The sequence below is a fragment of the Ereboglobus luteus genome (assembly GCF_003096195.1).
Taxonomy (GTDB): Bacteria; Verrucomicrobiota; Verrucomicrobiia; order Opitutales; family Opitutaceae; genus Ereboglobus; species Ereboglobus luteus.
On record NZ_CP023004.1, the window covers coordinates 3,256,704 to 3,314,374 of the forward strand.

At 58.3% G+C, this 57,671-nt stretch carries 48 protein-coding genes (2 of these 48 cut by a window edge); 29 read left to right on the plus strand and 19 right to left on the minus strand.

What is annotated here, in order from left to right:
* Both CKA38_RS11890 and CKA38_RS11895 read left to right on the plus strand, forming a co-directional pair.
* Positions 1-276: the 3' end of a proline--tRNA ligase gene (locus tag CKA38_RS11890; protein WP_108825670.1), read on the plus strand. The gene continues 1,500 nt to the left of window position 1, outside the view; the window shows 276 of its 1,776 coding nt (coding positions 1,501-1,776); the start codon falls outside the window, past its left edge; it ends in the stop codon at positions 274-276.
* Positions 277-427: 151 nt separating this feature from the next.
* The gene (locus tag CKA38_RS11895) at positions 428-1,363 is read left to right on the plus strand and encodes a DMT family transporter (protein ID WP_108826567.1); all 936 of its coding nucleotides are present in this window, start codon (positions 428-430) and stop codon (positions 1,361-1,363) included.
* A gap of 119 nt (positions 1,364-1,482) precedes the next feature.
* Here CKA38_RS11895 and CKA38_RS11900 read toward each other — a convergent pair whose 3' ends face one another.
* The 4 genes from CKA38_RS11900 to CKA38_RS15770 all read right to left on the minus strand — a co-directional run bounded on the left by CKA38_RS11900 (position 1,483) and on the right by CKA38_RS15770 (position 5,297).
* Complete coding sequence (locus tag CKA38_RS11900) at positions 1,483-2,289, minus strand: Cof-type HAD-IIB family hydrolase (RefSeq protein WP_108825671.1); 807 nt, start codon at positions 2,287-2,289, stop codon at positions 1,483-1,485.
* A gap of 97 nt (positions 2,290-2,386) precedes the next feature.
* The gene (locus tag CKA38_RS16495; protein ID WP_236919284.1) at positions 2,387-3,241 is read right to left on the minus strand and encodes a metallophosphoesterase family protein; all 855 of its coding nucleotides are present in this window, start codon (positions 3,239-3,241) and stop codon (positions 2,387-2,389) included.
* On the minus strand, positions 3,238-4,362 hold the full coding sequence (locus CKA38_RS11910; RefSeq protein WP_161554876.1) for a carbohydrate binding domain-containing protein: 1,125 nt from the start codon (positions 4,360-4,362) through the stop codon (positions 3,238-3,240). The genes CKA38_RS16495 and CKA38_RS11910 overlap by 4 nt, the downstream gene beginning before the upstream one ends.
* A 62-nt stretch (positions 4,363-4,424) precedes the next feature.
* The gene (locus tag CKA38_RS15770) at positions 4,425-5,297 is read right to left on the minus strand and encodes an amidinotransferase domain-containing protein (RefSeq protein WP_161554877.1); all 873 of its coding nucleotides are present in this window, start codon (positions 5,295-5,297) and stop codon (positions 4,425-4,427) included.
* A gap of 223 nt (positions 5,298-5,520) precedes the next feature.
* On the opposite strand from CKA38_RS15770, the gene CKA38_RS11915 reads away from it, so the two are divergent.
* Positions 5,521-6,687 (plus strand): hypothetical protein, encoded by a 1,167-nt coding sequence (locus CKA38_RS11915; protein ID WP_108825674.1) that lies wholly within the window; start codon positions 5,521-5,523, stop codon positions 6,685-6,687.
* 44 nt (positions 6,688-6,731) lie between these two features.
* Here CKA38_RS11915 and CKA38_RS11920 read toward each other — a convergent pair whose 3' ends face one another.
* Positions 6,732-7,592, minus strand: coding sequence for a 23S rRNA (adenine(2030)-N(6))-methyltransferase RlmJ (locus CKA38_RS11920; RefSeq protein ID WP_236919022.1), 861 nt, complete (start codon positions 7,590-7,592; stop codon positions 6,732-6,734).
* 57 nt (positions 7,593-7,649) lie between these two features.
* Positions 7,650-8,150: a NanQ anomerase/TabA/YiaL family protein gene (locus tag CKA38_RS11925; RefSeq protein WP_108825676.1), complete on the minus strand. Its 501-nt coding sequence runs from the start codon at positions 8,148-8,150 to the stop codon at positions 7,650-7,652.
* Between the two features lie 131 nt (positions 8,151-8,281).
* On the opposite strand from CKA38_RS11925, the gene CKA38_RS11930 reads away from it, so the two are divergent.
* Positions 8,282-8,806 carry a hypothetical protein gene (locus CKA38_RS11930; RefSeq protein ID WP_152032836.1) on the plus strand — a complete coding sequence of 175 codons (525 nt, stop codon included), beginning with the start codon at positions 8,282-8,284 and terminating at the stop codon, positions 8,804-8,806.
* An 18-nt stretch (positions 8,807-8,824) separates the two neighbouring features.
* Here CKA38_RS11930 and CKA38_RS11935 read toward each other — a convergent pair whose 3' ends face one another.
* Positions 8,825-9,814, minus strand: a complete 990-nt coding sequence (locus CKA38_RS11935) for a tRNA dihydrouridine synthase (protein ID WP_108826568.1) — start codon at positions 9,812-9,814, stop codon at positions 8,825-8,827.
* A 234-nt stretch (positions 9,815-10,048) separates the two neighbouring features.
* Here CKA38_RS11935 and CKA38_RS11940 point away from each other — a divergent pair, with 234 nt between their 5' ends.
* Entirely contained in the window at positions 10,049-11,482 is a 1,434-nt protein-coding gene (locus tag CKA38_RS11940; protein WP_108825678.1) for a nitronate monooxygenase, read from the plus strand.
* Between the two features lie 100 nt (positions 11,483-11,582).
* Here the strand turns inward: CKA38_RS11940 and CKA38_RS11945 are convergent, their stop codons facing one another.
* On the minus strand, positions 11,583-12,977 hold the full coding sequence (locus CKA38_RS11945) for a hypothetical protein (protein WP_108825679.1): 1,395 nt from the start codon (positions 12,975-12,977) through the stop codon (positions 11,583-11,585).
* A 103-nt stretch (positions 12,978-13,080) separates the two neighbouring features.
* Complete coding sequence (locus CKA38_RS11950; RefSeq protein WP_152032837.1) at positions 13,081-13,680, minus strand: hypothetical protein; 600 nt, start codon at positions 13,678-13,680, stop codon at positions 13,081-13,083.
* Between the two features lie 268 nt (positions 13,681-13,948).
* Here CKA38_RS11950 and CKA38_RS11955 point away from each other — a divergent pair, with 268 nt between their 5' ends.
* Positions 13,949-16,852, plus strand: a complete 2,904-nt coding sequence (locus CKA38_RS11955) for a TonB-dependent receptor plug domain-containing protein (RefSeq protein ID WP_108825681.1) — start codon at positions 13,949-13,951, stop codon at positions 16,850-16,852.
* Positions 16,853-16,941: 89 nt separating this feature from the next.
* Positions 16,942-18,897, plus strand: a complete 1,956-nt coding sequence (locus CKA38_RS11960) for an alpha/beta hydrolase family protein (RefSeq protein ID WP_108825682.1) — start codon at positions 16,942-16,944, stop codon at positions 18,895-18,897.
* A gap of 56 nt (positions 18,898-18,953) precedes the next feature.
* On the opposite strand, the gene CKA38_RS15490 is transcribed toward CKA38_RS11960, so the two are convergent.
* Positions 18,954-19,433 carry a hypothetical protein gene (locus CKA38_RS15490; RefSeq protein WP_152032838.1) on the minus strand — a complete coding sequence of 160 codons (480 nt, stop codon included), beginning with the start codon at positions 19,431-19,433 and terminating at the stop codon, positions 18,954-18,956.
* A 33-nt stretch (positions 19,434-19,466) separates the two neighbouring features.
* Positions 19,467-21,008, minus strand: a complete 1,542-nt coding sequence (locus CKA38_RS11965) for a Gfo/Idh/MocA family oxidoreductase (protein ID WP_202863903.1) — start codon at positions 21,006-21,008, stop codon at positions 19,467-19,469.
* 407 nt (positions 21,009-21,415) lie between these two features.
* Between CKA38_RS11965 and CKA38_RS11975 the strand changes: the two genes are divergently transcribed.
* The 13 genes from CKA38_RS11975 (at position 21,416) to CKA38_RS12030 (ending at position 37,970) form a co-directional block, all read left to right on the plus strand.
* Complete coding sequence (locus tag CKA38_RS11975) at positions 21,416-22,582, plus strand: aldose epimerase family protein (protein WP_108825684.1); 1,167 nt, start codon at positions 21,416-21,418, stop codon at positions 22,580-22,582.
* Positions 22,583-22,689: 107 nt separating this feature from the next.
* Positions 22,690-22,926 (plus strand): hypothetical protein, encoded by a 237-nt coding sequence (locus tag CKA38_RS16500; RefSeq protein WP_152032839.1) that lies wholly within the window; start codon positions 22,690-22,692, stop codon positions 22,924-22,926.
* A gap of 50 nt (positions 22,927-22,976) precedes the next feature.
* Positions 22,977-26,318 carry an alpha-L-rhamnosidase gene (locus CKA38_RS11985; protein WP_108825686.1) on the plus strand — a complete coding sequence of 1,114 codons (3,342 nt, stop codon included), beginning with the start codon at positions 22,977-22,979 and terminating at the stop codon, positions 26,316-26,318.
* Between the two features lie 109 nt (positions 26,319-26,427).
* A complete protein-coding gene (locus CKA38_RS11990) occupies positions 26,428-27,351 on the plus strand; it encodes an endonuclease/exonuclease/phosphatase family protein (protein ID WP_108825687.1) in 924 nt (307 codons plus the stop codon).
* 43 nt (positions 27,352-27,394) lie between these two features.
* Positions 27,395-28,309: an endonuclease/exonuclease/phosphatase family protein gene (locus CKA38_RS11995; RefSeq protein WP_161554878.1), complete on the plus strand. Its 915-nt coding sequence runs from the start codon at positions 27,395-27,397 to the stop codon at positions 28,307-28,309.
* Positions 28,310-28,442: 133 nt separating this feature from the next.
* Positions 28,443-29,249: an endonuclease/exonuclease/phosphatase family protein gene (locus tag CKA38_RS12000; RefSeq protein WP_108825689.1), complete on the plus strand. Its 807-nt coding sequence runs from the start codon at positions 28,443-28,445 to the stop codon at positions 29,247-29,249.
* Between the two features lie 182 nt (positions 29,250-29,431).
* A complete protein-coding gene (locus CKA38_RS12005) occupies positions 29,432-30,481 on the plus strand; it encodes a metallophosphoesterase (protein WP_161554879.1) in 1,050 nt (349 codons plus the stop codon).
* A gap of 129 nt (positions 30,482-30,610) precedes the next feature.
* Positions 30,611-32,161 (plus strand): arylsulfatase, encoded by a 1,551-nt coding sequence (locus CKA38_RS12010; RefSeq protein WP_108825691.1) that lies wholly within the window; start codon positions 30,611-30,613, stop codon positions 32,159-32,161.
* 22 nt (positions 32,162-32,183) lie between these two features.
* Positions 32,184-33,662 carry a sulfatase family protein gene (locus CKA38_RS12015; RefSeq protein ID WP_108825692.1) on the plus strand — a complete coding sequence of 493 codons (1,479 nt, stop codon included), beginning with the start codon at positions 32,184-32,186 and terminating at the stop codon, positions 33,660-33,662.
* Between the two features lie 107 nt (positions 33,663-33,769).
* Positions 33,770-35,332, plus strand: a complete 1,563-nt coding sequence (locus tag CKA38_RS12020) for a sulfatase family protein (protein ID WP_108825693.1) — start codon at positions 33,770-33,772, stop codon at positions 35,330-35,332.
* A gap of 516 nt (positions 35,333-35,848) precedes the next feature.
* The gene (locus CKA38_RS16755; RefSeq protein WP_257791568.1) at positions 35,849-35,974 is read left to right on the plus strand and encodes a hypothetical protein; all 126 of its coding nucleotides are present in this window, start codon (positions 35,849-35,851) and stop codon (positions 35,972-35,974) included.
* Positions 35,975-36,107: 133 nt separating this feature from the next.
* Entirely contained in the window at positions 36,108-37,700 is a 1,593-nt protein-coding gene (locus tag CKA38_RS12025) for a sodium ion-translocating decarboxylase subunit beta (RefSeq protein ID WP_343192845.1), read from the plus strand.
* 12 nt (positions 37,701-37,712) lie between these two features.
* Complete coding sequence (locus CKA38_RS12030; protein WP_108825695.1) at positions 37,713-37,970, plus strand: hypothetical protein; 258 nt, start codon at positions 37,713-37,715, stop codon at positions 37,968-37,970.
* Between the two features lie 93 nt (positions 37,971-38,063).
* On the opposite strand, the gene surE is transcribed toward CKA38_RS12030, so the two are convergent.
* On the minus strand, positions 38,064-38,855 hold the full coding sequence (gene surE, locus CKA38_RS12035; RefSeq protein WP_108826569.1) for a 5'/3'-nucleotidase SurE: 792 nt from the start codon (positions 38,853-38,855) through the stop codon (positions 38,064-38,066).
* A gap of 1,045 nt (positions 38,856-39,900) precedes the next feature.
* Here surE and CKA38_RS12045 point away from each other — a divergent pair.
* The gene (locus tag CKA38_RS12045; protein ID WP_236919024.1) at positions 39,901-40,494 is read left to right on the plus strand and encodes a hypothetical protein; all 594 of its coding nucleotides are present in this window, start codon (positions 39,901-39,903) and stop codon (positions 40,492-40,494) included.
* A gap of 860 nt (positions 40,495-41,354) precedes the next feature.
* Complete coding sequence (locus tag CKA38_RS12050; RefSeq protein ID WP_108825698.1) at positions 41,355-41,642, plus strand: hypothetical protein; 288 nt, start codon at positions 41,355-41,357, stop codon at positions 41,640-41,642.
* A 476-nt stretch (positions 41,643-42,118) separates the two neighbouring features.
* Here the strand turns inward: CKA38_RS12050 and CKA38_RS12055 are convergent, their stop codons facing one another.
* From CKA38_RS12055 to CKA38_RS12065, 3 genes are all read right to left on the minus strand, one after another.
* Positions 42,119-42,424: a GNAT family N-acetyltransferase gene (locus CKA38_RS12055; RefSeq protein WP_108825699.1), complete on the minus strand. Its 306-nt coding sequence runs from the start codon at positions 42,422-42,424 to the stop codon at positions 42,119-42,121.
* A gap of 62 nt (positions 42,425-42,486) precedes the next feature.
* Positions 42,487-43,998 carry an MFS transporter gene (locus tag CKA38_RS12060; RefSeq protein WP_108825700.1) on the minus strand — a complete coding sequence of 504 codons (1,512 nt, stop codon included), beginning with the start codon at positions 43,996-43,998 and terminating at the stop codon, positions 42,487-42,489.
* A gap of 49 nt (positions 43,999-44,047) precedes the next feature.
* Positions 44,048-45,619: an MFS transporter gene (locus tag CKA38_RS12065; RefSeq protein ID WP_161554881.1), complete on the minus strand. Its 1,572-nt coding sequence runs from the start codon at positions 45,617-45,619 to the stop codon at positions 44,048-44,050.
* Between the two features lie 699 nt (positions 45,620-46,318).
* On the opposite strand from CKA38_RS12065, the gene CKA38_RS12070 reads away from it, so the two are divergent.
* The gene (locus CKA38_RS12070; protein ID WP_108825702.1) at positions 46,319-46,657 is read left to right on the plus strand and encodes a P-II family nitrogen regulator; all 339 of its coding nucleotides are present in this window, start codon (positions 46,319-46,321) and stop codon (positions 46,655-46,657) included.
* A gap of 183 nt (positions 46,658-46,840) precedes the next feature.
* Complete coding sequence (locus tag CKA38_RS12075) at positions 46,841-47,179, plus strand: P-II family nitrogen regulator (protein WP_108826570.1); 339 nt, start codon at positions 46,841-46,843, stop codon at positions 47,177-47,179.
* Between the two features lie 12 nt (positions 47,180-47,191).
* Here the strand turns inward: CKA38_RS12075 and CKA38_RS12080 are convergent, their stop codons facing one another.
* Together CKA38_RS12080 and CKA38_RS12085 are read right to left on the minus strand one after the other, a co-directional pair.
* Positions 47,192-50,443 carry a protein kinase domain-containing protein gene (locus CKA38_RS12080; protein WP_108825703.1) on the minus strand — a complete coding sequence of 1,084 codons (3,252 nt, stop codon included), beginning with the start codon at positions 50,441-50,443 and terminating at the stop codon, positions 47,192-47,194.
* A 67-nt stretch (positions 50,444-50,510) separates the two neighbouring features.
* The gene (locus tag CKA38_RS12085; RefSeq protein WP_108825704.1) at positions 50,511-51,245 is read right to left on the minus strand and encodes an RNA polymerase sigma factor; all 735 of its coding nucleotides are present in this window, start codon (positions 51,243-51,245) and stop codon (positions 50,511-50,513) included.
* Between the two features lie 422 nt (positions 51,246-51,667).
* Here CKA38_RS12085 and CKA38_RS12090 point away from each other — a divergent pair, with 422 nt between their 5' ends.
* Together CKA38_RS12090 and CKA38_RS12095 are read left to right on the plus strand one after the other, a co-directional pair.
* Positions 51,668-53,020, plus strand: a complete 1,353-nt coding sequence (locus tag CKA38_RS12090) for an MFS transporter (RefSeq protein ID WP_161554883.1) — start codon at positions 51,668-51,670, stop codon at positions 53,018-53,020.
* A 65-nt stretch (positions 53,021-53,085) separates the two neighbouring features.
* A complete protein-coding gene (locus CKA38_RS12095; RefSeq protein ID WP_108825706.1) occupies positions 53,086-53,571 on the plus strand; it encodes a hypothetical protein in 486 nt (161 codons plus the stop codon).
* Positions 53,572-53,676: 105 nt separating this feature from the next.
* Here CKA38_RS12095 and CKA38_RS12100 read toward each other — a convergent pair whose 3' ends face one another.
* Together CKA38_RS12100 and glmM are read right to left on the minus strand one after the other, a co-directional pair.
* On the minus strand, positions 53,677-54,438 hold the full coding sequence (locus CKA38_RS12100; protein WP_108825707.1) for a sulfite exporter TauE/SafE family protein: 762 nt from the start codon (positions 54,436-54,438) through the stop codon (positions 53,677-53,679).
* A 95-nt stretch (positions 54,439-54,533) separates the two neighbouring features.
* A complete protein-coding gene (gene glmM / locus CKA38_RS12105; RefSeq protein WP_236919025.1) occupies positions 54,534-55,907 on the minus strand; it encodes a phosphoglucosamine mutase in 1,374 nt (457 codons plus the stop codon).
* A gap of 139 nt (positions 55,908-56,046) precedes the next feature.
* Here glmM and rnhC point away from each other — a divergent pair, with 139 nt between their 5' ends.
* The 3 genes from rnhC to CKA38_RS12120 all read left to right on the plus strand — a co-directional run.
* On the plus strand, positions 56,047-57,060 hold the full coding sequence (gene rnhC, locus CKA38_RS12110; RefSeq protein WP_108826572.1) for a ribonuclease HIII: 1,014 nt from the start codon (positions 56,047-56,049) through the stop codon (positions 57,058-57,060).
* A gap of 198 nt (positions 57,061-57,258) precedes the next feature.
* A complete protein-coding gene (gene rpsR, locus CKA38_RS12115; protein ID WP_108825708.1) occupies positions 57,259-57,465 on the plus strand; it encodes a 30S ribosomal protein S18 in 207 nt (68 codons plus the stop codon).
* Between the two features lie 191 nt (positions 57,466-57,656).
* Positions 57,657-57,671, plus strand: the 5' end (the start) of a protein-coding gene (locus CKA38_RS12120) for an L-threonylcarbamoyladenylate synthase (protein ID WP_108825709.1). The gene runs 1,005 nt beyond the window's last position; only the first 15 of its 1,020 coding nucleotides appear in the window; it begins with the start codon at positions 57,657-57,659; its stop codon lies off the right edge, out of view.

A 57,671-nucleotide genomic window follows, 5' to 3' on the forward strand; every position in this document is an offset into this window, starting at 1 on the left:
GCCGAAATGGCGCGCAAGGTTGCGGAGGCCGCCGAGCAAGCGGGCGCGGATGTGCTCGTCGACGACCGCGCCGAGCGCCCGGGCGTGAAGTTCAAGGACGCCGATTTGATCGGCGTGCCGTTGCGCATAACGATCGGTGGAAAAGGCCTCAAGGAGGGCGTGATCGAAATGAAGTGGCGTCACGAAAAAGACGTTGCGAAGATTCCGGTCGCGGAAGCGCTTGAGCGTGTCTCGGCGGCGGTGAAGGCGGCAAACGACGCCGCGCCCAAGGCCTGATTCGTGACAATTCTTTTTGTTCGTTCAGATCGGAGACGCTTCTGACTGAACGAACATAATTCACGGAATGGCAACTTGAGGATGCCGCCGTTTGTCTTTTCCTCGGCATTATTGTGTTCAACTCGAAATCATCAGAAAGTTTGGCGCCGGCATGAAAGGCCGGGCATGGATCACGGACAAGCGCGTGGTTTGCAGCTTGTCGTTGCTGGCGTGCCTGCTTTGGGGCAGCGCGTATCCGGCGATCAAAACCGGTTATTCGTTGTTCTCGATCGGACCGGATGACACCGCGGGAAAATTTCTTTTCGCGGGCTACCGCTTTTTCGCGGCGGGTTTGTTTTTGATTGGATTTTGCGCGGCGACGGGGCGGAAGGCATTCGACATCGGCGCGGGTTTGTTCGGGCGGCTCGCCTTGCTCGGGGTGGGGATGACGACGTTGCAGTATATCTTTTTTTATATCGGGCTTTCCCACACGACGGGCGTGAAGGGCGCGATCATGAACGGCACGACGACGTTTTTCAGCGTGATTGCCGCGCATTTTGTCTTCAAGGCCGAGCGGTTGACCGCGCGCGTGGTGGCCGGGTGCGTGATTGGGTTTCTCGGTGTGATTTTTGTCAATTTCAGCCGCGATTTGCTTGACCTGCATTTCACGTTCACGGGCGAGGGCTTTCTGGTGATCGCCGCGCTGGTGCTGGCGGTGTCGAGCATCTACGGAAAGGTCATTTCGCAAGGGATGGACAGCGTGGTGATGACCGCGTGGCAGCTGAGCATCGGCGGCGTGTTGCTCATTGTGCTCGGTTACGCGATGGGCGGCTCGCTGACGGGGTTCACGCCGGCATCGACGGCGTTGCTTTGTTACATGGCGCTGCTTTCGTCGGCCGCGTTTGCGATCATGGCGACATTGCTGAAGCATAATCCGGTGAGCCTGTTTTCGATTTTCCAGTTCACGGTGCCAATTTTCGGCGCGGCGCTTTCAGCCATGTTTTTGGGCGAAAAATTGCTGGAGTGGAAAAACCTCGTGGCGCTGGTTTGCGTGTGCGCGGGGATTTTTCTGGTGACGTATGTGAGGGAGCCAAAAAAGAAATCCTGACACACGTCGCAATCGCGCCCGGTTCGGAAAAGTGTAACCTTTTCGGCTACACTTTTGGCGCGGATTTTTTGGACGTGTTCAATGGGCGGCGGGCGACGCGACGCGGCTTCGATTTGGTGTCACGAAAAATCGACTGCTTTTTCCACGCTGCGGGCGAAGGCGGTTTCGGGCGGGCCGTCGGGGGCGGTGATGGTGGCGGCGGCGCGTGCGGCGGGCCACCGGCTCGGCATGGCCACGGAAAAGCCCGCCCATTGGAAAAGGGGGATGTCGTTTTCGGCGTCGCCGAAGGCGATTGTTTCGTCGGCGCTGATGCCGAGGTGGGCGGCAAGCCTCGCCACGCCCGTTCCCTTGGTGACGCCGCTGGGAAGGAATTCGTAAAGGTAGGTGTGCGTGCGCACGTGGGTGGCGTCGAGCGTGGCGAGTTCGGGCATGGTTTCGATGCCGGTCATGCTGTTTTCGTCGCCCGTCCACATGACTTTCAGGAGTGGTTTTTCGAGGGCTTGGGCGTCGGTGATTTCAGTGATTTTGCCGCCGTCGAGCCCGGCGTAGGCCTCGATTTTTTCCGGGGCGTCGAGCCGGTAGATTCCATCGTCGGCATACACGGCGATGGCGTAACCAAGGGAGCGTCCGAGAGTGATGGCTTGTTGCGCGACGGACGCGGGGATGAAGACTTTTTCGAGCACTTCGCGACGGGAGATGTCGGAGACTTCGCAGCCTTGCGACGAGACCATCCAGCGGAGGCCGGAGAGCTGGGCGACGAAGGGGAGCATCGATGCGTGATGGCGTCCGGAGGCGAGCGCGATTTCGATGCCTGCGTCCTGCATGCGGGCGATGGCGTTGCGATTGGCTTCGCTGATGATGAGCGAGGGGTTGTGGATGAGCGTCCCGTCGATGTCGATTGCTGCGAGGCGAAATTTTCTTGGCATTGCGCGTCAAGTGATGCCGCAAAGTGGGAGGGCAGGACAATGTTTTAAATACTGTCGGGCCTGAAAATGGCGGCGCCGGCGGTCCGGCATTAATCTGTCACGGCTGGTCGCGCTCCATTTGGCGGCGGGCGAAGTTGACGGTGCCGGAGAGGTCGCCTTCGCTGGTGGAGAGCATCCAGAGGAGGGCTTTTTCGTGGACAACGCCTTCGCGGATGAGGCCGCGATTGGAGAACTGGCGCACTTCCCATTCCATGCGGTCGGGATAAACACGGCACACGCGGTAGGCGTTGGGCCACTCGGCGAAGGCGGGGTTTTGAATGGTGGTGATGCCGTGGTAGTTGGAAACAGTGTTGTGGTGCAGGTGGCCGTTCAGGGTGGCGACGACGTTGGGCGCGGCGGCGAGGACAGGCATGATCTTTTTGTCCATCGCCGGGCCGTCGCCGAGGTTGTAGCCGGTGGTGTCGGAGACGCCGCGTTTGAGATAAAACTGATAGTGGGAGACGACGATGGTGGGAGTGGCGGTGTCCTTGGCGAGGGTGTTGCGAAGCCAATCGGTGATGTTTGCGCGATAAGTGATCCGGTCGTCTTTATTGCCCCGGTAGGATTGAATGACGCCGCCTTTGCCGAGCCAGTTGGAGCCGTTGAGGACGATGAAACGCACGGGAGAACGGGTGAAGTCGTAGTCGGTGTTTTCGGCGCCCTTGGGAAAGAGCTCGGGGATGGTGGCGGCTATGGACTTGCGGGCGTCAACGAGAGTGTCGTGGTTGCCGAGGCAGCCGTAAACGGGGAGCCCTGCGCGACGGACGGCGCCGGCGAGCGCCTCATACTGACTGGGTCTGCCGCCGTCGGTCATGTCGCCTCCGATGATGGCGAAGGAGGCTTTTTCCTGCTTGAGCTGGCGGAGCGCGGTTTCGAGCGCGCTGGCGGCGCGGGTGTTGAGTTTGGTGTTCATCCACACGGGGCGTCCGTAGCCGAGGTGGGTGTCGGAGAAAAAGCCGAAGGCGTAGAGCGGTTTTTCGGCGGATTTGGCGGTGAGTTCGAGACGGGTGAGCGTGCCGCCGGGGCGGATGTGCGGACCGGCCACGGTGATATAGTGGCGACCCTTGGGGAGGTGGACGGGCGCAAGGGTGACGGCGGGGACGGGCGCTGGCCGGTGATGTTGGGAAGCGCGCCGGGGCGATCCTCGGTGCGGACATCCCGCCACGGGGCGTCGGCTTTCACGGCGGGGGCGGCGATGACGGTGTTGTTGGCGAGAACTGTTGCGCGGAGACCGGGGCGCAGGTCGGCGTCGGGCTCAAGCTGGAGAGTGCCGGCGAGGGTGATTTCGTCCTTGGCGTCGATGGCGAAAACGAGGATGCCCTCGGCGGGAATGGCCACGGCGGTATCATTGGGGAGTGTGGTTTGGGCGAGGGCGGTGTCGGGGACGAGCGCGGCGTTGCGCGCATCAAGCGTGACGGCGTCGCCGGGCTTGATTGCGGTGACGCGGCGGCTGGCGGTCTTGTGCATGGCGGTCTCGACTTCCGGCCAGGCTTGGGCGGGCGAGGCGGTGCTGGAACCGGAGGTGAGCCTGACGTCGTCAATCCAGCATGTGCCATGTGTGCGGATGATGAGGCGCACGTCACGCTCACCGCGGCCGAGGTCGCCGGGGTAGATTTTTCCCCTGAGTTTGCTCCATTGGCCGTTTTTGATTGTGCCGATGGCGCTGACGGCGGTGTAGCGGCCGGATTTGCCGGGGTCGGCGGCGGAGATGTAGGCGGAAATCTTGGAGCCGCGCTCGCCATAAACCCAGAGCGAGAACTCGCAGCCGTCGGGGAAGTTCATGAGGCCGTCGAGGTTGAAAAAGGCGGTGCCCCAAGTCGTCTTGTCTTTCTTGGTGACGCGCAGGGAGGCGTTTCCGGAACGAGCCCGGGTGGTGTCGATCTCGACGCTGGATTGGAAGCTTTTGATTTCGGGCGGAACGCCTTTTTCGAAATCGGCATTGACGATGATGCCGGCCTGGGCGGCGGTGGAAAAAATGAAAGCCAGAAGGGCGAGGGCCGGAAGAATGCGGAAGGCGAGGAGCGATTTTTTCATGGATGTTATGGGCGGGATTAAAGTTGGGTTTGGCATCGTTTGCAAAAAAGCAGGCGCGCGGTTCAGGCACCGGGGATTCGCCAGAGTCCGCCGTTGCCGTTGCAAAATAAAAACAGGGTGTTGCCGTAAAAATCGAGCCCCTCCGGCTCGAGCGGACAGCTGTCGTTGATGTCTATTATTTTTTCGGTCTTTTTGGTTTTCAGGTTGATGATGTGGATCTCCCTGCTCTTGTGCTCGTCCGATCCTTCGGCGGCGGCGCGATTGCCGAACGCATGGTAGAGGTAGCCGTTGCGGATGCATGTGTCCTGGACGTAAATATTGGGGAAGGGGACTGTGAACTGGTCGAGAATGTCGGATTTTTTGAAGACGATCTTCTTTTTGCCGAGCGGGGGCAGCGGCCACTTGGTGAACAGGCCGTATAGCTTTGAGTCTTTCCTGAACGAGGCGATCGAGTAGATGACTTTGTTTTCGCGATCAACCATCCAGTTGTTGCTGCGTTCCTCGGTGCCGCCGGTTTTGATTTCCAATGTCTGGATGATGCGCGAGCCGCGCGGCGTGACGCTTTCGACGAAGCAGCGCCGGTTGCCCTCGCCGAAGCACTCGGAAACATAGAGCGCCGGGAAATAGGCGCCCTTCGGTTGCTCAATGCCGAAACTGGCGCTGTTGGCGTGGGTGGTTTCGGCCGCGCACGCGAGGTCGAACTCGATGAGCTTCTTCTTTGTTTTCAAGTTGTAGATTCGGCAGCGGCCGCCGTTGTTGAACAAGAGTGCGACCTCGTCATAGATGGCCATGCCCTGCGCGGCCTGGTTCTCGTATCTGCCCGGAAAATCGTATGTGAGGGCGGCGGTCTGGACGGTTTTGGTTTGCGCGGGGAGGTCGGCGCACAGGCAGATGAGAAGAATCGAAAGGAGACTGCGGATGCGGTGGAGGCTCATGGAAAACGTGGCAGGGTGTTTTGATATTTTGCAGGGCGGGGAAGGGCGGCCGGCGGGACTCGAAAACTACGCTCCAAGTGATGTCGCAAGAAAGGGCGTCAGGACAATGTTAAATCTTTTTCGGAAGCGCGTTTTGTGGGTGCGCTCACTTGGGTGCGTTCATTTGATTGCAACTTTCCCCCGCTTTTTTCCGTCTGCAGTTTCAACACATACCGACTTTCCCATGAGCAACATTTTTACCTTCCTCTGTGGTTTGAGAAAATCGGCAATCCGCATCATTGTCGCCATCGTCATTTCCCTTTGGTTGACCGGATGTGCCTCGGATGGTCTCAGGTCATACAAACGGGGTAAATATTATCAGTCATGCGAGGAGGCTGCTAAAAAACTCAGCAAAAAACCCGACAATGCCAACGCGCAAACCGCTCTCGCGGGCGCCTATCCGCTTGCCCGGGCAAACACACAACGGCTGATCGACAGCCTGAACGTCTCAAGCGATCTTGATAGCTATGAAAACGTCATCATGACCTGTGATCGCATGAATGGAATCGCCGACAGCATACTCCGTTGCCCGGCCGCGCTTGCGCTTGTTCCGGCTCCGTCCGATTACACCGACCCTCGTAATGCCGCAGCCGCCATTTTCGTGCGCAGGGCTTACCGCGCCGGGGTGCGGGCGTCGGCGGTCGGGACGCTCGAGAAGTCTCGCGAGGCGTTTAATTATTTCACGCGCGTTGTCCGTTACTCCCCCGATTATCGCAGGGTTCGGGTTCGCCTTGAGCAGGCGCGTTACGACGCCACGATGCGCGTCGTCGTCACTCGCCCTCAGTCCTCATACCCAAGCATCGATGGCGCCAATTATTTCTACGACAGGCTTCTCTACCAGCTGCCGAATGCGAATCCTGTTCGTTATTATACGCCCGAAGAAGCCGTGCGGGAAAATATACCTTATCCACACCGAATCGTTGAACTTGATTATATTGCACACGCGGACACCAGGGGACGCGAAAGTGTCAACACCACCGATCTTGTTCGCAATGTCGCCATTGGCACCACCACCGCGAAGGACGGCTCCAAGCAAACGATCCTTGGTGATGTGAAGGCCCGATACACAAAGACCCGTGTTGAAATGCACTCCGAGGGCAAGGTGGAGTTGCGCATTATTGATGCCTTGAGCGGACGTGTCATATACCAGAATGCCATTTTCAAAAACCATACGTGGGTTTCGGAGACGGCCTCGTTCAACGGAGATGCGCGAGCTCTCGATTCCAAGCAGCTTGCCTTGACAAAAAAGCGCCCGGAGAGACGGCCGTCCACGGATGATATGTATGAGACGATTGCCGATTTATTGAGCAAGAGCGTCGCGTTTGACATCTCCTGGGAGGTGGACCGATGAATGGTGCGGCGGCACCGCGTTGCATTTATGAGGATGCCTGTCGACTACTCGCGCACGATCCAGTCGAGAGTGGCTTTGCCGCCGGGGGATTGGGCGAGGCTTTGATAAAGCGTGTCGAGCATGGGCGCGAGTGTTTGGTCGATTTGCCACGGCGGGTTTATGACTGCCATGCCGCAACCGCGCATTTTTAATGACGACGTTTCGCCAGCGATCGTGAGCTCGGCGGCAAAGGTCGGCGGCGGGCCGAGCATGGCGAGCCGGTTCAAAAAATCGTCCGCGCGGGCGCGCTCGGTGAGCGGATACCAAACGGCGAAGGTCGCCGCGGGCATGCGGCGCAGGCCTTCGCGAAGGGCTCGGGTGATTGCCTCGTATTCGTCCTGCGCCTCAAAAGGCGGGTCGATCAGGACGAGCGTGCGTTTTTCGGGCGGGGGAAGCATGGCGCGGATGGCCGTGTAGCCGTCGATTTCGTGCACGGAGACGCGGGGCTCCCTTTGAAATTTGCCGCGCAGGGATGCAAACTCGTCGGGATGTTTTTCGCAGAGCGCCATGCGATCCTGCGGACGCATCAGGGCGCGAACGAGCGAGGGCGAGCCGGGATAAATACGAAGGACGTCCGGTTCGAGATTTCCACAGCGGCGGTCGAAGGCGCGGACGAGTTGGATGTATTCGCGAAGCGGATCGGTTTCCTGTGTGGCGTCGACGGACGGGTTGTTTTGCGCGTCGGTTTTTTCGCCGAGCAGGCGTCCGATGCCGTCGGGGTGTTCGGGTTTGCGTTCGAGGGTGTCGCCGTGGTCGGCGGCGGCGAGGTCATACGCGCCGCGCCCGGCGTGCGTGTCGAGGTAGAGGAATCCCTTTTCCTTTCGCTGCATGCCGCGCACGAGCTGCACGAGCACGGCGTGCTTCATGACATCGGCAAAATTGCCCGCGTGGTAATGATGCCTGTAATTCAATTTCGATGCGGTTCAGGCGACCGGAATTTTGACCACGATTTTGCGGATGAGCGCGGGTTCCTTGACGGCGATGCAGGGCATGTGGCCGTCGACCGGATCGAGCACGGTGACTTCGCCGGCGCGCAGGCGGACGGGCGAGGATTCGTCATACATTTCGTAAATGATGGCGTCCTGCGCGGGAGTGCGGTTTTCCTTTACCTTGAGGTTGGCGACGTCGGTGACCTCGACAATTTCCTCCCCGGAAATGATCGCCTGCACATCGACATAGGCGAGGTGTGATTCGAAGAAACCGGTCTCGCGCGGCGCCTTGCTCAGGTAGACTTGGGGGAGCGCGAAGGCCCCGTTGCCGAGCTCCACGCGGTCGCTGTCGCCGGCGGCTAGACTGTGGATGAGTTTGTGCGCGTCGGTGCCGGGCTTGAGGCAGTCGTCGATGTAGTCGAACGCGGTCTTGTAGTTTTCGTTTCGGCCCGTGGTTTGGGCGCGGACGGTTTTTAGGGAGCCAAAAATTGCCATGCCCGAAGTTTCGTGTTTCGTCGGGTTGTTGGGCAATGTTATTTATGCGGTGGACGCGGGGAGCCAGTGGAACGTGACGCGTTTTTTCGTTCTCCCCATTCGCACGGAATTCGCGCAAGATGGGCGCCATCATGAAAGTCTCACACAAGCGCATATTGATCGGGGCGTGCGTCGGGTTGCTGTTGATTGTCGGCGGGCTGGTGTTCAGGAGCCTGCTCGATGCGGACAAGCGTCTCGACAGCGCGTGGACGGGCTTCATCGCGAGCATCGAATCGCTCGACGCGGGCTCGACCGCAGACTATCTGGCCGACGACTATTCCGACTCGTGGGGATACACGCAACAAACGCTGTCGGTGGATTTGCGGCGCATGATGGCTTCGTTTGAAAAACTCGAACTCGCGCTGCACGATGTCTCGGTCATGCGCACCGGGCAGGAGGCGGAGGTTTCGGTGCGGGTGAAAATGACCGCGAGCGGCCACGGTTACGTGAGCGATGCCACGCGGCAGGTCAATGGATTGACTGAACCGTTTGTGCTTCGCTGGAAACAAGGCGATTCGTTTCCGTGGTCGTGGCACATCGTGCGAATCGAGCAGGCGGAGTTCGATACGAAACGCTACGGCGCAAGACGGCAAAGGTCGTTTTCGTGGCCGTTTTAAACATCCCGTTTCAGTCGCTCACTCGCAATTTGGGCGGGCGATGATGCCGGGGTAGGGTTCGTCGGAAAAGGGGCGCGTTGGCTCGGCGAGGAGGTGACGGTCGCATGCTTCGAAGAGCGCGGCGGCGGTTGTGGCGCGGCGCATGTCGCGCAGGAACGCGCCTTCGGGATCGACGGACTGGCCGATGAAATTGAGAAATTTTTTCATGCGTCCAATATGCGCGGCTTCGGGAATGGGGGCGTCGGTCGTGGCGTCGCGTTGCGTGGCTTCGCAGAGGCGCTGGATGTAGTCGCGCACGTCGGCGAGCGTGACCGGCGCGACGGGTTTGCCCGCGAAGCGTTCGCGGCATTGGCGAAAAATCCACGGGTTGCGGATGGCGTGGCGGCCGATCATCACGCCGGCGGCGCGGGTTTCGCCGAGCACGGAGACGGCTTTTGCGGCGGAGGTGATGTTGCCGTTGGCGAGCACGGGGCAGCGCACGCGGGCGACGGCGCGCGCGATTTCGTCGTAATGCACATCGCCGCGGTAGAGTTCGCGCACGGTGCGCCCGTGCACGCTGAGCAGGTCCACGCGGTGCTCGTTGACGAGGTCGAGGATTTGCTCGTAGTGGCGGGTGTCCTCAAAGCCGATGCGCATTTTCACCGTGAGGAGGCCGGGGATTTGCGCGCGGAGGGCGGCGAGGATTTCGGCGATTTTGGCCGGTTCGCGCAACAGCCCGCCGCCCACGTTTTTCTTGTAAACCTTGGGCGCGGGGCAGCCGAGGTTGAGGTCGATGCCGGCGACGGGATGGCGCAGGAGCTCGGCGACGGCGCGCGTGAGGTGATGGATGTTTTCGCCGATGAGCTGGGCGAACACGGGGCGGCCGGTGGTGTTTTCGTCGATGGAGCGCAGGATGTGTTTTTCGAGGCGCGATTGCGCGTGGACGCGAAAAAACTCGGTGACAAAGTAGTCGGGAGCGCCGTAGCGCGCGATGACGCGCATGAAGGCGAGGTCGGTGACGTCCTGCATCGGCGCGAGCGCCGTGAGCGGCTGGCCGGCGTCGGCGGGATTTGTTTTCAGCGATGTGATGGCGGATGTCACGCGGCCTGTTACTGGGTTTCTATTGTTCAAAGTCCAAAACAAAAATTTCAAAAATCTATTTTAAGCGCCGCACGCGGGAACGACGGCGGGCGGATTTTTTTATTTTGCATTTAGTTCTTCCTTAATGGAGGCGGCGCGCCCAGCGTGCGTCCCTCTCCATTCATGCAACTCCCCAAAATTATCCAAGGCGGCATGGGTGTCGCCATTTCCAATTGGCGGCTCGCCCGCGCTGTCGCCGAGATGGGACACCTGGGCGTTGTCTCAGGCACGGCCATCGACACGGTCCACGCCCGCATCCTTCAGGATGGCGACGAGGGCGGGCTTCTTCGCAATGTTTACAAAACGTTTCCGTTTCCCGACGTGGTGCAGCGCGTTCTTGACCGGTGGTTTTCGCCGGGGGGCAAGGAGGAGGGCGCACCGTATAAAAATATCCCGCTCGCCAGCGACAAGCCCAACAAGGCGCTTTTCGACCTCACGATCCTGTCCAGTTACGCCGAGGTCGCGCTGGCCCGCGCCAGCAACATCAAGGCCCGCATCGGCATCAATCTCCTCGACAAAGTGCGCATGCCGCAACTGCCCTCGCTTTACGGGGCGATGCTGGCGGGTGTCGATTACGTGCTCATGGGCGCGGGCATTCCCCGGCATGTGCCCGGCGTGCTCGACAGGTTTGCCGACGGGTTGTCCGCCACGGTGAAGTATGAGGTCGCGGGCGAGGCCGACTCGGAGCTCACGTTTGATCCCGCCTGCATCGCGGACGGCTTCGCGCGCAAACTCGCGCGCCCGAAATTTCTCGCGATCATCAGCTCGGCGACACTCGCGCTTTCGCTCGCAAAAAAATCCAGCGGCAGGGTGGACGGTTTTGTCGTGGAGACTTCCATCGCGGGCGGGCACAACGCGCCGCCGCGCGGCTTGCTCCAGCTCGACGCGTCCGGCCAGCCCGTTTACGGGCCGCGCGACGAACCCGAATTGGGCAAAATCGCCGCCCTCGGCCTTCCGTTCTGGATGGCGGGCGGATTCGCCACTCCCGAGGGTCTCGCCTCGGCCACGGCCTCCGGGGCCGCCGGAATACAGGTCGGCACGCCTTTCGCCTTTTGCAACGAATCGGGCATGATCGCCTCGTTGAAAAGCAGCATCATCATCCGTGCGCGGGAAAAACTCGCGCGCGTGTTCACCGACCCGCGCGCCTCGCCCACCGGCTTCCCCTTCAAAATCGTGGAGGCGGAGGGCACGCTTTCGGACGAGGCGCTCTACGGGCAACGCGAACGCGTGTGCGACATCGGCCTCCTGCGCACTGCCCACCGTAAGCCGGATGGCGGCATCGGTTTCCGTTGCGCCGCCGAATCCATCGCGGCGTATGTCGCAAAGGGCGGCGCGCTCGCGGAGACGTGCAAGCGCATGTGTTTGTGCAACGGACTGCTGGCCTCGGCCGGGCTGGGGCAAAACCGCGGCGGCCTTGTCGAGACGATGGTTGCGACGGCGGGCGATTCGCTGGCCGACATCGTGCGCTACATCAAGGAAGGCGCCGACAGCTACAGCGCGCGCGATGTGATTGAGGCCATTCTCGGTCCGCTCGCGCCCGAGTGCGGCGCGGCGTGAGGATTGCGCACCCGGGAACGCGGGCATCCTGCCCGCAAGACGGCGCGACGCGGCGCACAAACATCCAAACCTGCGGGCAAGATGCCCGCGTTCCCGGGAATTAAGCGCACACGCACGGCAGCAGCGCGGCGTCCTGCATGCCGTGGATTATTTTTTTGTCGGGAGGGCAAAATGTCGCCAGCGCGCCGCCGAGTTGGGGTTTGCCGTTGACGATAAAATAATAGGGGCAGAGGCGGAGGCGTCCGTCGGTTTCCTGAGGCTGGTGGTCGCGGTCGTAGAGTGTGTGACGGACGCGTTTTGGTTTTTTGTATTCCTGCAAAATGTGGAGGTTTCGCGGCGCGTCGGCGATGGCGATGTCGATGCCGTCCTGCCATTCCTCGCGCGAACAATCGCTGCCGAGCACGACGCTGCGCGCGCCCCAGGCGGTTTCGTGGTAGCCGGAAATTTTAATAATGAGGTCTCGTTCCTTTTGCGAGGCGGCTGCGAGCTGGCGCCAGTCGGAAAGCGCGCGGTTGGCGACGCGGGGGCCGTCGAGCACGGCGCCGGGCGGAAGCGGGGCGGGATCGATGATCCAGCTGGCGGGGATGAGTTGCTTGAGGAGTTTGTGCGCGCGCGAGCTGAGCGCCTCGCTCCAATAGTCGGCGAGGAGGTGATGGTGGAAGAGCGCGAGGCCGAGTTTTTCCTCCTGAAAATGGCGCATGGGCGGCGTGATGGCGACCTCGCCTGCCTGCCACGATTCGATGATGTAGGGCGCGGAGCGGATGTTTTCCAGATCGAAGAGTTCGAAGAAGCGGTAGATGATGTCGATTTTTTCAGGGTCGCCCTCGATGTCGAAACAGAGCGTGTTGCCGAGTGGAAAAACATCGTCGGGATCGAGGCAGAAAACGCGCTTGCCGAGGCGCTGGAGTTGCTCGGCGAGCCAGCGCATTTCGGGGCGGTAGGTGGCGGCTTCGTCGCTGACCACGAGCGCGATGAGCGGGTTGCGAAGATCGGGGCGCAGCGCGGCGAGCGAGTCGTGGAAAACACGGAGCATGGCGTCGTTCGCGCCGAGTGTGAGATCGGACGCGTAGAGGCGGTTGAGGAACGCGGTCAGGCCGATGCCGCCTGGAACGGAGTCGAGTTCGGTGAGCGCGAAACCGTCGTCGGTGAGTAGCAGGTCGGGGCGGAGGACGTTGGGAAACGCGCCGCGGTTTTTCTTGTCGCGCGTGTGGGCAATGACGGCGGCGGGTTTGCCGCGGTCAAGATAATCGGCGACCCACGGGGCGACGAGGGGTTTGTTGCGGAGGAGGTTTTTGCCCGCGACGGAGCGGAGGTAGAGGGTTTCGAGCGCCTGGTGGAATTCGAGGCAGGCGTCGCCGATGTCGTTGAGCTGGGCGAGTTGCGCGGGCGTGAGCGGCCACGCGGACGGCGAGAGCCGCCAGGTCTTGTCTTCGAAGAGCGGCTGGGCGCGCAGTGCGTCGCGGATGGTTTCGTATGGGAGGGCGGAGGCGGACATTGGTGATGCGTGGAATTAACCAGCGCAAAAAACGCGAAGTGGCAACAACGGCCTTTTCGCATGCGCGCGTGTCGCCTTGAGAGCCGCCTTGTTTCCCCAATTTTTACCGCGGCAGCGTCAGGTCGAAGGGGGCGGTTGTCGGCGAGTTGTCGGCGCGCAGGAGTTGTTGCGCCAGCGGATTGTTTTCGTGCTCGATGATTGTGTCCGCCCTTTCGATCAGCGCGCTTTGAAACGGCAGCAGCATGTCGAGCCGCCGCGCCTTGGCCCATGCCGCGCTCAGGCACAACACCACGTTGCGCGGCCAGCCCACCACGGCGTCAAATTCATCGAGAAACCGCTGCGCGGCGATATCCGGCACTTCTATGAAAACCTGTTCGAGTCGCGGATTGGCATCCTTGGTCGCCCGAAGCGCGGCGGGCAGGCGCGCCAGTTCCGGGCAGCATTGGCACGGCAGAAAAAGCCGGCGCAAAATCAATCCCGGAAATGCGGCCGAGAGGGTTTCCGCGCGCGTGCGTCCCGCCTCGGCAAGCAGCACGGCCACCGTTCCCTCGGGTGTGTGCGAGGTCGCCACGGTCCGGCGCAAGTGTTCGAGAATATGACGGGTTTTTCCCGAGTCGCGCGGTCCGGACACAAACGTGCACAACGGACCGGGATGCGCCGGCGGGGTGGAATGCTCCAAGGGTATGCTGGATAAGTGAGGCATGGGGTGGAGGGGGACTAGTGTGAATGAAAACAAAGGGCGGCCCTGTTGCCAACCCTTTTGCGCAAACACAACCAGATGGACGCACGTCCTGCCAAAAGATTCAAATTTTTAGTGTGCACACGGATATGAAAGTAATGTGCGATATGCTTAAGGGGTGGAATCAGCGCGATTCGTCGTAAAAAAATTAAAAAACTGACTTGCGCTTTTTTTCGAAATTACGCACCCATGTGAATCTTTGTGCTCCCTAGCGTCCCCCATTTTCGGATGGATGAACTCTTGGCTGCGCAAAATCCAACCAAGCCAAACAAGCCAAATGAAGACCAAGAATGACTCCCAAGTCGGGGGCGCATGTGCGCACTCGCGTAAATTGTTAATTGCCGGAGCCGCCATGCTCCTTTCAACGACGCTGGCTTTTGGCCAGGCGACAAAGCCAGCAAATGAAACCGACGACAAGAAAAGCGATACGGTGCATCTTGAAAAATATGAGGTGACAGGTTCGCGCATCAAACGTTTGGACACAGAAACAGTCAGTCCTGTTGTTGTAATGACTGCAGAGAGCATAGAGGCTAAAGGTTTTCCCACGTTTGCGGATGCTATTCGCTCAATGTCGTTTAATAGTGGACAGGCGCTTACCCCCATTGACGCAGGCACCAGTTTTACCCCCGGCATCAGCACATTCAACCTTCGTGGTCTCGGCAACAACAGTTCGCTTATTCTCCTGAATGGGCGTCGAGCTGCTGCTTATGGTGCTCCAGGGTTCAACGGATTTCAATCCATGTTCGACCTTAATAGCACGCCTGACGCGGCAATTGAGTCCGTTGAACTCCTTAAAGACGGTGGATCCGCCATTTATGGCTCCGATGCTGTTGCCGGTGTGCTGAATATTAAACTCCGCAAGGATTATCAGGGCACTCAAGCCGCCGTTTCCTACGCCGACTACTTTAACACTTCAGCTTCTGTCAAAATGGCCTCAATTCTTGCTGGTGCCACATCAGGCAAAGCCAGCGTGTTGGTTGCCGCCAACTGGCGTGAACAAGGTGGTATCCAAGCCAGAGATCTTTATTATACGCGCAATGCGGACAACACTGCCGTCGCCCATAAAGCCAAGCCCTATTATGCGATTACGGGCCCCGGCGATATTAGTGGCATTCTTAATACTTATGGGTTTACGAATCCGATTGACGACGAATGGTTCGACAACCGCTCTGGCACTGGATATCCCGGTTATGTTAAAGTGGGCGGCGCTACATATACATTCGCGGAACCGACAACTGCCCCGACGACTGGTGATGCAGTGAACGGTCAGCATCTATATAATTATCAGGAAGACACAAACTTCCTTGATGAACGGCGCACGTATTCCTTCTACACACGCGGGCAATATAATTATTCAGAATACTTGGTTGCTGCGCTCGAAGTGAGTCTTGTGCACAATGAGTCCAAGAGCAATTCCGCTGCGGCTCCCGCTTCTCTCGCCGCGGAATTTGGAGATGGTGCCAATGGTCGGATGATAATCCCCGCACATAATCCGTATAATCCGTGGGGTGTTGATCTTTCCGAGGGTGCCCGCCGTCTGGTTGAAACCAATGGCCGCTATAATGATGTGAGTTCTGACTCGCCGCGCATTCTCTTTACCCTTGGCGGCAAACTTCCCGAGTTCAGTATTTTTCAGGACTGGAACTGGGAAGTTGGCGTGCTCTATAGTCGTAGCAGTGTTACCAACACCAACCCGGGAACCGTTCCCGATTACAAACTACAGCAGGCACTCAATGGGCTTGTGTCTGATGGCAAGGGCGGATTGACCTATGATCCTAGAGCGGCATTAAATAACCGTGTATATTTCAACTGGTTTGGTGTGAATGATGCCGCCATGGGGGATTTTCTCTCAGTAACGAACCCCATTGATTACAAGAACCAGCTCACCAGTTATGATTTTCGTGCGGATGGACCTATTGCCCATCTGCCTGCCGGTGATATCGGTCTTTCCATCGGTGCCGAGCACTATGTCCAAAAGCAGAGTGTCAGTCAAACCGACCTTAATGAAACAGGCAATGTTGTCGGTGGCGCCCATGGTATGGGGTGGCAAGGTTCTCGCACAGTGAATGCTGTCTATGCAGAAATTGCCGTGCCGATTACAAAATGGTTGGAGGCTCAAGTTGCCGGTCGGTATGAAACATACAGCGATGATGGGTTCCAAGAGCGTGTTCGCCCTAAAGTGGGCATCAAAATTCGCCCGCTGGACTGGCTTCTCCTTCGTGCATCCTATGCGCAATCTTACAAGGCGCCTGACCTCGCCTATTTGTATGCCTCCCAGACGGTAACTTTCACATCTTCAATGTATGCTGATCCCGGTTATCTCACTGATCCCAAAAAGCAACTTGAAGTCCATGTCGTTGGTGACCGCAATCTCAAGCCCGAGACAACTGACACCTACTATGTTGGTATTGCCGTCGAACCGCAACGCGGTAAACTTAAGGGCTTTACAGCATCCGTCGATTTCTTCCGTTATCAACAAAAGAACCTGCTCTCGCAGTTCACTTCTTTCTATAGCTACAACAGCATCATGACCTACGCGCTGCAGGGCCTTGATCCATTTGTGAGCATGGTTATTCGCGCTGACCCGCTTCCCGGTGACACCGGCCCCGGACAGTTGCTCTATATTGAGAACCCTTATACCAATATCTCGGATCGTCACCAAGTTGGGTATGATTTCGAGGCATCATATAGATGGCATACTGACAAGTGGGGCGACTATCGTGTCTCTGCTCAAGGCACCTATACCCACAGCGATAAAATCAATGGAAACAGTGCCCTTGGCAACGCAATCTCCCGTCGCTTTAATGGTAATGTTGGCCTCAGCTGGAAACGTCGTGATTGGTCTGCGAATGTAAACTGTTTCTACATTCGCGGTGCCAAGGATAACATGACGCTCGCCAACTTTGGTGGTGATTATGGTATTTTCTATATTGGATATAAGATCAAGGATCAGTATATCTTTAACGGACAAATCACCTACAGTGGCTTCTGGCGCACCAATATCACACTTGGTGTGACCAATATCTTCAACCAGCGTCCGCCTGTTGATCCGACTGGCAGCGGTGGCGCGATGGCTGACGGTGTCAACTGGACGCTTCCCGCCATGTGGACATTGAAAATCTCCAAGTCCTTCTGAGATTAAAAAACCATAATAATACCAAAAAACCGCATCATACGATGCGGTTTTTTAGTTGATGTTTATGAATATAATAACACACTAAACGCATGAAATTACGACAACTGTTTGTCTCTTGTTTTATTTTTGTTCTCGGGATCGGAATGGCCTCTCAATCTGCTGCCGTGGAAAAATTGGCGGTCGAGGATTTCTTTAAAGAGACAGCCTATGGTGGCGTAAGCATCTCTCCTGATGGCCGCAAGCTGGCGATTTCGATCCGATACAAAGAGCGGCTGGCGCTTGGAGTGATTGATGTTAAGACCAAACAACCCAAGCTATTGACGGCTCCGGAAGATTTTGATGTCACGGGCATGATGTGGGTTGGAAACAATCGCATTTTATTCACAGGAATTGTCCCAGGAGATAAGTTTTTACCAAAAAGAGCCAATGGGGGGATCTATGCGATTGATGCTGATGGAAAAAACTCACGAACTTTGCTGGAGAGCATTGACCAGCAGGTTGCAAGAGGGATAAGGACCGGACGTTTTGGCGATATTTTGGCGCGCTATGGCAAGTCAACAGATGAAGTTTTAATAACATATAATGGAAATAATGAAAAAGAACCTGATGTATATCGTCTTAACGTGCGCACGGGTTCGAAAACCATAGTTGCCTCCAATCCCGGCAAGGTAATGGGGTATCTGGCTGACCATAATGGCGTTATTCGCATTGCATACGGATACAAAGGATTGGAGCGTTTTATATTATATCGGGAAACCCAAAAGAGCGAGTGGCGAGAAATCGGGCGTTTTAAAACCGGAGTGGATGGGTTTAAAAATGCCGTTTTACCCCAAGTGTTTGATAGTGAAAATAAATTGTTGTATGTGACGGTATACCGGGGGGATGCCCTGACCGCCAGCATAGCCCTTTATGATCCGGTCAAGAACGAGATTGTTAAGGAACTCTATTCTAACGATACGTATGATATCGGTCCTACGCTTTCTTCCTTCGATAACAGATTGATTGGTTACGGATATGAAGGAGCTCGCGGTGACGTGGCGGTATATGTCGAGAAAAAGTATTCTGATTTGCAATCAATGCTTGAACAGGAGTTTCCCGGCATGAATGTCAGCATAGTCAGCACCAGTGAAGATGAGACGATAGGGGTTGTTGCTGTTAGAAGTGACAAAGATCCCGGAACTTTGTATCTTTTGAATACTAAAGACCTGACAATAGAAAAGCTCATTCGCCCGCGTGACTGGATCAATCCGGCACAAATGGCGGAAATGCGGCCTATCACATTTCAAGCCCGGGATGGGCTTACAATACATGGTTATCTCACACTTCCTGCCGGAGTGGAGCCCCGCGATTTGCCGCTTATTGTAAATCCACACGGAGGGCCATGGCATGTGCGTGATCAATGGGGATTTAATCCAGAAGTGCAATTTTTGGCCAATCGCGGCTATGCGGTCTTGCAGATTAATTTTCGCATATCTGCGGGATATGGAAAGAAATTTGAGTATGCAGGTTACGGTCAGTGGGGACTTGCCATGCAGGATGACCTTACTGATGGAGTAAAATGGGCTATATCCCAAGGTTATGCCGACCCTAAGCGTATTGCAATTTATGGTGCCAGTTATGGTGGTTTTGCCACAATGGCCGGCCTTGCATTTACGCCCGAACTCTATCGTTGTGGAATTAACTACGTGGGGGTGACCGATGTGAGATTGTTGCTCAAGAGAATGAATCCAAGCTGGGAAACCTCCCGCGCTGAAATCGAAGCCATGGCTGGATTTGAAAAAGGCGGGGACAATGAGATTCTGGACAAAACATCACCAATGAAGAACGCCGATTTGATAAAAGTCCCCGTATTTTTCTCTTATGGTGAACTTGATCCCCGGGTGGATCTGAAACATGGCACGCGTTTCATATCAAAACTGAAATCAAACGGCATTCCTGTCGAGGTCATGATTAAAAACAACGAGGAGCATGGTTTTCGTGATCTCAAAAACCAAGTTGAATTTTATTCAACCATGGAGCAATTCCTTGCGAAATATATGAATTGATATACTAACAGAATTAATCCTGCTGAAGGCGTGGAAATATTTCCACGCCTTTTTGTTTAATAAGCTACAGTTATTAAATAAAAAGTTCCACCAATCGAGACAGTTGGACCGATTGTGTCCTGCTGCTTTGCTATGACAAGCGCTTCGCGCGGCGGAAGTTTGGTTTCGTAAAAATAGACATATATTTCTCCGGAACCCCGTATTCGGCCTCCTACAGTAACTGGAGTGATGCGAATGTCCTTGGCGAAGTCCAATGCCATCATATCGCGTGAATTGTCGGGATAGGATTTTATTATGCGTGGGTTTGGGATGGTTCTGTTGTCCGCTATCACTCCCCGCATTATAACGAATCCATCATATTTCATGTCCTTGATCCTGTTCCACTGCGCAGTGCCATAGAATTGCTGTATTAAATTATTTGGCGAATTGGGGTTGGTCGCCAGCGTGACGGGTGTGGGTTTTGATGACGAACTTTGGCATCCGGCCAGCGCAAGCAGGACGGTTGAAATCAACAGGGCATTAATAATGTTTCGCATATTTTTCCATGGATCGGCTTTTGTTTGCCAGTTTCATGCCCCGGGTTTCGGGGCATGCGTATAGTTTGCCTCACAGTTTATAATACTGCTCCCAGTCCTTGCGCGGGGGGCGCCGCGGAGGAGTTCGTTGGCGGCTTTGCTGTTGGTGAATTGTTTCGTGCCGCGGTCGAACTTGAGCCTGGTGTTCAGGCGTTGCGCGATCACGCCCATGCCCATCATCTGGCAAAGCGGGCCGGCCACGGCGAACGACGAGCGGCACTTCTCGCGCCCCTTGCAGGCGAGCAGGAAGTTGGCGAAGTGGTTCGACGGACTCCGCGGCACCTCGGGCAGGCGCGAGGCCATGTCGGCGGCCTTTGACTCGGGGATGATTTTTAACGTCGAGCTGTGCGAGCCGCCCTTGAAGGTGAGGCCTTCGCCGTAGATGATTTTTCCGGGCGGGAGCTTTTTTGTCTCAATCTTGCCTGACGATGGCGGCGGGATGTCGGTGCCGCCAACAGGGTCGCCCATGTCGCCGGGGAGCGTGGGAATGTTTTTGACACCGTCATGCCAAGTGAGCTCGAGCGGGGGCATGGCGCCGCGTTTCGGGAAGCGGAATGCGAGCGTGGAGGCTTGCGGGAATACGAAATGATTGTGTCCCTCAAGCATCACCGGATCGACTTCCTCGGGGAGGCCTAGGTCGAGGAATTCGTGCGCGGTGTCAAAGATGTGCGCGCCCCAGTCGCCGAGCGCGCCGTTGCCAAAGTCATACCAAGAGCGCCATTCGCCGTTCATGTAACCGTTGTTGTATTTGTGCGCTTGCGCGGTGGCGAGCCAGCCGTCCCAGTCGAGCGTGTCGGGAACGGGTTGCTCGGGGAGGTAATCGGTGAGTTTGCTGTAGGCGAATTTTGGAGTGTCGTGCCAGCGGCGTCCGCTGTTCATGTAGGCGGTGATGCGGGTGACATTTTTGATAATGCCGGCCTCGGTCCATGTTTTGAATTGGAAATAATTCGCGTCGGAATGGCCCTGGTTGCCCATTTGCGCGGCGACATTGTATTTCTTTTCGGCGGCCATGAGCAGTTCGATCTGGCGGAAGCTGTGCGCCATGGGTTTTTCGACATAGACGTGCTTGCCGAGCGACATGGCGAGGATGGTGATGGGGAAGTGCGAGAAGTCGGGCGTGCCGACGCAGACGGCTTCGATTTGTTTGCCCATTTTGTCGAACATTTGCCTGAAGTCCTGAAAACGCGGCACGTCGGGAAATTGTTTCAAGATGGACTCGGTGTGCGGTGCGCCCATGTCGGTGTCACAAAAGGCGACGATATTGGCGAGGCCGGTTTTGTGAAAAGCCCTGATGATTTGTGCGCCGCGGTTGCCGATGCCCACGCAGGCGAGGTTCACTTTTTCACCGGTGTATTTGCGCGAAGGTTTTTTGCCGTCCCTGGGTTTGCCTTTTCCTCCGGAGCCTTTCGCCGCGAGAATGACGCCGGGAGCGATGGCGGAGACGGCTCCGGCGGCGAGGATGCCCTTGAGAAAGGCGCGGCGGGGCAGGCTGGTGGAGGCAAGTTCGGGGATGCGGATGGGATTTTGATTATTCATGAGGTTTTTCGACGTGTCGTGGGTGTGCTGTATTTGGGAAAATGTTTTGGGAAAGCCTCCGCGCCGCGAGCGCGCGGGTCACATGCGTAAGTTTTTTTGGCGTCGCGCCAAAGCTTCGTGTTTAAACTAAACGCGATCACAGCTAGCGGGATTGCCGATGAATGGGAAGCGGATATTGAGGGCATCCTTTCGCGGTTGCGTGTGGGATTGACGGACGTGGGGCGGGGCAGGGCGGGGGACAACGCCGCTTTTACCAAGAACGCACCGCGGACGTGGGACGCGTCGAAATTGAATAATTATCACGCTCGCCACTTTGCGTTTCCTCTGCAAAAAATCGCACCTCGCGTCAAAAACGTTTTTTAGGCAGGTCCCCTTTTTACTCTAAATCACGCATAAAACCCAAACTCATGAAACACACACTCGTCATCGCAAGCCTGTTGCTTGCCTCCCTCATGCTCGGCGTCACCGCCTGCTCCAAACGCAACGAAACCAGCGCGCCCACCAAATCCGGATTGCACCGCGAGCGCTTCCAAAAGGTCATCGACGGAAAACAGTCCGACCTGTTTGTCCTGACCAACTCAAAGGGCGTGGAAATCTGCGTCACCAGCTACGGCGCGCGCGTCGTCTCCTGGCTCGTGCCCGGCCGCGACGGCAAGATGGAGGACATCGTGCTCGGCTACGACAACGTCCAGGGTTACATCGACTCCAACGAGCCGTATTTCGGCGCCGCCATCGGACGCTTCGGCAACCGCATCGCCAAGGGCAAGTTCACGCTCGACGGCAATGAATACACCGTTCCCATCAACAACGCGCCCAACGCCCTCCACGGCGGCACCAAGGGTTTTCAGGCCGTCGTCTGGAACACCCGCCAGCCCGATTCGCGCACGCTCGAGTTCAACATCGTCTCCCCTGATGGCGACCAGGGTTTCCCCGGCAACCTCGGTGTGAAAATGGTCTACACGCTCACCGACGACAACGAGCTCAAAATCACCTACGAGGCCATGACCGACAAGCCCACCGTCCTCAACCTCACGCATCACTCCTTCTTCAACCTCCTCGGCGCGGGCAACGGCAGCATCAACGACCACCTGCTCACCCTCAACGCCAGCCGCTACACACCGGTGAGCGACGTCCTCATCCCCACCGGCCAGATCGCGTCCGTCGACGGCACGCCGATGGATTTCCGCAAGCCCACGGTCGTTGGCTCGCGCCTGGACCAGAATTTCGAGCAGCTTAAAAACGGCGCCGGTTACGACCACAACTGGGTGCTCGACCGTCCCGCCTCCGACGCCGGCACCGGCAAGCTTTTCCTCGCCGCGCGCGTCGTCGAGCCTCGCAGCGGCCGCGTGCTCGAGGTGCGCACCGACCAGCCCGGAATCCAGTTCTACGGCGGCAATTTCCTCAACGACAGCTTCAAGGGCAAGCAGGGCAAAACCTACGGCCACCGCAGCGCCATCGTCCTCGAAACGCAGCGCTTCCCTGACAGCCCCAACCAGCCCGCGTTCCCCTCCACCGTGCTCCGTCCCGGCGAAACCTACCGCCACATTTGCATCTACAAAACCCTCGTCGAGTGACGTCAGCGCCGCCAACTCACCGCCCGTAGGGGCGTCGCTTGCGACGCCCTTGCCAAAAAATTCGGCCTGCTCCAGATTATCATGAACCCATTGCGAGGGAAACACCCGTGACCTTTACATTCACCCAAGACGACACCGAGTTCACTGTTAGCATTCTTCCCTCCGGGGCGTGTCACGTAAATCCCGAACAGGGGAAGGCTCTCATTGAATCCCTCATCGGCCAAGTCGGGCACGCCGCGCATAACACGGAGACCTTGGCGCAGGCACTCGTTAAAGTTCTTCCGAATGCCAAGGTGCTTCGTCGCCACACACCGCGCCCCGCTCCCGACGGGGCTATTCAGTAAAAAAACACTCCAATTCATAATCAACAACCCAAACCCGAAACAACGCCTCAATGAAACTCCGCACCCTCATACGGACCGTCATGCTCGCCGGTCTCTCTGTTCTCACCCTCGCCGCCACCGCCGGCACCATCCGTCCGATTGAACCGCAATGCGAGCATCGCGACAACCCGCTCGGCCTTCGCGAAGTGTGGCCGCGCCTCACCTGGCGGCTTGAGGCCGTCAACGCCGCCGACCGCGGCCTCGTGCAAAGCGCGTGGCGGGTGCTCGTCGCCTCCACACCCGAAAAACTCGACGCAAACGAGGGCGACGTGTGGGATTCCGGCCGTATCCAAAACACGGATACGCGCGCGGTTTTCGCCGGGCGCAAACTCGACGCGCTCCAGCAGGTCTGGTGGAAGGTGCGCGTGTGGGACGGCGCCGGCGCGCCCTCCGACTGGAGCGCGCCCGCCACCTGGTCGCGCGGCCTTGAGGAGACGATCACGTTCAAGGACTGGCCCGGCGACTGGATCGGCCTCGACCCGACCGACGCGCAGCGCACCGAAAACCTCACCGACGACCAGCGCCATCGTGCGCGCATGCGCCAGTTGAAATGGGTCAAGGCCGTGATGAGCGGCATCAAAAAACGCCCCACGCCCGCGTTCGACGCCAAGGTCGTCGCGCCGCCCACCGACACCGAAATGCCCGCCGACAAACCGCTCACCGCGTGGTTCTCGAAAACCTTCCGCGTGGAGAGCAAGGCCGCGATCGACCGCGCCGTCATTTGGGTCGTGCCCGACATGGAGTGCGAAATTTGGTTCAACGGAAAACGCATCGGCACGTCCGCGCGCTGGGAAATTACGAAACAAATCGATCTCACGCCCCATCTCCGCGAGGGCGAGAATCGCGCCATGTTGCGCGTCACGCAAAACGACGGCTACGCGCCCGCCGTCACCGGCGAGATCGAACTTTTCCCCTCCACCATTAACACCGCCACGAAGCGCGTGCCCATCGACGCGAGCTGGCTCGCCGCCGAGTCCGACGCGAAAACGCCCGACGCGCCCGCGCTCGCCGCCGCCGGCGCCTGGAAAAAACCGAAGGCCGATTCGCGCCCCACTTGGAGCACGCCCGAAAACGTCACGCACTACTACGCGCCCGTCGCGATGCTTCGGAAAAAGTTTTCCGTCGGCAAACCCGTCAAGCGCGCCACGCTCGTCGCCACCGCCACCGGCCTTTACGAAGTCGAGATCAACGGCGCGCGCGTCGGCAACGACTTCTTCGCGCCCGGCTGCACCGAATACCGCCGCCGCGTCCACACGCAGACCTACGACGTCACCGCGCAACTCAACGGCGGCGCCAACGCCATCGGCATCACGCTCGCCGACGGCTGGTTCGCCGGCATCATGGGTTTCAGCGGCAAGCGCCACGTTTACAACGGCTACCCGCGCGCGCGCGCGCTGCTCGTGATCGAGCACGACGACGGCACCGTCACGCGCATCCCCACCGACCGCTCGTGGAAGGCCTCGTTCGGCCCCATTCGCTACGCCGATCTCATGCAGGGTTGCGGCTACGACGCGCGCCTCGAAATCCCCGGCTGGTCTCTCGCCGATTTCAATGATTCGAAATGGACGCGCGCCTCCTCCGGCCGCCGTTCGTTTCCCGACGAGTCCGCCTACACGCTTGCGCAAACCGTGGTCGAGGGCGCGACGCTCGACGGCGTGCGCATCACCGAGACGCTGCCCGCGCGCACCGTGCGCGAAGTCGAACCCGGCGTGTGGCTGGTTGATTTCGGGCAAAACTTTGTCGGCTGGGCGCGTCTGAAAACACGCGGCGCCGCCGGCACACACGTTGTTTTCCGCCACGGCGAAATCCTCAACCCCAACGGCTCCATCCACACGTCCAATCTGCGCGGCGCGTCCGGTGTCGATGAGTTCTGGATGCGCGACGGCGAGCAAACGCTCGAGCCGCGTTTCACGTTCCACGGATTCCGCTACCTCGAAGTGCGCGGTCTCGCGCAAGCGCCGGTCGCGACCGATTTCACCGGCATTGTTGTTCACAGCCCGATGAAACGCACGGGCTGGTTCGAGAGTTCCGACCCGGCGTTGAACCAGCTTTTCGCCAACATCATCTGGGGACAGCGCGGCAACTATCTCGAAATCCCGACCGACTGCCCGCAGCGCGACGAGCGCCTCGGCTGGAGCGGCGACACGCAATTCTTCGCCCGCACCGCCTCCTACAATTATGACACGCGCGCGTTTCTCGAGCGCTGGGTCGAGGCCATCTGCGACTCGCAAAATGCCGAGGGCGTTTTCCCCGGCGTCGCGCCGAACTTCCCCGGCTACCATGTGCGCCCATCGACGGCGTGGGGCGACGCCTCGATCATCGTCACGCACGTGCTCTGGCAGCAATACGGCGAGACGCGCCAGATCGAGCGCCACTTCGACGCGCTCGCGCGCTACATCGGCTGGCTGGAGCGCCGCGCGCGCGACGGCATCGTGTTTGTCGGCGGCTACGGCGACTGGCTTCACAAGGGCGGCACCGCCAAGACCGAGGTCATGGACACCGCCTACTATGCGTATCTTTGCGACCTCATGTCGCAGATGGCGGAGGCGATTGGCCGCACCACCGACGCCGCCCGCTACAAGGCGCTGCGCAACGAAGTGCGCGCCGCCTTCGAGCGCGAGTTCCTGCTCGCCGACGGCTCCATTCTTGAAAGCAGCCAGACCGGCTACGCGCTCGCGTTCACAATGGATCTCGTGCCGCCGAAACTCCGCAAAAAGACGGCGGGGAAATTCAACGACTCAATCAAGGCGTTCGACTGGCACCTCGCCACCGGCTTCATCGGCACGCCGCGCCTCATGCCCGGATTATTCGAGGCCGGGCTTACCGAAACCGCGTGGCGCGTGCTCATGCAGGACACCTACCCGTCGTGGCTCTACCAAGTGAAACTCGGCGCGACCACCATGTGGGAACGCTGGGACGGCTGGACGCCCAACGAAGGTTTCCAAGCGGTCACGATGAACTCGTTCAATCACTACGCATTCGGCGCGGTCGGCGAATCGCTCTACCGCCACGTCGCCGGCATCGAAACCGCCTCACCCGGCTTCCGCGACATTGTGATCCGTCCCATCCCCGGCGGCGGCCTCACGCACGCGCGCGCCGCCTACGAGGCCGCGACCGGCCGCATCGAAAGCGGCTGGAAAGTCCTGCCCGGCGGCGGACTCGCGCTCGATGTGACGATTCCCGTTGGCTCGCGCGCGAAAATCCACCTGCCCGCCAAGGCCGCGACCGCCGTCACCGAAAGCGGACGCCCCCTCGCATCCGCCCCCGGCGTGCGCGTGATCGCCTCCGAAACCCCGGGCGAAGTCGTCTGCGAAACCGGCTCCGGCGTGTATCGCTTCGAAGTGCGCCCGTGAATCGGGCAACCGTAGGGGCGCACCTCGCGTGCGCCCGCTTTGTGGATACCCACGCCAACAGTCTTTCGTCACCAGGGCGCACGCAAGGTGCGCCCCTACAAAAACACCCATGAGAAAATTCCCCCGCCAACGAATCCTCGCGTTTTTCCTCTGCGCGCTCGCGGCGAACTTCGCATTTGCCGCAAGCACGACTTCCGACATTCCACAACGCAAGCGCCAGTCGCCGGAAGTCGTCCGCGTTCTTTCTGCAAACATTCGCTTTCCGCTCGACGCCGACAACGGCACTGGCAACGAGTGGCAACTGCGCAAGGAACTCGCCCGCGACGTGCTGCTTGCGCAGGACGCCGACATCATTTGCTTCCAGGAATTTCGCAAACAGCACCTCGAATTCCTCAAGGATTATTTCCCCGGCCACGCCCGCGCCGGTTTCGTGGAGGGACCCGACGAACGGAAGGCCAACACGATTTTCTATTCAACAAAACGCTTCGAAAAAATCGCCGAGGGCGGTGTGTTTCTCTCGCCGACTCCCGATGTGTATCGCTCCAAGTTCGAGGAGTCCGCCAGCGTGCGCAACGTCACCCGCCTGCACCTCCGCGACCGCAAGACGGGACGCGAGTTGATGATTTGGAACACGCACCTCGATCACAAATATCAGACCGCGCGCGACAAGCAGGCCGCCGCGCTCGTCGAGCAAATAAAAAAGCGCCCCGCCGACATCCCTCAAATCATCACCGGCGATTTTAACTGCACCGCCAAAACCCAGGCCATTAATACCATCAAGGCGGGCGGTTTCACCGACACTTACACCGCGCTCCACGGCCCCGCCGATCCCGGCTACACCTACCACGGTTTCAATGGGCACAACTACGGCAAGAGTTACGGCAAAATCGATTTTGTGTTTTGCAACGACCGCCTTCGCCCGACCGTCGCTGAAATCATCAAGGACAGCCGCGTCATCGATGGCGTTCGCCGCTATCCAAGCGATCACTATTTTGTCTCCACCGAATTCGAATACGCGAAAACCAAAAAATGAACTTCGCTCCGAAAGGAGCGACCCTGCGAAAAAAAACAAACACATGAAAACCCTCCAACGCATCATCCCCATCCTTCTCTGCGCATTCGCCGCGAACCTCGCGTTTGCCGCGCCCGCGTCCGACATTCCTCAGCGCAAGCGACTCTCGCCCGAGGCCGTCCGCGTCGTCTCGGCAAACATCCGCATGCCCATCGCCGGTGACAAAAAAAGCGGCAACGACTGGGACAAGCGCAAGGAACTCCTTCGCGACACGCTTCTCGCGCAGGACGCCGACATCATTTGCTTCCAGGAATTTCACCCAAGCTATTTCGACGAACTCAAAAAATCCTTTCCCGATTATCACGCCTATGGATTTGTGGACACCGACGAGGGACGGAAGGTCAACACGGTCTTTTATTCCGCCAAGCGCTTTGAAAAAATCTCGGAGGGCGGCGCGTTTCTTTCGCCGACGCCCGATGTTTACCGTTCCAAGGTCCCCGAGTCCTCGCATGTGCGCCACTTCGTCCGCATCCATCTCAAGGACCGCCTGACCGGGCGCGAACTGCTGCTCTGGAACACGCACTTCGACCACAAAAGCCAGGTCGCGCGCGATAAGCAGGGCGTCGTGCTCGCCGATTTTCTGAAAAAACAACCCGCCGGTATTCCGCAAATCGTCGCCGGCGACCTCAACTGCTCCGCCGAAACTGATGCCATCAAAACCATCAAGGCCGCCGGATTCACCGACAGCCACACCGCCATCCACGGCCCCGGCGAGCCCGGCTACACCTATCACGGTTTCAAAGGCCTCGATTACGGCAGGCCCAGGGGCAAAATCGACTTCGTGTTTTGCAACGACGCGCTCCGCCCGACCGCCGCTGAAATCATCAAGGACAGCCGCTCCATCGACGGCGTCCGCCGCTATCCGAGCGACCACTATTTCCTCTCCGCCGAATTCGAATACGCGAAAACCAAAAAATGAAATTTCGTCTGACATCCGACACCGTAGGGGCGCACCTCGCGTGCGCCCTCGTGTTCGCCCGCTTTGTGGATACTCACACCAACAGCCTTTCGATACCAGGGCGCACGCAAGGTGCGCCCCTACAAAAACACCCATGAAGAAATTCCCCCGCCAACGCATCCTCGCGTTTTTCCTCTGCGCGCTCGCGGCCAACTTCGCATTCGCGGCGGCTCCCGACTCCGATATCCCGCAGCGCAAGCGGCTCTCGCCCGAGGCCATCCGCATCGTCTCGGCAAACATCCGCTTCCTCGTTCCCGAGGACGATGGCACCGGCAACGAATGGGATCGCCGCAAGGAACTCGCGCGCGACGTGCTTCGCGCGCAGGACGCCGACATCATCTGCTTTCAGGAATTTCGCAAGGCGCACCACGACTACCTCAAGACATATTTCCCCGATCACGGGGACGTTGGTTTTGTGGACGGCGATGACGGCCAGATGGCCAATATGATTTTCTACTCCAAAAAACGCTTCGAGAAAAACGCGCATCACGGCGCGTTTCTTTCGCCGACGCCCGAGGTTTATCTCTCCACCTTTCCCAACGCCCCCCGCACCGCGCGTCACTTCAATCGCCTCCATCTCAGGGACCGCCTGACCGGACGCGAGCTGATGATCTGGAACACTCACTTTTCCGCTGGCGGCAAGCGCCAGCCCGCGCGCGACGCACAAGCCGGAGTGCTCGCCGACTTCTTGAAAAAACAACCCTCCACCATTCCGCAAATCGTGACGGGCGATTTTAACAGCAGCGCCAAAATACAACGCCTACAAATCAATCAAATCCGCCGGATTCACCGACACCCACGTCGCGCTCCACGGCCCCGCCGATCCCGGTTGCACCTATCACAAATTCCTCGGCCATGCTTACGGCAAAACGAGCGGCAAGATCGACTTCATTTTCAGTAACACCAACCTCCGCCCGACCGTCACTGAGATCATCAAGGACAGCCGCGTCACCGACGGCGTCCGCCGCTACCCCAGCGACCACTATTTCCTCTCTGCCGAATTCGAATACGCAAAAAAGCGCCCGTAGCATTTACTCATCAACCAACACAAATCACACAAACCAAACACACATCACAAATACCATGAAACGCCTAATCGTCCTCATCGTCGCCGCCGGTCTTGCCGCGGCCGGCCTAAACGCCGCCGACCAAGTCAACTACCGCTCGCCCGCTCCCGCCGGCGCGTGGACGCTTGCCGTGCTTCCCGACACGCAAGGTTACACCGACGGCTTTCCCGAAGTTTTCACGTGCCAGACACGGTGGATCGCCGCCAATCGCGACGCGCGCAACATCAAGTTCGTCCTCCAGGCCGGCGACATCACCAATCGCAACACCCACCCGCAATGGCTCGCCGCGCGCCAGTCGATCGACGTGCTTGTGAAGGCCAAGGTCCCCTTCGCGCTCGTGCCCGGCAATCACGACATCGGCGTCTGGGGCGCGTCCAAGAACGTGCCCAATTACAAACGCGACACGCTCATGAACGGCTACTTCCTCTCAGCCGACTACAAACACTCGGTCAAGCGCGGCTACTTCGAGCCCTACCATATGGAAAACACCTATCAAACTTTCAACACTCCGTGGGGTTCATTCCTCGTGCTGGCGCTCGAGTTCTTCCCGCGCAACGCCGTCATCGACTGGGCCAACACCATCGTGAAAAAATTCCCCGACCACAAAGTCATCCTCCTCACGCACGCATACCTCTATCATGACAACAGCCGCTACGACCGCGCCACCGACAAGGCCGTGAAACGCGTCGCCCCCTCCACCCGCTACGACACCCACAAGCACCCCGACGGCTCCAACGACGCCGAGGACATGTGGAAAAAACTCGTTTCGAAACACCCCAATTTCCTCTTCGTGATCAGCGGCCACGTCCTCGGCGACGGCACCGGCTACCTCGTGAGCAAGGGCGAGCACGGCAACGACGTGCACCAGATGATGGTCAACTACCAGCCCGGCATCGTCCCCGACCGCGGCTACGGCGGCGCCGGCTTCCTGCGCCTGCTCGAGTTCCAGCCCGACGGAAAAACGATCAAGGTCGCCAGCTACTCGCCATTCTTTGACCAGTGGCTCGAGGACGACGACCAGCAATACACAATCACCCTCCGCGAGCCGGTCGCCGTGAAGAAATAAATCTCAGCAAGGGTAGGGCGGTTTGTTACGCTCATTCCGAATTCTTTGCGCTTCTTGTGCCTCTTTGCGGCTATTCTCGCAAACCATCCTGTGAAACAAACCGTCACCGCAAAATAGTCATCCAAACCCATGAACAAAAAGAAACTCGCCACCGCCGCCGCGCTCTCCTTGTGCGCCGGCGCCTTGACCGCGGGCGCGACAAGTCCCCAAAAACCGAACGTCATTTATATCTATTTTGACGACTTGGGATACGGCGAGCTCGGCTGCTACGGACAGGAGAAAATTCGCACGCCGAACATCGACCGGGTCGCCGCCGAGGGAATGCGTTTCACTCGTCACTACACGACATTTCCGGTGAGCGCGCCCGCCCGCTGCGGGTTGATGACGGGGCGGCATTCGGGGCACGCGCATGTCCGGGGCAACTACGAATTCGGCGGACACACCGACGATGAGGAAGGCGGCAACATGCCCCTGCCCGAGGGCTCGATGACCATTGCGCGCGTCATGAAGCAGGCCGGTTACGCCACCGCGGCGATCGGCAAGTGGGGTCTCGGATTCAAAAACACCAGCGGCGATCCGCTCCGTCATGGTTTCGATTATTTTTATGGTTATTACGACCAGAAGCAGGCCCAGAATCACTACCCGACGCATCTCTGGGAAAACGGAAATCGCGTGCCGCTCAAAAACAAACCCATCCGCCTGCACTCAAAATTCAACCTGCCCCCGAACGCGCCCGACGCCGATTTCGACGCCTTCACCGGCGAGGATTATTCCCTCGACCGGATGGTGGACAAAACTCTCGGCTACATAAAAGCCAATAAGGATCGCCCCTTTTTTCTCTACCTGCCCTACACGCCGCCGCACGTTTCGTTGCAGTGCAAAAAGGAGGCGATCGCCGAATACATCGGACAATTCCCGGAGGAGACGCCGTATCTGAAGGGCAACTACGTGCCCAGCAAACATCCGCTCTCCACTTACGCGGCGATGATCACCTACGCCGACAAACAAGTGGGCAAAATCCTCGCGCTGTTGAAGGAGCTTGGCTTGGACGAAAACACAATCGTCATGATCAGCAGCGACAACGGGGCCACCGCGAACCAAGGTGGCGCGCAAACCGAGTTTTTTGATTCCACCGGCGGCCTGCGCGGACGAAAGCGCGACCTTTACGAGGGCGGCATTCGCATTCCCTTCATTGTGCGCTGGCCCGGCAAGGTTGCGAAGGGCTCCGTGTGCGACTTGGTCTCCGCGCAATACGACATGCTTGCCACGTTGGGCGAGCTGGCCGGTGTGCGAAGCGAGTGGGACACTGACGGGGTTTCCTTTCTGCCAACATTACTCGGCACGCGCGAAAAACAAGCGCCGCGCGAATACCTCTACTTCGAGTTCACGGAAAAAACGGGACAAATTGCCATCATCAAGGACGGACGCTGGAAGGGCGTGAAAAGCAACATGCACGAAGGCCCCGGCACATGGGAGGTTTTTGATCTGCATCAGGATCACGGGGAGAAAACCGATCTCTCCTCGCGCCATCCCGAAATGATAAGCCGCTTCGAGGAAATAATAAAAACCGAGCACTGGCAGCCGACATTGAGGGAATGGGAGTTTATCACCCCCAAGTTTCTCAACGTGCCGGCGCTGGCGCCCAAGCCCAAAAAATCACAGTCAAAAGCCAAACAATAACACCCAAAACAAGATCAATAAAATGAACATAGGAAACCTGCCCAACTCGCCCGCCGCCGGCGTGGCGCTATCCCTCTCGCTCGCGTGCGTGGCCGCGTCACAGGCGTCCGCCGCGCCCCAGCAAACCCGCGCCGCCGGCTCCCGTCCGAATGTGGTTGTGCTTCTCGCCGACGACATGCGCGCCGGAACCATTCGCGCGCTCGGGCATCCGGAAATCATAACACCCAACCTCGACGCGCTCGCCAAGTCGGGCGTGGCATTCACCCGCGCCTACAACATGGGCGGACTGACCGGCGCGGTGTGCATGCCCAGCCGCGCCATGCTCATGACCGGCAGAAACATGTTCGGACTCGACGGCAACGGACAGACGATCAACAAGCAGCACACGATGCTCGGCGAGGTGTTCGCCCGAAACGGCTATTCCACCCACGGCATCGGCAAATGGCACAACGGCACCGAGTCGTATAACCGCTCCTTTGCCAGCGGCGCGGAAATCTTGTTCGGCGGCATGACCTACAACCAGTTCGAAATCCCCCTTGCGCACTACGACAAGACGGGCAAATACGACAAATTCGAATGGGCGCGGGATCGCAGGCAAGTTTGCGACCACGTATACAGCAACCGCCACTCGGCCGAGATATTCGCCGACGCCGCGGTTGACTTTATAAAAAGCAACGAGGCCGCCAGCCGGCCGTTCTTCATGTATGTCGCGTTCACCACGCCGCACGACCCGAGGCAGGTGCCGCAAAAATATTATGCGATGTATGACGGCAAGAATGCGGCGCCGCTTCCGAAAAACTTCCTGCCCGAGCACCCCTTCGACAACGGGCACATGACGGGCCGCGACGAGCGCCTGCTCGGATGGCCGCGCGGCAAGCGCGCCGTGCGCGCCGAAATCCGCGATTATTACGCCACGATCAGCCACCTCGACGCGCAAGTGGGCCGCATTATTGAGGCCCTGAAAAAAAGCGGCCAGTATGAGAACACGATTATAGTATTTTCCGCCGACAACGGCCTGGCTGTCGGCCAGCACGGGTTGCTGGGCAAGCAAAGCCTGTATGAGCACAGCATCGGAATTCCCATGATCTGGGCCGGCCCCGGCATCGCCAAAAACGCAAAAAGCGAGGCGCGTTGCTACCTCATGGACGTGTATCCGACTCTCTGCGAAAGACTCGGCTTCACGATTCCCTCCTCCGTGCAGACGGAAAGTTTTGCCAAGACCCTTGCCAATCCGGCGCAGTCGCACCGCGGCGGCATGTATTTTGCGTTTCGCCAATTCCAGCGCGCGTATTCCGATGGGAAATACAAGCTGATCGAATACAACGTCAAAAACACACGAAACACGCAGCTCTTCGAAATCACCGCGGATCCGCTTGAAATGGAAAACCTCGCCGGCAAACCCGAACACGCCGGCCTGCTGAAAACCATGCGCGACCACCTGTTGGCCGCCCGCCCGGCGGGCGACGAAAAAATGGATTTCTGGAAAGATTTCGCCTTTTGATTTTGGTTGGGCGAATCCTCCGGGGTGGGCCGTTCACTGGCTCGGTTCGGACGGGGATTCGCCCTGCCCATAGTGTATCGTAAACAATCCACATCGCTTTCCTCTGCATGAACCTCAACCGTCTCAAATACCTTGGCCTTCTGCCCTTGCTGGCATCCGTTGGCGCGCAACCGCTCAAATGCCAGTCGCAATCGCTCGACCTGCCGCGCATCCCCAATGCGGGGACTCCGCGAAATGTTGTTTTTATATTAAGCGACGACCACCGGCACGACTTCATGGGTTTCATGAAACGCGTCCCCTGGCTTGAGACGCCCAACATGGATCGCATGGCGCGCGAGGGGGCGCATTTGCGAAACGCCTTTGTCACCACCTCGCTTTGCTCGCCGAGCCGGGCCTCAATCCTCACCGGCATGTATTCGCACCAGCACACCGTCGTGGACAACGTCGCGCCCGTGCCCGAAAACCTCGTGTTTTTTCCGCAATACCTGCAAAAAGCCGGATACCGGACGGCGTTTTTCGGTAAATGGCACATGGGAAGGGCCACCGCCGAGCCGCGTCCGGGGTTCGACCATTGGGAGAGTTTTCGCGGTCAGGGAAAGTATTATGGGGTTACGCTCAATATTAACGGCAAGCCGACGAAGTATGATGACAAAACATACACCACGGACCTGCTGACCGAGCACGCAATAAATTGGATGAAGGAACAGCAAAACAGCGGGCGTCCGTTTTTTGTTTATCTTTCCCACAAGGCCGTGCACAGCAATTTCTCCCCCGCCGCGCGTCACGCTGGTTGTTATGCCGGCAAGGAGGTGCCGCTTCCCCGTTCGTATGAAACTCCAAAATACGGCGCGCCCGCGCTCCCCAGCACGGATGCCAAAACCGGTGTTCCCGCCGGCGGCGCGGCTTATTACGGCGAAACCATGCATCCCGACTGGTTGAAGGCGCAGCGCGAAAGCCACCACGGCGTTGATTACGCGTATCACGGCAGGCATCCGTGGAAGGACGAGGTTGTTCGTTATTGCGAAACCCTGCGCGCCCTGGATGACAGCATCGGCAGTGTGATCGCATACCTGAAGGAAGCCGGCCTGTATGAATCGACGCTCGTGGTATACATGGGCGACAACGGATTTTCCTGGGGCGAGCACGGCGTTATAGACAAGCGCCACTTTTACGAGGAATCCGTGCGCGTTCCCATGCTCGCCACCTGCCCCGAGTTGTTTCGTGACGGAAAAGTTGTCGAAAAAATGATCCAAAACACCGACATTGCCCCGACCATCCTCGAGCTTGCCGGCCTGCAAAAACCGGGGCACATGGTGGGCGCTTCATTCGTGCCCCTGCTCAAAGGCAAACAAACGCCGTGGCGCGATCGCATCTTTTATGAATATTACTGGGAGTATAACCATCCCGAAACCCCTACCATGCACGGAGTGCGCACCGACAGATACAAACTCGTGCGCTATTACGGCATCTGGGACTGCAACGAGTTTTACGACCTGCAAAACGACCCCGACGAAATGCGCAACCTGATCGCCGCCCCCGAGCATCAGGCGCTCATCAAGCAGCTCACGGGGGAACTCTACGACTGGCTTGAATCGACCGGCGGCATGTCAATCCCGCTAAAGCGCACCGTGCGCCCCCATGCCGACCATCGAAACAAGGGCACGTATTAGCGCAGTTTAAATAAAGCTGTGGATGTATCCGCGTTGGGTAGGGCGAACCGTCCCCGGTGAGCCGGTAATGTTGCGGCTCACCGGGACGGTTCGCCCTACCTCAAATGCGACAGGATAAACCAAAAAAGCTCTAAACATTGGGATGCGTCGCCGGGCTTCAATGAACCGTGGCGACCCAACTCCGCTGCGCACGCCTCTCTTTTGTGGCGAAACCCAGCCATGATTCGGGAGCGTGTCGGGATTGTGTTCGTGTGAATGCAAGATGGCGGTGACGCGGATTTGTCGCTTCGCATCACGGGGGAGTTCACTGCAAAATAACGCGGCAAATTGGGCGTGAATGAGGCCTGCGGGTGTCAGTAGCAAAAATCAACGCTTCCAACACAATTGGTAATACCTCGCTGTTTTTCATGAGGAAAAATGCATTTTCCCATTTCATCTCGTAAAAGAATAGGTCATAACTTTTTCTAATTTTCTCAAATTTTGACCTTCCGAACCTCCTTTTAAACACCGTTTTTTATGCAACCAGTCATCTATGCCGCCATTATTTATGGAATCGCAGCAGCCATAGCCATGCTTGTGGCTGTGCTTATTAGCGTATCATTTCGCGCTTTACGTATTTTTACGGGGAAAAAGAAAGGATGATTTACCGCACTCATCCGCGCAAAAACCCATTATGATCCGCCAATAGTTTTCATTTTTTTAGACAATGCAATTTTCAGATATTCTCAACATCTTCCAAGGCATCACGACGCTCTTTGACTCGCCTTCGCACATCATGATCGGCCGCATCGGGCTGATTTTACTCGGCGGTCTGCTCGTTTATTTGGGCAAAAAGGGCACGCTCGAGCCGTTGCTCATGATTCCGATGGGGCTCGGCATGGTCGCCGTCAATGCGGGCGTGCTTTTCATGCCCAGCCAGATGGCGGAGACCGTCACCCGCGGCTCGCTCGAATCAACCGTCGCCGAATATATTTCCATCACGACCAATGTCGAGGCGACCTACACGGAGGACGGAAAGGTGATCGTGACCGGTCCCGAGGCCGCCTCGGCCGCGCACAATCTCGCGTTTCTCTCGCGCCCGGACAAAAAGAACGCGACCAACGGAGTCGACGTCGCCTACTCGATCAACGGGAAACTTTTCACAACGGGCAAGAGTGCCGGCACGGCAATCGAAAGTTCCCCGATCGGCGCGAATCGCCAGGGGCTGGAATCCTCCGCGCCCATCGGCCAGCAACCGCGCGAGCGGGTTGAGCTTGTTTTTACCGGCGCGAACGGAGCCGAGGCGTTCAAGCAGCTCGAGACCATGCAGGCCGGCCGTGTGCAATATTTCGCCGACATGGACAAGGCGCAGTCCGGCGAAATGCCGGGCAACCTCATGATCGCGCCGCTCGTGCAGCAGCCGAAGGAATTGATGGACATGCAGCAGATCACGGCGCTGCAGCCGATCTACACGTTCGCGTTTGGCAACAGCCTGATCGCGTGCCTCGTGTTCATGGGCATCGGCGTGCTGCTCGACGTGGGCTTTCTTCTGGCGCGTCCGTTTTTGAGCATGTTCATCGCGCTGACGTGCGAATTTGGCACGATCATCACATTCCCGATCGCGAAGGCGCTCGGCTTTTCCTTCGGAGAGGCCGCCTCGATCGCGCTCGTCGGCTGCGCGGACGGCCCCATGGTGCTCTTCGCATCGCTCAATCTTGCCAAGCACATGTTTGTGCCGATCACGGTCGTCGCTTATTTGTATCTCGGCCTGGCCTACGGCGGATATCCCTACCTTATCCGTTTCCTCGTGCCGGCCAAGCTGCGCGCGATCAAGCTCCCGCAGCGTCCCGTCGTGAAAATTACCGCGGGTGAAAAACTCGCCTTCGCGGTGGCCGGTTGCGGCGTGCTCTGCCTGCTGTTCCCCTCGGCCGCTCCGCTTTTCCTCTCGCTCTTCCTCGGCGTCGCCGTTCGCGAGGCGGGTCTGAAAGTGTTCACGGTCATGATTGAAAACGTGTTCCTTTACGGCGCGACCATGTTCCTGGGCCTGTTGCTCGGCGTGCTTTGCGAAGCCTCGACGATTCTCAACCCGAAAGTCGTGATGCTCCTCGTGCTCGGCATCCTCGCGCTGTTGCTCTCCGGCGTCGGCGGCATCTGCGGCGGTTACATCGCCTATCTTGTGAGCGGTCGCAAAATCAACCCCGTGATCGGCATCTCGGGTGTCAGTTGCGTGCCCACGACCGCGAAGGTCGCGCAAAAGGAAGTCTCCAAGGTCAATCCGAACTCGATCATTCTGCCCGAGGCGCTCGGCGCGAACATCTCCGGCGTTATTACCTCGGCGATCATCACCGGCATCTACGTGACGCTGATTCCCATCCTCGAAAAACTCTGAGGCTGATTGCGAATGACCCGCCCCGCGAAGACGGCGCTTTACTGGATAATCGGAATCGCCACATCCCTTGCGGGCGTGGCGATTGTCCGTCTGGTGGCTCCACAATTTGACGCAAAACCCTCCGCGATACTCGGATCGATCGGGCACATTGTCGCGCTCGGCGGGCTCGTCGTGATCGCCTTCGGTGTGCGCCAGCGCGTGTGGGCGCAAAGTGTGGAAAACGGCGCGAAAACCAAACCCGATTCAGAAAAACCGGACGATTCCCCGTAGGGGCGCACCTTGCGTGCGCCCTCGTATTCAAAGGACGATCTGCATGCGCAACCGCAAAGCGGGCGGGCGCGAAGGCGCGTGCCAGGCTCGCAACTACGCCTTTTCCGGCATCCGTCCGATCTTCGTGTAATCAAGCACGGTGTGGCTGATCTGCTTCGCGGCGAGCGCGGCGCGATCCGTGAGAGGGCCGCCGGGCGGGTCGATTATTTCGCCGAGGGTGAACAGAAAACGATGCGTGCCATCGTCCGCCTGCGGGCTGAAAATCTCGGGCACAATCACGCGCGCGGGCACGGTGCGTTTCACCTCGGTGAGCGGGCGGCAAGGGTAGGGGAAGTTCAGGTTGTGCACGATGAAACTGCGCGGCGGCGTGTCGCGCGCGAGCTCGGGAATCATCCGCGCGGCATGGGCCGCGGAGTGTTTCAGTGTTTCCCCGACCTCGGGCTCGGGCGGGGTGCCGGGCTCCTTGATCTTGTCGAAAACCTCGAAGGGTAAATCCTGCGAAATCGCGATTCCCGGCAAACCGTGCAACGCGCCCTCCCACGCGCCGCCGATGGTGCCGCTCGCGAGGATGAAGCCGAGCGATGCGTTGAACCCGACGTTAAAGCCGCTGATCACCGCGTCGGGATATTCCGGCAGTATGTGCGCGAGCGCGATGTTCACGCAATCGCTCGGCGTGCCGGTGACCGTCCACGTCGGGCATCCCAGGCCGCGATCCGCCTGCTCGAGCGTGACCGGGCGATGCCGGGATTTCGACGCGCCGATCCAGCTCTGCTCGGTTTTCGGGGCGACAACCCAGAGGTCGTGACCCGCCTCGCGCAAGGCGTGCGCGATGACATGAAGAAAAGGGCAGTCGAGACTGTCGTCGTTGGTGAGAAGAAAACGCATGATGCCAAAGTTAAAGCGTGTTTTTGCAAAAAAGAAGGCTGGAGTTTCCTCCGCGTTCGTGAGGGCAAAAAGGTCGCGGGACGCTCCAGAGGTTGCGCTTGTCAATGACTGCGGATGGCGCAATCTTTCTGTGCATGCCCCCTGGCACCATCAAAAATCCACCTGCTTTGCGCATTTCGCTAAGCCACGATGTGCTGAAGGTTTGTTGTTTTCAGAAAGGAATGTCTCGCTGTCGCACTAGGCAATGATGAAAAAATTAACAAGCCTCGGATTGTCCCGTTTTTTGCCACTACTGCAGATATTCTTAAAACTGCGGTTGCGACCTTGAATGATTTTTTTTGATTGGGCAGTATTCCAGACCCCAGTGATTTGAAATGTTTTTCAACCTTGTTGCACTCAAATATTGATTTTAATAATAAAATTTATAGCATATTTATCGTTTCTTGTGTATTGTATTAGTATAATATACACAGGTTTCAATCGTGGATATTTTCCTGTGGGTAGATTACGCAAGAAGTTGCTAAAAAACAAAAAACTTAACGCATTAATTGATGTTGAGAATAATTGGAAAATTGGTAAAAATAACCGCCCAATATGGTATTGGGTTATAATATTAGGCCATATACTCATCGCTTTTTTTCTTTGCTGCCAACTCTTGGGTATTGCGAAATCGTTATAAATGAAAGTTATTGCGGGTCGAATTGATATTCACGGGAAAGGGGGGCGAGTTTTGAGGATTATCAGAGGGAGGGGCAAAAAGGTCGAGGAGCACTCCAGCGGTTGTGCTTGTCAATGACTGCGGACGGCGCAATCTTTGGCGCGTGAACCTCGGCACCTTCAAGAATCCGCCCGCTATGCGCGCTTCGCAAAACCACGATGTGCTGAAGGTTTGTTGTTTTCAGAAAGGAATGTCTCGCTGTCGCAATGGGCAATGATAAAAAAGTTAACAAGTCTCGGATTGCCCCGTTTTTTGCCTCCCGGTTTTTTCTCGGTAGTGTGCGCCGCGAAAAACCAATAAAAATACTTGGGAAGGAGTGATTTATAAATGAGTAAACCAATTAAGCGCATAAGCAAAAAAGTAATTATAATATATTCAATATTGGCGATCGTTTTATTATCGGTAGGAGTTTTCGGTCTCAAAAAAAAGCTGATACTGAAGACATCTGATAGGCAGATAGTGCTCCTTTGTGATTACTATTTCAATTCTGCCCCGTTGAATCGTATCGCCTGCACGGTAGAGCTGATAGATAATGCCAATAAAATGCGGTTGTTGAGCTTTACTAATTATAATAAATCACAGTTTAATGGACTTATCGCATCTTACAAGATCATGAAATATAAAACATTGATTGATTCAGGGAATCTTGATCAGGCAAAAAAACTAATAGAAGAATTAGATTTAAATCGTTCCGAAACGATAGAGTATTTGTTTTGGAATATTGTGGATGATGCCGGTAGAATTTCTCTAGAAAAAGCATTAACAGAGATGGCGAAAACCGAAGAGATGAATAGACGCGAGTATACGCGTGAAAGCTTTAAGGATTATTTGACAAAAGAGCGCGATAGAATTTGGAGGCAAAAGAAAAACGGAGGAGAAGGCAATAAAAGCGAGGGCCGAAAAAGAGTCAGATTAATGTAAAGATTGAAAAGGGAGGCAAAAGGGGGCAGGCCGAGTTTTGTTGATTTTTGAGGATTGTCAGAGGGAGGGGCGAAAAGGTCGCGGGATGCTCCAGAGGTTGCGCTTGTCAATGACTGCGGACGGCACAATCTTTTGCGCGTGAACCCCGGCATCTTCAAGAATCCGCCCGCTATGCGCGCTTCGCAAAACCACGATGTGCTGAAGGTTTGTTGTTTTCAGAAAGGAATGTCTCGCTGTCGCAATGGGCAATGATGAGAAAATTAACAAGTCTCGGATTGCCCCGTTTTTTGGCTTATAAAATGAAACTCATAATTTTAATACTAATGGCTGTAATTGGTGCTTTAGTGACTATATGGCTATTTAACACATGCGCTTATTATTTTTGGCTTGCAGGGCAACAGATAGCAAATCGAGAGGCCTATTTTCATCGGCTTTATTTATTTGGTGCACTGTTTTTACTATCAATCGCCATTGAGGTTTTTCTTGTATATAAAGCGATAAAATTAAGGTAGGAACAACCGAAAAAGCCTGAGGTGGGGGCAGGCCTGAATGAAGGGGTAAAAGAGGCCGGGCCGAGTTTTGTTGATTTTTGAGGATTGTCAGAAGGAGGGGCGAAAAGGTCGCGGGACACTCCAGAAGTTGCGCTTGTCAATGACTGCGGATGGCGCAATCATTCCGAGCATGAACCTCGCCACCTTCAAAAATCCGCCGGCTTTGCGCGCTTCGCAAAACCACGATGTGCTGAAGGTTTGTTGTTTTCAGAAAGGGATGTCTCGCTGTCGCAATGGGCAATGATAAAAAAGTTAACAAGTCTCGGATTGCCCCGTTTTTGCCTTCACACTGGACCCTCGATAATTATCATGTTTTTTAGAAAAAAGAAAAAACTTCCGAAAGCTTCACCAAAGGTCGGCGAGTGCTTTCTTCTGGCTCTAAAAGATGGCCGTTACATGCCATTCCAAATACTGGCTCAACGCATGGATTGCGCTTTTTCCGTATGCGCCCTCGTCGGAATAACATATTCAGACAAACCGAAGGCGATTGAATCGATGGCTCAATGGACCACGCATGATATTATTGCGGAAAAAACAATATATACGACTGGCATCAAACGCAGCATACGGGGCAACAGTGGTTACGAATCGGCATGAGACCACTGCTTCGAAAACCTACCATGTTGTGGAAGGAGCAAAATCTCATAGCTAAAATCAAAATGTGCTTTGGCGTCGAAATACACCCAAATAACTGGAGTGGCGAAGGGAACCTTGAATATATAGCAAACGTATTATCAGGACTTGAGCCCTGGCCGGTGGACGCCCCTGGAAGTTGTACAGATTATCTAACCCCAGAAGGCAATATATTGGTTGCGCAACTAATTTCAAAAAGTAATCCAACTTCATAATCACCAAAGACCATCATCTTCCAACAGCGCGAAACTAGCTGGGAAGTCAAAAACGGGTCAATCCGAGACTTGTTAACAAAAACTTGAAATTGGCCGGAAGGAGATGAAAAAGGAAAGGGTAGGATTTTATTGATTTTCTTTATCAACCGCAACGTGAGCGAATGCGGTTCGCCGGTGGGCCAACGCTATAAGACTCCTGGCGTTATCCTCCGTGACCGCTGCGTCCTACGCCAGCAAATTGCCGAACTCCGCGTGGTGCAGTTCGATGAATTTTGCCACATACGAGCACTGGGGATCGACACGGCGGCCTTGCGCACGAGCGTCGGCCAGGGCGGCGTGCACCAATTTTTCCGCCACGCCCTTGCCTCGCATTTCGGGCGGCACGAACGTGTGCGTGAAAATCATCCGGTTGGTTTGCGGCTCCAGCACATACTCGAGCACGGATGGCTCGCCCGCGTTTGGCGGCGTCAGTTCGTAGCGGGACTTGGCCGCGTTGTGCCTTACCGGCTCATGAGCATTGGTGTCATTCATGGCTCAAAACTTGCCACGCACTTGCGACATTCGCAAATGCGCAGATCAATAAACGGATCGTGTCACGCATCCATGTCCGCCCAGCGGCGGGCCATGCGGGCGAAGATGAATAGGCCGATGGCGGAGATCACGCCGAGGATTGCGAAGGGCACCCAGACGTGGATGTTTGGCGAATAGGTCTCCCACAACATGCGCGTGGCGGCGGAGGCGTCGAGGCCGGTGAGTTCTTGCAACTTGGCCATCGCGTCCGTGCGGGCGATGCCGAGGGTCTCCGAGAGGTTTGTCACATCGCCGTCCCAGTTTTTGCCTTCGCCGAACGGTGTTTTTTCCGCGATGTAGCGGAGGGCGAGCATGGCTTTTTCGCCATAGTGACCGTAAACATAACCGGCCATGATCGAGCCGGCCCAGGTGCCGATGCCGGCGGGGATGTTGTTGTAACCGAGGTAGAGGCCTTTTTTGCCGGGTGGGGCGATGAGGGCGAGGTATTCGTTTTGCTTGGGGCCGACGGTCATTTCGCCGAAGGAGAAGAAGAGGATGCCGATGAGGAGCGTCCAGAGACTCATGGTCGAGCCGGCGACCAGGAGGCCGATGGTGAGCACGACCATGCCCATGAGCATGGCGCTGAGGGTGCGCATGCGGCGGGTGAGGTAGCCGACGAGAACAACACCGCAGATGATCGAGAACGAGTTGAGCCCGAGGATGATTTGCTGGGGAATCTGCGGGCCGCGCGCCGTTTGCTCGATGAGTTTGCTTTGGATGAAATCGGGCAGGTTGGCCTGCAGCCATGCCGCCTGGGCGGAGCCGTCGACCCAGTCTGCGATGACGTTGGGCTGGAGATCCCAAAGTTGCATCATCATCGCCCAGAACCCGGACATGAGGAGCATCCAGCAAATGAGGCGCGGCTCGAAAATGTTGGCGATGGTGCGCTTGAGGACGGAGACGACGGACTCGGTCTTCGACGCGCCGGAGGGGACGTCTTTGAGCTTGACGAGGAGGATGAGGTTGAGGCCGGTGAACGCGGCGGACGCGAGAAACACATTGCGCCAGGCTTCGGCGGAGTTGTTGCCGGCCACGAGGATGATGGTGGGGATGAAGTGGGCGACAAACGCGCCTATGTTCACGACCCAGTAGAAGAGGCTCCATCCGACCGAGGAGGTTTCCTTGGTGAGGGTGTTGGCGAGCGCGCCCTGGATGCCGGGTTTAAAAAACGCGGTGCCGCTGGCGAGCACTATGATGGAGACCAAAAACGCGGTGTAGTTGCTGACAAAGCCGACATCGCGCATGAAGCCGATCATGAGGTAGCCGACCATCATCATGGTAATGGCGAACGACAGGGTTTTTTTGTAACCAAAACGATCCGCGATGCCGCCGGTGAGGATGGGGAGCAGGGATTGAAAGAGCGCCCAGATGCCATAGATGGCGCCCTTGTCGGCGGCGGTGAGATGCAGGCCGCCGGGATTGTCGGCCTGCATAATGTAAATCGGGGCGACGACGCGCAGGTTGTAGAACGCGAGGCGTTCGCCCATTTCGATGACGTTGAGCAGCCAGAAGTTGCCGGGAAATTTCTTGAACATGATTTGGAGCGGAAGTGGAGGAGTGTTGCGAGGGGAGGCGGGGATTTTTTTATGCGTTCATGTCCGACCAGCGGCGGGCCATGCGGGCAAAGATGGCAAGGGCGATCACGGAAACCACGCCAACCGCGGCGAAGGGAATCCAGACGTTGACGTTTGGCGAGTAGGTGTCCCAGAGCAGGCGCGTGGCGGTGGCGGCGTCAAGGCCGGTGAGCTCCTGCAATTTTGCCATCGCCTCGGGGCGGGCAATGCCGAGTGTTTCCTCCAGCGCCATCACGTCGCCGTTCCAGTTTTTGCCGGAGCCGAATGGCGTTTTTTCGGCGATGTAGCGGAGCGCGAGCATGGCTTTTTCGCCGTAGTGTCCGTAAACGTAACCGGCCAGCTTTGAACCGACAAAAATGCCGATGCCGGTGGGGATGTTAACATAGCCGAGATAGAGCCCTTTTTTCCCGGGCGGCGCGATGAGCGCGAGGTATTCGCTTTTCTTGGGGCCGACGGTCATTTCGCCGAGCGAGAAAAACACAATGCCGAAGAGCAGCATCCAGAGGCTCATTGTCCATCCGGCGACCAGGATGCCCACGACCACCATCGCCATGCCGATGAGCATGGCGGAGAGCGTGCGCATGCGGCGGGTGAGGTAGCCGACAAGAACAACGCCGCAGATGATCGAAAGGGAGTTGAGCCCGAGAAGGATTTGCTGGGGGATTTGCGGGCCGCGCGCGGTTTCCTCAATGAGGTTGCCGTGAATGAACGCGGGCGCGTTTTCCTGTATCCAACGGGCCTGCGCCGAGCTGTCCACCCAATCGGCGATGACATTGGGCTGCAGATCCCAGAGCTGATACATCATCAGCCAGAAACCGGACATGATCGCGAGCCAGCACAGGAGGCGCGGCTCGAAGACGTTTTTGAGCGTGCGCCAGAGCACGCTGAGAATCGGCTCGGTTTGCGATGCGCCGGTGGGCACGTCCTTGAGGCGGGTGAGCAAAACGAGGTTGAAGCCGGTGAAAACCGCGGACGCGAGGAAGACGTTGCGCCACGCCTCGGCGGAGTTTCCTCCCATGACGAGGAGGACCGTCGGAATAAAGTGCCCGATGAGCGCGCCGACATTGACGACCCAATAAAAAAGGCTCCAGCCGATCGATGAATTTTCCTTGGTGAGGGTGTTTGCGAGCGCGCCCTGGATGCCGGGCTTGAAGAACGCCGTGCCGGTGGCCAGCACCATGATAGACCAGAAGAAAGCGGTGTAATTGCTGACAAAATTGATGTCGCGCATGAAGGCGATCAGCAGATAGCCGATCATCATTGTGGTAATCGCGCCGAAGAGTGTTTTTTTGTAGCCAAAACGGTCGGCAAGTCCGCCGGTGACGATGGGCAGCAGCGATTGGAATATCGCCCACCATGCGTAAATGGTGCCCTTGTCGGCGGCGGTCAGGTGCAGGCCGCCGGGATTGTCGGCTTGCATGATGTAGATTGGCGCCACGACGCGCAGGTTGTAGTAGGCGAGGCGCTCGCCCATCTCAATCGAGTTGAGGAGCCAGAACGTGCCTGGGAATCGCGTGCGTTTTTGGGGAAGGTCGTGGGCGGGGGCGGACGGAGCGGACTGCTCCGCATTTGTGGAGGACATGCTGGCTTGGGTTGAGGTTGGTCTTTTAAAGCGCAAGACCGTGGCGAACCAATCCGGCATGGGCAAGGGAAAGAATCCGCGAAAGCATTGCCGTGCGCATCTCAAAATTTTGGTCCACACACGCATGCGCAAGGAGCGGCTGCGTCTCGCTGCCGGACGCGAGCAAAGCGAGCGCCCCTCGCATATTTGTTTTTCGAATCCCAAATGACTGTGCGGGCGGGATTTGCCCGGTGGCGCGAAGGCGTTCTTCGCCTGCCTGAAAAACAACTGTTTTTGAGCCTAAAAATTGAAACAAATTCCGATTGGCCGAGTCTAACATTTCGGTTGAAGCAAAAGGCGCAAACAGCGCGAAGATCGATTGCCGATAGTGGTCGGAAGCAGACAGGTTGGTTGAAAGTCAAAACGCCCGCTGGAAGAGAGAGGTCAAGGTTCAGGAATCCCCGGCCGGCGCAAACGGACAGCACACATGCAGAGATACAGAGATAGGCAGCCGAACCTCGCGAATTCAAAACGTGCGAAATCGCACTCACAGCCCTCTTCAATCCGCCCCTCCGGCGCACACCGGAGGGGTTGTTATTTGGGGGACAATTTGCAAAACCGGCGAAAAAAGTCTTTTTTTCGGGTCTGCGTGCTTGCGCTGGTTGGCTCGTGTGATTCCATTCAATATCTGTTCGCAGAAAAACTAGACCATTCACCATTATGAAACTCATTATTGCGATTATTAAACCGTTCAAGCTGGAGGAAGTTAAGGATGCGCTCGCCGAAATCGGCGTCGAGGGCATGACCGTCACCGAGGTCAAGGGTTTCGGGCGCCAAAAGGGCCATACCGAAATCTACCGCGGAAGTGAATACACGGTCGATTTTCTGCCCAAGGTGAAAGTCGAGATCGTGGTCACTGATGAGATCAAGGACAAGGTTGTCGCCACCATCCAAAAGGCGGCCAAGACCGGCAAAATCGGCGACGGCAAGGTGTTTGTCCTTCCCGTCGATGAGGTCGTGCGCATCCGCACCGACGAGCGCGGCGACGCGGCGGTCTGATTTTTAGTCATATTTATTTTTTGCGGCGCGCCCGGATATTTCCGCGCGCGCTTTTTTATTTTTGTTTTTTTGGCGAACTGGCGAAAGCTGGCATCAATAATGCTTTGCGCGAGGGGACATGACACAAAATCCCTTTTCCTCGCATCCCCGCACGGTGGATTGCCAACCCAAACCCGCACAAAAATGAAATACATCATCGCAATCATCAAACCCTTCAAGTTGGAGGATGTTAAAAGCGCGCTCGCCGACATCGGCGTCGACGGCATGACGGTCATCGAGGCCAAGGGCTTCGGGCGCCAGAAAGGGCACACCGAAATCTATCGCGGCAGCGAATACACGGTCGATTTTCTGCCCAAGGTGAAAATCGAGGTCGCCGTCTGCGATGAGATGGCCGCCAAGGTTGTCAAAACCATCGAGGCCTCGGCCAAGACCGGCAAGATCGGCGATGGGAAAATCTTCGTGCTGCCTGTCGAGCAAATCACGCGCATCCGCACCGGGGAGCAAGGCGACGCGGCATTGTGATTTGCCGCGCATTCACTGCGCCGGATCGCTCCAGTCGAGGTTGTATTTTGCGAGCGAGGCGCGCAGGTTGCGCAGATTCCAGAGATGGACGACGCCGTCGCTTTCATGGATCGCCAGCAGGCGCCCGTCGTGGTTGAAGGCCATTTTTGGAATCTGACTCGGCCCGCCGGACGGCGTGAGCTTGATGACGGGGGTTTCGTAGTTGACGCCTTGATACAGCCATATGTCGCGTTGCACGGGAACGCAGAGATAGCGTCCGTCCGCGGAGAGGTTGTAGGCGAAAAGGCCTGGAATGTCAGGCGCGTTGGAAACCGGTTTGAGCGACTGGAAATCCCAGATGCGAAAACCGCGCTTGCCGCGGCTCGAGGAGAGGATGCGTTTGCCGTCGGGTGTGAATCGCACGAGGCCGCCCTGGCCGCCCTCAAGCTCGGCGATTTGTGTTCCGGTTTCGACGTTCCAGAGCTGGAGGCGTTTTGAGTCGGGGAGGTCTCCTTGCGCGGCGCACGTGGTGACGAGTGTCCTGCCGTCGGGAGAGATCGCGGCGTCCCAAGCCTCGGTTTGCACTTGGATGCGGCGCGGCTCGCCCGCCCCGGGAGCGATTGGCCATAGCAATGCAATCCCGTAGGTGTTGCGGCGTGTGGCACTGCGGCGCGTGAGGATGGCGTGTTGTGTGCTGAAGCCGAAATCGCTGAGTGTGAAACCTTTTTCGGTCATGAGCATGGAGGGTTCTCCGAGGGGGTTGGCCTCCGCGGTTGTGTCAAAGGGGTATCTTGCCAAGCCGGTGTTGCGGCTGGCCACGAGCATCGAGCGTCCGTCGGGCGTGAAGAGCGCCGAAGTTTCGGTTTCGGGGCCGGGGCGCAGGATTGCGGCGAGACGGTTGCGTTGCAGGTTCCAAAGGTGAATTGCCTCGCGGGTAGAGGTGACGAGCCAGCGCGAGTCAGGCGAAAAATCAACGCCGGCGGTGATGACGGACATGTTGGTGTTGCCCGGAGGAGTGAGGGTTTGGCAGACGTCATCGCCGGTCGCGATTTCGAGTATGGAAACCGTTGCGCTGAAATCGCCCGTGGCAAGCCGGGTTCCGTCGTTTGAAAAGCGCAGGACGGGTTCATCGCCGTGGCCGGACAGGGTGACGAGCCGCGTGCCGCGTTCGGGATCCCAGAGGACAACGGTTTTGTCGACCGAGGTGGATGCGAGGATGCGTCCGTTGGGCGAGTAGGCCAGGTGGTGGACGCGGTCGCGATGGCCGCCAAGAACGCGGTCGCATTTGCCGGTGGCGGTGTTCCAAAGGTAGATGTTTGTGTCGAGGCAGGCCACGGCCAGATGCGCGCCGTCGGGATCCCACGCGAGCGAAATGACTCGTGCGGGATGTTGAAACGCATGCAGGATTTTTCCGGTGGCGATGTCGCGAATCTCGGCGTTCGATGTGCTGCGGTTGGAAACGGCAAGGCGCTTGTCGGAGGGATCGAAGGCAAGCGCGAGCGGGCCGTGGGGAAGCACGAGGCGCGCGGTTTCGCGCCCGGCGTCGCGCATGTCGTGCAGCGTGTAACCGCCTTCGGGCAGTTCGATGGCGGCGGTTTTTCCGTCATGCGAAAATGCGCAACCAAACCAAAATCGCGAGCTCATGTAGGGACGATTGCGCGGGGTGCGGTTTTCGAGTTCAAACGCGAGCCGGCGTTCGTGCGCGTCCCACACACGAATGTGACCGCTGTAGTGGCGTGACGCGGTGTGACGCCCGTCGGGGGAAAATTCAGCGAGCGAGATGATGGATTGTCCCGTGCCGGGGAATCGAGCGATCTCGGAGTTGTCGGCGGTGCTTCGGAGCGAGACTTCGCGGTTGGCAGTGCAGACGGCGTAGTATTCGAGCGAGGGTGCGAAGGCGATGGCGTAGGCTTGCGAGGGGCGCGCGTTGAGGGTGCGCTCGACGCGGATGTCTGTGAGGGCAAGGAGTGCGGCGGCTTCGTTGCGGAGCTCGTCAGTGATGCGTATGGCGGCGGCCTGCCGGAGAACGTCGAGCCCGTCGAAACGATGGCCGGCCTTCCCCGTTTGCCGCCCGAGGCGTATCTGCATGAGGAGCGAGTTGTAGAGCTGTTCCTGCGCTGCGCCCTCGGCGCGGAGGGCCCGGTCGCGTTGCGCGGCGATACTGAATGCCGAGCGCACACCTCCGACGGCGATGGCGGCGAGCAGGATGATGATGCCGGCGGCGAGCGAGGAGATGAGCGGCTGGCGGCGGCATAAGCGCCAGAGCTGCCCGGCGAGGCTGGGCGGGCTGGCCGTCACGGAGCGTCCGGCGAGGAAATTGTCGAGGTCGTCGGCGAGTTCGGCGGCGCTGCCGTAGCGGTCGGCGGGATTGTGCGCGAGGCACTTCATGCAGAGCGTGTCGAGATCGCGGGGGACGGCGGGATTGAGCGAGCGGGGCGGGGGAGGGGGACCCTTGGAGAGGTTGTCGATGACGTCGATCGGGGTCTTGCCGGTGGCGGGCGGGCGGGCGGTGAGCAGTTCGTAGAGGATGGCTCCGAGGCCGTAGATGTCGGCCGCGACGGTGATCCCGCCTGTCGCGCCGCCGACGAGTTCGGGTGCGAGGTAGTTGGGCGTGCCGATGGCGGTGGTGTGGCGCGCGGCATCGCTGTCGGCGTCCATGAATTTTGCGATGCCGAAGTCGGAGACGTAGGGTTCGCCGTTGGCGTCGAGGAGAATGTTGCCGGGCTTGAGGTCTCGGTGGATGACGCCGCGCTGGTGCGCGTAAAAGACGGCGCGCGCGATTTTGAGGACGAGCATGGCGGCGTCGCGGGGGCTGCCGCGATACGCCTTCATGTTTTTCGCGAGCGAGCCGCGCTCGGCGAGTTTCATGCTGAAGTAGGGGATGCCCTCGGACTGGCCAACCTCATACATGGGCATGATGTTCGGGTGGTCGAGGTTGGCGATGGCGCGCACCTCGACCTCGAAGCGACGGAGCATCTCCGGCGTGCGCAGGAGGAAGAGTTGGAGCATTTTGAGCGCGACGACGCGGTGCGACTCGTATTCGCGCGCGCGATACACGACGCTCATGCCGCCGTGGCCGATTTCCTCTTCCAGCACAAAATGCCCGAAATTGCCCTGGCTGCCGGTGGCGGGCCGGGCGAAGGGCGAGCTGGTGTCCTCGGTTTCGTCGATGGCCTCAAGCGCGGCGTCGAGCAGGCAGACGTGGCAAATGGGCGGCGCGCCGCCGGCGGGGGGAGGCAGCGGGTTGTGGCAGCGCGGGCAGATGTTTTCGGGGGAGGCGTTCACGTTGCGTGAAATCGGTTCACCGGAGCATTGGGATTTTTTCCGGCGGGGTTGCGTTTTATTTTTCGGGTCAGGAGACGAGCGCGGCTCGCAAGTGCCGCATTTCCTCGTCGATTTCGAGTGGCGTGCCGACGGTGCCGGCGATTTCGCGGCGCAGGTGCGCGCGGAATCGCACGCGGAGGCGGTGCAGTTGCGCCTTGAATGCCGAGGGGGTGACGCCGAGGGCGGCGCTGGCGCTGTCGTAGGACTGCTCGCTGTCGCCCGTGAGGAACGGCGCCATCGTGTCGAAGGTCGCGCGTTCGCCGGCCTCGTCGAATTCGGCGCGCAGGTTGTCGAGCGCGTGGTCGATGACGGCGAGCGCCCACTGGCGTTCGTAGATTTTTTCGGGAGTGAGTGAGGCGGAGTTTGCGGCGTAGTGGCTTTCGGCGATGTTTTCGTCGAGCGGAAGCACGGCGATGCCGCCGCCGCGTTTTTGGGCGTTGGCGCGGTCGCGCAGGCCGTTTTGGTAATGTTTCAGCCCGCCGATGAGGAAGGTGCGAAATTTTCCGCGCGTGGGGGTGGCGTTGGCGTAGGTGCGGTTGGCGAGGAGCGACTCAAAGAAGCCCTGCACGAGATCGCGCGCGTTGTGCGGCCCGAGTCCCTGGCGGCGCGCGAAGGCGTAGAGGGGAGTCCAGTAATTGTGGCAGAGTTGCGTGAGCGCGTCGCGCGCGCCGGCCTGTTGCGATTGCGCGGCGGCGTAAACGACGTTCCACTGGGTCGTGGCGAAGGCGGCACACGTGGGACTGTTTGAGAGAGGTGATTGCATGGAGTCACAAAGATTATCTTTATGTAACAACATATTTGTTACGGTAATGAGTTGTTTCATGAAAGCTATTTTCGAAAAAATATAAATGCGATGGACTGATGCCGCTGAAAGGCGCCGGGCGAGAGTTCAACCCGAAATCAGCGATTCATAAGAAAATCAACTGCGGGGACGGACGCGGATGAACGCAGCTGCAATCAAGATAAGAAAGAGTGTTTGGGTAAATTCGCCGCTCAAAAAAGTGCGCGGTGAATTTGTTGCATGTATTTGATTGTCCGCGTCTATCTGTGTTCATCCGCGGTTAAAAAAACGTTTTCAGGTTTAACGTTTGGTTTGAGAATCCTTGCGCGCGTTGTTTTTTCAGCGGAAGGGAAAATAATGGCTAGCAGTTTTGGGGGCGCGGGGGCATGGTTTTGAGTTTATTTATGAGCTTCACGCCTGCAACACTTCCAAACGGAAAACCCATAAACGAACGTCTCACGTTGTTCGTGCTGGCGGCGGTGCAGTTCACTCACATCCTCGATTTTATGATCATGCAGCCGCTCGGTTCGCGGCTGATGGTGGTGTTTTCAATCACACCGGGGCAATTCACGCGACTGGTCGCCGTTTACGGCCTCGCGGCGGCGGTCACGGGGTTTCTTGCGGGTTTTGTGCTCGACCGTGTGAATCGCAAGCACGCGTTGCTCACGCTTTACGGCGGGTTTGCGCTGTCCACGTTGTGCTGCGCGCTGGCGCCGACGTATTGGGCGCTGCTCGCGGCGCGTTGCGCGGCGGGGGCGTTTGGCGGCGTGGCCAGTTCCGTTGTCGTGGCGATGGTGGGCGACATTATTCCGCCGGAGCGACGCGGGCGCGCGATGGCCATTGTGGGCGCGGCGTTTCCGCTGGCGTCGATCATGGGCATTCCGCTCGGTCTCAAGCTCACGGGGGCGTTTGAGTGGCACGCGCCGTTTTTCATGCTCGTGGGGCTGAGCGCGATCGTGTTTGGCGTGGGCGCGAAAACCCTGCCGTCGATCCAGGCGTTTGCGCCGGCGTCGAATCCGTGGGGGCAAATGCGCGACATCGTCACGCACCCGGTTCACAGGCGCTGTTTCGTGCTGACAGTCTCGCTGGTTTTTGGCGGCGCGTCAGTTATTCCGCTCATGGCTCCCGCGATGGTGGCCAATGCCGGCATTCCCGAGGAAGACCTGTTTCTCATCTACCTGTGCGGCGGCGCGGTGACGTTCATGACGACGCCGCTCATCGGTCGCTGGACGGATCGTTATGACAAGGTGCGGCTGATTGGAATCTTTTCGGCCATCGCCATCTGCGCGGTGGTGCTTCTCACGAACCTGCCGCGCGTGTCGCTGGTGCCGGCGTTGATGGCGGCGACGTTTTTCACAACGACAATGTCGTCGCGCTTCGGTCCGACGATGGCGATGATCGCCAACGCCGTCGAGGCGCGTTACCGCGGAGGTTTCATGAGTGTGAACGCGGCGGTGCAGCAGGCGGGCGGCGGGATCGCGACGATGCTTGCGGGCCTGCTCGTTTCGAGTGATCCGGAGACGGGCCGCCTCGTCGGTTATTCGTATGTCGGCATCATGTCGGTGTTTTTCATGGGCGTCACCTACTTGCTGGCGCGACGCCTGGCCTCCGCCGCCCCGTGGGCCGCGCGACCGGGGCAGCACAAGGGCCCCGTCGTGATGGGCGCGGGCACGCTTATGAACCGCCTCGCGAGCGCCACCGAAGGGCGCTCCGCCGTAGCCAATAAAAATGCGGACGATGCAGGCGGACGGTCGTAGCGCGCCGTCGCGCCGCGGACGTTACTCGGGGTTGACGCGCCCGGGTTTCGCAAAATGCTCGGGGCATGAACATCACTCTTACCCGCAAGGAATTCAGGCGGCTGGTCGAGCTCGTTTACATGGGCGAAAATGTTGTGCTCACGGCCGGTGATGAGAACGAGTCGGGCGGGGGGCGTTACGGGGAAATTGTCCAGAAAATCTACAAACTCGCCGCGCAAAAGGATGCCTGCCCGAACTATGTGGAGGCGGATGATGAGGTGGAGGATTTTTATCATCCGTCAATGGACCTCGAGGCGGATTCGCCCGCGGCGGAAGTGCTCGAGCAATACGAGAACGCCCTTTTCTGGGACGAGCTGATTTCGCGGCTCGCCGAGCGCGACGCCGAGCGCGAGCAGTTGCGCAATCCGTCTTCGGCGCTGGAAAATCCCGATGAGGCGCTCGAGCGCCAGCTCACCCGCGAGGATCAGCTCGAGAAACGCTATCGCGCGGAATTTGTGAAAAACGATTTGGGCAATTTGTTTGTGATGTTCGGCTCGGACAGGCTTTCGTAGGGCTTTCGCGCGGGTTGTTTTTCTGCGTGGCGAGGTCTCCGGCGGAGTCGAACCCATTCACCATCGGAAAAAATCCCCCCGGCGCAACCGGAGGGAGGGGAGGCCCTATCGCAGCAGCAGATTCAGTCCGGCCAGCGCGCCAAGCGCGAGAGTCGCGGTTTCGAAAATCTTTTGGTTGATGCGGCCAAGTATCCACCGGCCCGCCACGGCTCCGACAAGCACCGCGGGGATGAGCACGGCGTTGAACTTGAGCGAATCAAGGTTGATCAGTCCGAGCGACACCATGAAGGGCACCTTGAACCAGTTCAGGATCATGAAAAACACGGCGTGGGTGCCGACAAACTCCATCTTGGGCAGGCGCATCGTCAGAAAATAAATCACGGCGAGCGGACCGGCGGCGTTGGCGATGAGCGTGGTAAATCCGGCGAGCACGCCGATCATCGGCGCGAACCAGACGGGCAGGGCGGGCTCATCGGTGATGCCCGCCGCCGTGCGCCGCGACGCCTGCCGTCGCCGCCAAATGTGCATTACCGTGAGCGCGACGATGATCGCGCCCGTGAGCAGGCGCGCCTGGGCGTCGTCGATGCGTCCCATCGCGAGCCAGCCGGCAAACACGCCGAGCGCGGCCCATGGGAAAAGTTTCCAGAAATGCGTCCAGCGCATGTGCCTCCGGTATGCGATCACGGCGATGGTGTCGCCGATGATAAGCAGCGGCAGCACGATTCCCGACGCCTGTTTGGTGCTCGGCAGCACACTCGCAAAAATCGCGACAAACAAAATGCCGAGTCCGGCGATTCCGGTCTTGGAAAAACCAACGAGGAGCGCGGCAAAAACAACCGCGATCCATTGCCAAAGGTCGAGTGTCATGGATGCAAAAAGTGAGGGAGTAAAGAGGGGGGCATCGCACGGTTGGCAAGTTCGCCCCTGAAAACCATGGCAGCCGTGGAACGCGTGCGCGAGCCTTACGCCGTTGTTTCCAGTTCGCTTCGCGCGGCGGACTCAAGCGTTTCCGCGCCGGCGCGCACAATCGCGTCCGACGGGCCTTCGACGAGGAGGCGCAGTTTGGCCTCGGTGCCGGAATAGCGGACGAGCACGCGGCCCCTGTCGCCGAGTTCGTGTTCGAGGGCGGCAATGGCGGCCGAAAGCTTGGGGAGCCGGGCGAGCGGGATTTTTTCGCGCACGCGAAGGTTGATTGTCGCTTGCGGGAATTTTTTCAATCCCTGGCGCAGCTCGGAGAGCGGTTTGCCGGTGGCGAGCATTACCTCGAGGACTTTGAGCGCGGCGAGCAGCCCGTCGCCGGTCGAGGAAATCTCGGAATAAATAATATGGCCGGACGATTCGCCGCCGAGCGTGGCGCCGTTTTCCCGCATTTTTTCCGCCACGTAACGGTCGCCGACATTGGAGCGCACGACTTTGCCGCCGGCGGCGCGGACGGCGGCGTCGACGCCGAGGTTGCTGTGCACGGTGACGACGAGCGTGCTGGCGGCGAGCTTGCCCTGCCGGAGCGCGTGGAGGGCGAGCAGCGTGAGGATTTCGTCGCCGTCCAAAACCTCTCCGAGCTCGTCGCAGAGGACGCAGCGGTCGCCGTCGCCGTCGTGCGCGATGCCAAACCGCGCGCCGGTCTCGCGCACGCGTGCGGCGAGTGGTTGCGGATGCTCGCTGCCGACGCCGGCATTGATGTTTCGGCCGTCGGGCTCGTTGCCCAGTAATGTGAGTTTTGCGCCCAGCGAGGCGAGTATGCGCGGGCTGGTGACGCAGGTCGCGCCATTGGCGGCGTCGAGGACGATGGACCATCCGTCGAGAGCGCGCGCGGGAAGGACCGACGTCATTTTGTCCAAATACGCGCGCAGTTCCCCGATGGCGGGCGGGGGTTGTGTTTGCGGGGTGCCTTGCCGCGATGCGAAACGGGCCAGGGCGTCGCGTGCGGTGGATTCGTCGCCGAGCAGTGATTCGATTTCGATTTCCTGCGCATCGGTGAGTTTGAGGCCGGAGGCGTTGAAAAATTTAATGCCGTTGTCCGTGGCGGGGTTGTGCGAGGCCGTGACCATGATGCCGAGCGAGGCACCCTCGGCGACGACGGCCATCGCAAGCGCGGGGGTGGGGATGACGTCGAGAATGACCGGTTCCATGCCCGCCGAGGCGAGTCCGGCGGCGACGGCTTTCTGCAGCGGCGGACCCGACTCGCGCGTGTCGCGCCCGATGAGCACCCTTCCAGTTTTTGCGAAGCGCGCGGCGGCGATGCCAAGGCGCGCGGCAAAGATTTCGTTGATCACCGGCCCGCCGAAGGGGCCGCGAACTCCGTCGGTGCCGAAATATTGGCGCTGGATTTGCGACATAAGCGGTGGATCAAAAGTGAAAAGTTGCTCATGCGAAAAGCATAATCTTGCGGTGCGTCCGCTTCAGGGTGCGTTTACCCGCGACTGCAAATTGATTTTTCTGCTCGTGATTTTGCGGGAATTTTGCGGCGTATTGTTCATGGCAAAAAAGAAACCCTCAAAAGACGAGGAACCGAAGAAACTCAGCAGTTACACAATCAAGCTCGACGACGCGCAGATGGAAAAACTGCGCGCCTACTGCGAGCGCCGTCTGTGGCTGCCGTTCGAGGTCGCGTATTCGCGTTTTGCCTACAAGGCCGATCACCTGAAACTCAACGTCACCGCCTACACGAGCGGCAAGGTCGTCATTGCGGGGAAGGGCACGGAGGATTTTGTGCGCGACGTGATCGAGCCGGAAATCACCGGCGCGGCCAAGCTCGGCTACGACGAGGTGCTGCACCCCGACTGGTTCGAGCCTCACGCCGGCCTCGATGAGAGCGGCAAGGGCGACTTTTTCGGCCCCGTGATCACTGCGACGGTCATTGCCGACAAGGCGGCCATCGAGTCATGGATCAAGGAGGGCGTGCGCGACTCGAAAAAAGTTGCCGACACAAAAATTGTCAAACTCGACGAACTGATCCGCAAAACGCCGGGCGTGGTCGTGGAGGTGTTTGCGTGGGAATACATGACAAAATACAACGAGCTCATGATGCGTCCCCGCGCGAACCTGAACCTGCTTCTCGCCTGGCAGCACGCGCGGGGCTTGATTGCCGCGCTTGCTAAGAAAAAAGTGCCGTGGGGTTTGCTCGACCAGTTCAGCGAGCAGCCGCTCGTGCAACGCGAATTGAAAAAGAAGGACGTGAAAGGCTTCGAACTGCGCATGCGCACGAAGGCGGAGGAAGACCCGGTCGTCGCCGCCGCGTCGATTTGCGCGCGCGCGGAATACGTGCGGCAGATGCAAAAACTTTCAAAGCGTTTCGGCGCAAAACTGCAAAAAGGCGCGGGCCCCCTTGTGAAAAAACAGGCGGCGGAAATCATCGAGCGTTTCGGCGCGCGCGCCTTGGGCGAGTTCGGCAAGCTGCACTTCCGCACAGCCTACGAGGTTGTCTCCGCCGCGGGGAAACTGAACGAACTGTCCCTGCCGGTGCCGAAGGATAAATTCGTGCGGGAATAAAATGCCGCGCCGCGACACTTCATGGCGCTTTGGGTTCGGTTGTGCTGAATCGGCAGGCGAATGCCTCCCCGTTTCCTGGCGCTTGCGCGCCGCGAGCACAATTTTTGAGAGTGTTGACCGCCGCCTGCCAAAAAAATCGCTCAAAATCCCCTGTTGACAGCGGGGATTCAGCGCCTATCTATTAACGTTCTTTTTCAAATGAGCACGACAGAACAGCCTGACGCACCACAACAACAGAGCCTCACGCCGGAGAACTTTCCCTTCACCGCGCCGCAGCTTATGAACCGCTTTGTCTCCGACACGGGCAAGATTCTCCCGCGCAAGTGGACGCACCTCACCGCCAAGCAGCAGCGCCGCATCACGAAGACCATCAAGCGCTCGCGCAACATGCTCCTCGCCCAGTAAGGCAGGCCATCGTTCCGCGCAACAACCTTTCCAAGGCCGGATGCTTCCGGCCTTTTTTGTGCCCGCTGGTGGGAAGAACAGAAGAGCTGAAAGCCTGAAGGCTGAAAATCAGAAAACCAAGGGCCGGAGTGCCGGTTTCGAGCGAAGCGACAGTCAGCCACTCTTAAACTTAAACCCTAAACTTTTCCCCGATGCCTTTCCTCAAA

Excerpts from the sequence above, each read along its gene's own strand:
- CKA38_RS11935 (WP_108826568.1), bottom strand. The coding sequence starts at position 9,814 with ATGCAGGACGTCACCGACCTCGCCTTCATGCGCGTCATCGCGCGCTAC.
- CKA38_RS12050 (WP_108825698.1), top strand. The coding sequence starts at position 41,355 with ATGTTTTTTAGAAAAAAGAAAAAACTTCCGAAAGCTTCACCAAAGGTC.
- CKA38_RS12070 (WP_108825702.1), top strand. The coding sequence starts at position 46,319 with ATGAAACTCATTATTGCGATTATTAAACCGTTCAAGCTGGAGGAAGTT.
- CKA38_RS12085 (WP_108825704.1), bottom strand. The coding sequence starts at position 51,245 with ATGCAATCACCTCTCTCAAACAGTCCCACGTGTGCCGCCTTCGCCACG.
- CKA38_RS12025 (WP_343192845.1), top strand. The coding sequence starts at position 36,108 with ATGATCGGCCGCATCGGGCTGATTTTACTCGGCGGTCTGCTCGTTTAT.
- CKA38_RS12020 (WP_108825693.1), top strand. The coding sequence starts at position 33,770 with ATGAACCTCAACCGTCTCAAATACCTTGGCCTTCTGCCCTTGCTGGCA.
- CKA38_RS11950 (WP_152032837.1), bottom strand. The coding sequence starts at position 13,680 with ATGCCTCACTTATCCAGCATACCCTTGGAGCATTCCACCCCGCCGGCG.
- CKA38_RS11990 (WP_108825687.1), top strand. The coding sequence starts at position 26,428 with ATGAGAAAATTCCCCCGCCAACGAATCCTCGCGTTTTTCCTCTGCGCG.
- CKA38_RS12065 (WP_161554881.1), bottom strand. The coding sequence starts at position 45,619 with ATGTCCTCCACAAATGCGGAGCAGTCCGCTCCGTCCGCCCCCGCCCAC.
- CKA38_RS12010 (WP_108825691.1), top strand. The coding sequence starts at position 30,611 with ATGAACAAAAAGAAACTCGCCACCGCCGCCGCGCTCTCCTTGTGCGCC.
- CKA38_RS12015 (WP_108825692.1), top strand. The coding sequence starts at position 32,184 with ATGAACATAGGAAACCTGCCCAACTCGCCCGCCGCCGGCGTGGCGCTA.
- CKA38_RS11910 (WP_161554876.1), bottom strand. The coding sequence starts at position 4,362 with ATGAAAAAATCGCTCCTCGCCTTCCGCATTCTTCCGGCCCTCGCCCTT.
- CKA38_RS11925 (WP_108825676.1), bottom strand. The coding sequence starts at position 8,150 with ATGGCAATTTTTGGCTCCCTAAAAACCGTCCGCGCCCAAACCACGGGC.
- CKA38_RS12030 (WP_108825695.1), top strand. The coding sequence starts at position 37,713 with ATGACCCGCCCCGCGAAGACGGCGCTTTACTGGATAATCGGAATCGCC.
- CKA38_RS11985 (WP_108825686.1), top strand. The coding sequence starts at position 22,977 with ATGAAACTCCGCACCCTCATACGGACCGTCATGCTCGCCGGTCTCTCT.
- CKA38_RS12075 (WP_108826570.1), top strand. The coding sequence starts at position 46,841 with ATGAAATACATCATCGCAATCATCAAACCCTTCAAGTTGGAGGATGTT.
- CKA38_RS12000 (WP_108825689.1), top strand. The coding sequence starts at position 28,443 with ATGAAGAAATTCCCCCGCCAACGCATCCTCGCGTTTTTCCTCTGCGCG.
- CKA38_RS12045 (WP_236919024.1), top strand. The coding sequence starts at position 39,901 with ATGAGTAAACCAATTAAGCGCATAAGCAAAAAAGTAATTATAATATAT.
- CKA38_RS11920 (WP_236919022.1), bottom strand. The coding sequence starts at position 7,592 with ATGAAGCACGCCGTGCTCGTGCAGCTCGTGCGCGGCATGCAGCGAAAG.
- rnhC (WP_108826572.1), top strand. The coding sequence starts at position 56,047 with ATGGCAAAAAAGAAACCCTCAAAAGACGAGGAACCGAAGAAACTCAGC.
- CKA38_RS12055 (WP_108825699.1), bottom strand. The coding sequence starts at position 42,424 with ATGAATGACACCAATGCTCATGAGCCGGTAAGGCACAACGCGGCCAAG.
- CKA38_RS16755 (WP_257791568.1), top strand. The coding sequence starts at position 35,849 with ATGCAACCAGTCATCTATGCCGCCATTATTTATGGAATCGCAGCAGCC.
- CKA38_RS11900 (WP_108825671.1), bottom strand. The coding sequence starts at position 2,289 with ATGCCAAGAAAATTTCGCCTCGCAGCAATCGACATCGACGGGACGCTC.
- CKA38_RS11915 (WP_108825674.1), top strand. The coding sequence starts at position 5,521 with ATGAGCAACATTTTTACCTTCCTCTGTGGTTTGAGAAAATCGGCAATC.
- CKA38_RS12005 (WP_161554879.1), top strand. The coding sequence starts at position 29,432 with ATGAAACGCCTAATCGTCCTCATCGTCGCCGCCGGTCTTGCCGCGGCC.
- CKA38_RS11940 (WP_108825678.1), top strand. The coding sequence starts at position 10,049 with ATGCAACTCCCCAAAATTATCCAAGGCGGCATGGGTGTCGCCATTTCC.
- CKA38_RS11965 (WP_202863903.1), bottom strand. The coding sequence starts at position 21,008 with ATGAATAATCAAAATCCCATCCGCATCCCCGAACTTGCCTCCACCAGC.
- CKA38_RS11895 (WP_108826567.1), top strand. The coding sequence starts at position 428 with ATGAAAGGCCGGGCATGGATCACGGACAAGCGCGTGGTTTGCAGCTTG.
- CKA38_RS12095 (WP_108825706.1), top strand. The coding sequence starts at position 53,086 with ATGAACATCACTCTTACCCGCAAGGAATTCAGGCGGCTGGTCGAGCTC.
- rpsR (WP_108825708.1), top strand. The coding sequence starts at position 57,259 with ATGAGCACGACAGAACAGCCTGACGCACCACAACAACAGAGCCTCACG.
- surE (WP_108826569.1), bottom strand. The coding sequence starts at position 38,855 with ATGCGTTTTCTTCTCACCAACGACGACAGTCTCGACTGCCCTTTTCTT.
- CKA38_RS15490 (WP_152032838.1), bottom strand. The coding sequence starts at position 19,433 with ATGCGAAACATTATTAATGCCCTGTTGATTTCAACCGTCCTGCTTGCG.
- CKA38_RS12100 (WP_108825707.1), bottom strand. The coding sequence starts at position 54,438 with ATGACACTCGACCTTTGGCAATGGATCGCGGTTGTTTTTGCCGCGCTC.
- CKA38_RS11960 (WP_108825682.1), top strand. The coding sequence starts at position 16,942 with ATGAAATTACGACAACTGTTTGTCTCTTGTTTTATTTTTGTTCTCGGG.
- CKA38_RS11955 (WP_108825681.1), top strand. The coding sequence starts at position 13,949 with ATGAACTCTTGGCTGCGCAAAATCCAACCAAGCCAAACAAGCCAAATG.
- CKA38_RS12090 (WP_161554883.1), top strand. The coding sequence starts at position 51,668 with ATGAGCTTCACGCCTGCAACACTTCCAAACGGAAAACCCATAAACGAA.
- glmM (WP_236919025.1), bottom strand. The coding sequence starts at position 55,907 with ATGTCGCAAATCCAGCGCCAATATTTCGGCACCGACGGAGTTCGCGGC.
- CKA38_RS11945 (WP_108825679.1), bottom strand. The coding sequence starts at position 12,977 with ATGTCCGCCTCCGCCCTCCCATACGAAACCATCCGCGACGCACTGCGC.
- CKA38_RS16495 (WP_236919284.1), bottom strand. The coding sequence starts at position 3,241 with ATGAACACCAAACTCAACACCCGCGCCGCCAGCGCGCTCGAAACCGCG.
- CKA38_RS12060 (WP_108825700.1), bottom strand. The coding sequence starts at position 43,998 with ATGTTCAAGAAATTTCCCGGCAACTTCTGGCTGCTCAACGTCATCGAA.
- CKA38_RS11930 (WP_152032836.1), top strand. The coding sequence starts at position 8,282 with ATGAAAGTCTCACACAAGCGCATATTGATCGGGGCGTGCGTCGGGTTG.
- CKA38_RS15770 (WP_161554877.1), bottom strand. The coding sequence starts at position 5,297 with ATGAGCCTCCACCGCATCCGCAGTCTCCTTTCGATTCTTCTCATCTGC.
- CKA38_RS11975 (WP_108825684.1), top strand. The coding sequence starts at position 21,416 with ATGAAACACACACTCGTCATCGCAAGCCTGTTGCTTGCCTCCCTCATG.
- CKA38_RS11995 (WP_161554878.1), top strand. The coding sequence starts at position 27,395 with ATGAAAACCCTCCAACGCATCATCCCCATCCTTCTCTGCGCATTCGCC.